Source organism: Xylophilus sp. GW821-FHT01B05, assembly GCA_038961845.1.
In the GTDB taxonomy this organism is placed as follows: domain Bacteria; phylum Pseudomonadota; class Gammaproteobacteria; order Burkholderiales; family Burkholderiaceae_C; genus Xylophilus.
Genome location: CP152408.1, coordinates 450,642 through 506,839, shown reverse-complemented (window position 1 = coordinate 506,839; position 56,198 = coordinate 450,642). Strand labels below are relative to the sequence as shown.

50 protein-coding genes and 1 pseudogene (2 of these 51 cut by a window edge) are annotated in these 56,198 nt (G+C 68.4%); 18 read left to right on the top strand and 33 right to left on the bottom strand.

The annotated features are described in order from the left end of the window. The 6 genes from AAFF27_02355 to AAFF27_02330 all read left to right on the top strand — a co-directional run. Positions 1 to 466, top strand: the 3' portion of a protein-coding gene (locus tag AAFF27_02355) for a DUF3313 domain-containing protein (protein XAH24053.1). 200 nt of this gene lie to the left of the window's left edge; only the last 466 of its 666 coding nucleotides appear in the window; its start codon lies off the left edge, out of view; its stop codon occupies positions 464 to 466. A 325-nt stretch (positions 467 to 791) separates the two neighbouring features. Continuing rightward, complete coding sequence (locus AAFF27_02350) at positions 792 to 1,781, top strand: BMP family protein (GenBank protein XAH24052.1); 990 nt, start codon at positions 792 to 794, stop codon at positions 1,779 to 1,781. Between the two features lie 3 nt (positions 1,782 to 1,784). Next, positions 1,785 to 3,155, top strand: coding sequence for an amidase family protein (locus tag AAFF27_02345; protein XAH24051.1), 1,371 nt, complete (start codon positions 1,785 to 1,787; stop codon positions 3,153 to 3,155). Continuing rightward, positions 3,152 to 4,672: an ABC transporter ATP-binding protein gene (locus AAFF27_02340; GenBank protein XAH24050.1), complete on the top strand. Its 1,521-nt coding sequence runs from the start codon at positions 3,152 to 3,154 to the stop codon at positions 4,670 to 4,672. The genes AAFF27_02345 and AAFF27_02340 overlap by 4 nt, the downstream gene beginning before the upstream one ends. Next, positions 4,662 to 5,708: an ABC transporter permease gene (locus tag AAFF27_02335; GenBank protein XAH24049.1), complete on the top strand. Its 1,047-nt coding sequence runs from the start codon at positions 4,662 to 4,664 to the stop codon at positions 5,706 to 5,708. Before AAFF27_02340 ends, AAFF27_02335 begins: the two co-directional genes overlap by 11 nt. Continuing rightward, positions 5,705 to 6,628: an ABC transporter permease gene (locus AAFF27_02330; protein XAH24048.1), complete on the top strand. Its 924-nt coding sequence runs from the start codon at positions 5,705 to 5,707 to the stop codon at positions 6,626 to 6,628. The genes AAFF27_02335 and AAFF27_02330 overlap by 4 nt, the downstream gene beginning before the upstream one ends. A gap of 7 nt (positions 6,629 to 6,635) precedes the next feature. Here AAFF27_02330 and AAFF27_02325 read toward each other — a convergent pair whose 3' ends face one another. From AAFF27_02325 to AAFF27_02285, 9 genes are all read right to left on the bottom strand, one after another. After that, complete coding sequence (locus tag AAFF27_02325; protein ID XAH24047.1) at positions 6,636 to 6,767, bottom strand: hypothetical protein; 132 nt, start codon at positions 6,765 to 6,767, stop codon at positions 6,636 to 6,638. 114 nt (positions 6,768 to 6,881) lie between these two features. Beyond that, complete coding sequence (locus tag AAFF27_02320) at positions 6,882 to 8,162, bottom strand: MSMEG_0569 family flavin-dependent oxidoreductase (GenBank protein XAH24046.1); 1,281 nt, start codon at positions 8,160 to 8,162, stop codon at positions 6,882 to 6,884. A gap of 29 nt (positions 8,163 to 8,191) precedes the next feature. After that, positions 8,192 to 8,479 carry an MSMEG_0570 family nitrogen starvation response protein gene (locus AAFF27_02315; protein XAH24045.1) on the bottom strand — a complete coding sequence of 96 codons (288 nt, stop codon included), beginning with the start codon at positions 8,477 to 8,479 and terminating at the stop codon, positions 8,192 to 8,194. A gap of 16 nt (positions 8,480 to 8,495) precedes the next feature. Further along, complete coding sequence (locus tag AAFF27_02310; protein XAH24044.1) at positions 8,496 to 9,671, bottom strand: MSMEG_0565 family glycosyltransferase; 1,176 nt, start codon at positions 9,669 to 9,671, stop codon at positions 8,496 to 8,498. Then, positions 9,664 to 10,665, bottom strand: a complete 1,002-nt coding sequence (locus AAFF27_02305) for a sll0787 family AIR synthase-like protein (GenBank protein ID XAH24043.1) — start codon at positions 10,663 to 10,665, stop codon at positions 9,664 to 9,666. Before AAFF27_02305 ends, AAFF27_02310 begins: the two co-directional genes overlap by 8 nt. Next, entirely contained in the window at positions 10,662 to 11,246 is a 585-nt protein-coding gene (locus tag AAFF27_02300; GenBank protein XAH24042.1) for an MSMEG_0567/Sll0786 family nitrogen starvation N-acetyltransferase, read from the bottom strand. The genes AAFF27_02305 and AAFF27_02300 overlap by 4 nt, the downstream gene beginning before the upstream one ends. 2 nt (positions 11,247 to 11,248) lie before the next feature. Next, on the bottom strand, positions 11,249 to 12,319 hold the full coding sequence (locus AAFF27_02295) for an MSMEG_0568 family radical SAM protein (protein ID XAH26364.1): 1,071 nt from the start codon (positions 12,317 to 12,319) through the stop codon (positions 11,249 to 11,251). Beyond that, entirely contained in the window at positions 12,282 to 13,355 is a 1,074-nt protein-coding gene (locus tag AAFF27_02290) for a Nit6803 family nitrilase (GenBank protein XAH24041.1), read from the bottom strand. Before AAFF27_02290 ends, AAFF27_02295 begins: the two co-directional genes overlap by 38 nt. After that, a complete protein-coding gene (locus tag AAFF27_02285; GenBank protein ID XAH24040.1) occupies positions 13,352 to 13,834 on the bottom strand; it encodes an MSMEG_0572/Sll0783 family nitrogen starvation response protein in 483 nt (160 codons plus the stop codon). Before AAFF27_02285 ends, AAFF27_02290 begins: the two co-directional genes overlap by 4 nt. Before the next feature lie 314 nt (positions 13,835 to 14,148). Here AAFF27_02285 and AAFF27_02280 point away from each other — a divergent pair, with 314 nt between their 5' ends. Then, on the top strand, positions 14,149 to 15,546 hold the full coding sequence (locus tag AAFF27_02280) for a PLP-dependent aminotransferase family protein (protein ID XAH24039.1): 1,398 nt from the start codon (positions 14,149 to 14,151) through the stop codon (positions 15,544 to 15,546). A 129-nt stretch (positions 15,547 to 15,675) separates the two neighbouring features. Here the strand turns inward: AAFF27_02280 and AAFF27_02275 are convergent, their stop codons facing one another. From AAFF27_02275 to AAFF27_02265, 3 genes are all read right to left on the bottom strand, one after another. After that, positions 15,676 to 16,743: a transporter gene (locus tag AAFF27_02275; GenBank protein ID XAH24038.1), complete on the bottom strand. Its 1,068-nt coding sequence runs from the start codon at positions 16,741 to 16,743 to the stop codon at positions 15,676 to 15,678. A gap of 79 nt (positions 16,744 to 16,822) precedes the next feature. Continuing rightward, positions 16,823 to 17,227: an energy transducer TonB gene (locus AAFF27_02270; protein XAH24037.1), complete on the bottom strand. Its 405-nt coding sequence runs from the start codon at positions 17,225 to 17,227 to the stop codon at positions 16,823 to 16,825. A 21-nt stretch (positions 17,228 to 17,248) separates the two neighbouring features. Continuing rightward, complete coding sequence (locus tag AAFF27_02265) at positions 17,249 to 17,545, bottom strand: VF530 family protein (GenBank protein ID XAH24036.1); 297 nt, start codon at positions 17,543 to 17,545, stop codon at positions 17,249 to 17,251. Positions 17,546 to 17,711: 166 nt separating this feature from the next. Here AAFF27_02265 and AAFF27_02260 point away from each other — a divergent pair, with 166 nt between their 5' ends. Both AAFF27_02260 and ppk2 read left to right on the top strand, forming a co-directional pair. Beyond that, positions 17,712 to 18,725: a tripartite tricarboxylate transporter substrate-binding protein gene (locus AAFF27_02260; GenBank protein XAH24035.1), complete on the top strand. Its 1,014-nt coding sequence runs from the start codon at positions 17,712 to 17,714 to the stop codon at positions 18,723 to 18,725. A gap of 72 nt (positions 18,726 to 18,797) precedes the next feature. Then, complete coding sequence (ppk2, locus tag AAFF27_02255) at positions 18,798 to 19,718, top strand: polyphosphate kinase 2 (protein ID XAH24034.1); 921 nt, start codon at positions 18,798 to 18,800, stop codon at positions 19,716 to 19,718. A 144-nt stretch (positions 19,719 to 19,862) separates the two neighbouring features. Here ppk2 and metC read toward each other — a convergent pair whose 3' ends face one another. The 8 genes from metC to AAFF27_02215 all read right to left on the bottom strand — a co-directional run bounded on the left by metC (position 19,863) and on the right by AAFF27_02215 (position 28,794). Beyond that, complete coding sequence (metC, locus tag AAFF27_02250; protein XAH24033.1) at positions 19,863 to 21,029, bottom strand: cystathionine beta-lyase; 1,167 nt, start codon at positions 21,027 to 21,029, stop codon at positions 19,863 to 19,865. 22 nt (positions 21,030 to 21,051) lie between these two features. Next, positions 21,052 to 22,755, bottom strand: coding sequence for an alpha/beta hydrolase (locus AAFF27_02245; GenBank protein XAH24032.1), 1,704 nt, complete (start codon positions 22,753 to 22,755; stop codon positions 21,052 to 21,054). Between the two features lie 40 nt (positions 22,756 to 22,795). Then, positions 22,796 to 23,389: a hypothetical protein gene (locus tag AAFF27_02240; GenBank protein ID XAH24031.1), complete on the bottom strand. Its 594-nt coding sequence runs from the start codon at positions 23,387 to 23,389 to the stop codon at positions 22,796 to 22,798. Position 23,390: 1 nt separating this feature from the next. Then, entirely contained in the window at positions 23,391 to 24,392 is a 1,002-nt protein-coding gene (locus AAFF27_02235) for a tripartite tricarboxylate transporter substrate binding protein (protein ID XAH24030.1), read from the bottom strand. Positions 24,393 to 24,402: 10 nt separating this feature from the next. Then, positions 24,403 to 24,810 carry a Rid family hydrolase gene (locus AAFF27_02230; protein ID XAH24029.1) on the bottom strand — a complete coding sequence of 136 codons (408 nt, stop codon included), beginning with the start codon at positions 24,808 to 24,810 and terminating at the stop codon, positions 24,403 to 24,405. Positions 24,811 to 24,832: 22 nt separating this feature from the next. After that, positions 24,833 to 26,416, bottom strand: coding sequence for a rhodanese-like domain-containing protein (locus AAFF27_02225; GenBank protein ID XAH24028.1), 1,584 nt, complete (start codon positions 26,414 to 26,416; stop codon positions 24,833 to 24,835). 127 nt (positions 26,417 to 26,543) lie between these two features. Further along, positions 26,544 to 27,512: a LysR substrate-binding domain-containing protein gene (locus tag AAFF27_02220; GenBank protein XAH24027.1), complete on the bottom strand. Its 969-nt coding sequence runs from the start codon at positions 27,510 to 27,512 to the stop codon at positions 26,544 to 26,546. A 298-nt stretch (positions 27,513 to 27,810) separates the two neighbouring features. Then, positions 27,811 to 28,794, bottom strand: a complete 984-nt coding sequence (locus AAFF27_02215) for a LysR family transcriptional regulator (GenBank protein ID XAH24026.1) — start codon at positions 28,792 to 28,794, stop codon at positions 27,811 to 27,813. 191 nt (positions 28,795 to 28,985) lie between these two features. Here AAFF27_02215 and AAFF27_02210 point away from each other — a divergent pair, with 191 nt between their 5' ends. From AAFF27_02210 to AAFF27_02185, 6 genes and pseudogenes are all read left to right on the top strand, one after another. Further along, the gene (locus AAFF27_02210) at positions 28,986 to 29,972 is read left to right on the top strand and encodes an ABC transporter permease (GenBank protein XAH24025.1); all 987 of its coding nucleotides are present in this window, start codon (positions 28,986 to 28,988) and stop codon (positions 29,970 to 29,972) included. Further along, positions 29,972 to 30,784, top strand: coding sequence for an ABC transporter permease (locus AAFF27_02205; protein XAH24024.1), 813 nt, complete (start codon positions 29,972 to 29,974; stop codon positions 30,782 to 30,784). The genes AAFF27_02210 and AAFF27_02205 overlap by 1 nt, the downstream gene beginning before the upstream one ends. 510 nt (positions 30,785 to 31,294) lie before the next feature. Then, positions 31,295 to 33,196, top strand: a pseudogene (locus AAFF27_02200) (ABC transporter ATP-binding protein). Between the two features lie 16 nt (positions 33,197 to 33,212). After that, on the top strand, positions 33,213 to 34,679 hold the full coding sequence (locus tag AAFF27_02195; protein ID XAH24023.1) for an amidase: 1,467 nt from the start codon (positions 33,213 to 33,215) through the stop codon (positions 34,677 to 34,679). Between the two features lie 28 nt (positions 34,680 to 34,707). Beyond that, the gene (locus AAFF27_02190; GenBank protein ID XAH24022.1) at positions 34,708 to 36,291 is read left to right on the top strand and encodes an ABC transporter substrate-binding protein; all 1,584 of its coding nucleotides are present in this window, start codon (positions 34,708 to 34,710) and stop codon (positions 36,289 to 36,291) included. 177 nt (positions 36,292 to 36,468) lie between these two features. Then, positions 36,469 to 37,530 carry a porin gene (locus AAFF27_02185; protein ID XAH24021.1) on the top strand — a complete coding sequence of 354 codons (1,062 nt, stop codon included), beginning with the start codon at positions 36,469 to 36,471 and terminating at the stop codon, positions 37,528 to 37,530. Positions 37,531 to 37,603: 73 nt separating this feature from the next. Here the strand turns inward: AAFF27_02185 and AAFF27_02180 are convergent, their stop codons facing one another. The 11 genes from AAFF27_02180 to AAFF27_02130 all read right to left on the bottom strand — a co-directional run bounded on the left by AAFF27_02180 (position 37,604) and on the right by AAFF27_02130 (position 51,144). Beyond that, complete coding sequence (locus AAFF27_02180; GenBank protein ID XAH24020.1) at positions 37,604 to 41,284, bottom strand: molybdopterin cofactor-binding domain-containing protein; 3,681 nt, start codon at positions 41,282 to 41,284, stop codon at positions 37,604 to 37,606. Beyond that, on the bottom strand, positions 41,281 to 41,778 hold the full coding sequence (locus tag AAFF27_02175; GenBank protein ID XAH24019.1) for a (2Fe-2S)-binding protein: 498 nt from the start codon (positions 41,776 to 41,778) through the stop codon (positions 41,281 to 41,283). Before AAFF27_02175 ends, AAFF27_02180 begins: the two co-directional genes overlap by 4 nt. Positions 41,779 to 41,792: 14 nt before the next feature. Further along, complete coding sequence (pncA, locus tag AAFF27_02170) at positions 41,793 to 42,512, bottom strand: bifunctional nicotinamidase/pyrazinamidase (GenBank protein XAH24018.1); 720 nt, start codon at positions 42,510 to 42,512, stop codon at positions 41,793 to 41,795. Between the two features lie 22 nt (positions 42,513 to 42,534). Further along, a complete protein-coding gene (locus AAFF27_02165; protein XAH24017.1) occupies positions 42,535 to 43,266 on the bottom strand; it encodes an ABC transporter ATP-binding protein in 732 nt (243 codons plus the stop codon). Beyond that, positions 43,263 to 44,063: an ABC transporter ATP-binding protein gene (locus AAFF27_02160; protein ID XAH24016.1), complete on the bottom strand. Its 801-nt coding sequence runs from the start codon at positions 44,061 to 44,063 to the stop codon at positions 43,263 to 43,265. The genes AAFF27_02165 and AAFF27_02160 overlap by 4 nt, the downstream gene beginning before the upstream one ends. Next, the gene (locus AAFF27_02155) at positions 44,060 to 45,979 is read right to left on the bottom strand and encodes an ABC transporter permease (GenBank protein XAH24015.1); all 1,920 of its coding nucleotides are present in this window, start codon (positions 45,977 to 45,979) and stop codon (positions 44,060 to 44,062) included. The genes AAFF27_02160 and AAFF27_02155 overlap by 4 nt, the downstream gene beginning before the upstream one ends. A gap of 23 nt (positions 45,980 to 46,002) precedes the next feature. After that, a complete protein-coding gene (locus AAFF27_02150; protein XAH24014.1) occupies positions 46,003 to 47,202 on the bottom strand; it encodes an ABC transporter substrate-binding protein in 1,200 nt (399 codons plus the stop codon). A 42-nt stretch (positions 47,203 to 47,244) separates the two neighbouring features. Then, positions 47,245 to 47,832 carry an amino acid synthesis family protein gene (locus tag AAFF27_02145; protein XAH24013.1) on the bottom strand — a complete coding sequence of 196 codons (588 nt, stop codon included), beginning with the start codon at positions 47,830 to 47,832 and terminating at the stop codon, positions 47,245 to 47,247. 136 nt (positions 47,833 to 47,968) lie between these two features. Further along, a complete protein-coding gene (locus tag AAFF27_02140; protein XAH24012.1) occupies positions 47,969 to 48,610 on the bottom strand; it encodes an amino acid synthesis family protein in 642 nt (213 codons plus the stop codon). A gap of 21 nt (positions 48,611 to 48,631) precedes the next feature. After that, positions 48,632 to 49,549 (bottom strand): UPF0280 family protein, encoded by a 918-nt coding sequence (locus tag AAFF27_02135; protein ID XAH24011.1) that lies wholly within the window; start codon positions 49,547 to 49,549, stop codon positions 48,632 to 48,634. Positions 49,550 to 49,554: 5 nt separating this feature from the next. Further along, on the bottom strand, positions 49,555 to 51,144 hold the full coding sequence (locus tag AAFF27_02130; protein ID XAH24010.1) for a 6-hydroxynicotinate reductase: 1,590 nt from the start codon (positions 51,142 to 51,144) through the stop codon (positions 49,555 to 49,557). A 378-nt stretch (positions 51,145 to 51,522) separates the two neighbouring features. Here AAFF27_02130 and AAFF27_02125 point away from each other — a divergent pair, with 378 nt between their 5' ends. The 3 genes from AAFF27_02125 to AAFF27_02115 all read left to right on the top strand — a co-directional run bounded on the left by AAFF27_02125 (position 51,523) and on the right by AAFF27_02115 (position 54,523). Further along, positions 51,523 to 52,296: a ferredoxin--NADP reductase gene (locus AAFF27_02125; protein ID XAH24009.1), complete on the top strand. Its 774-nt coding sequence runs from the start codon at positions 51,523 to 51,525 to the stop codon at positions 52,294 to 52,296. 184 nt (positions 52,297 to 52,480) lie between these two features. Further along, positions 52,481 to 53,155: a TetR family transcriptional regulator gene (locus AAFF27_02120; GenBank protein XAH24008.1), complete on the top strand. Its 675-nt coding sequence runs from the start codon at positions 52,481 to 52,483 to the stop codon at positions 53,153 to 53,155. A 171-nt stretch (positions 53,156 to 53,326) separates the two neighbouring features. Then, positions 53,327 to 54,523, top strand: coding sequence for an amidohydrolase family protein (locus tag AAFF27_02115; GenBank protein ID XAH24007.1), 1,197 nt, complete (start codon positions 53,327 to 53,329; stop codon positions 54,521 to 54,523). Positions 54,524 to 54,592: 69 nt separating this feature from the next. On the opposite strand, the gene AAFF27_02110 is transcribed toward AAFF27_02115, so the two are convergent. Both AAFF27_02110 and metH read right to left on the bottom strand, forming a co-directional pair. Beyond that, entirely contained in the window at positions 54,593 to 55,393 is an 801-nt protein-coding gene (locus AAFF27_02110; GenBank protein ID XAH24006.1) for a glycine zipper 2TM domain-containing protein, read from the bottom strand. Between the two features lie 147 nt (positions 55,394 to 55,540). Continuing rightward, positions 55,541 to 56,198: the 3' portion of a methionine synthase gene (gene metH / locus AAFF27_02105; protein XAH24005.1), read on the bottom strand. 2,081 nt of this gene lie beyond the right edge of the window; only the last 658 of its 2,739 coding nucleotides appear in the window; its start codon lies beyond the right edge, outside the window; the stop codon is at positions 55,541 to 55,543.

Below are 56,198 nucleotides of genomic sequence, written 5' to 3'. Positions count from 1 at the left end.
CATACTGGACCCGGTGGTGATCTACAACGGGCCGGACAGCCAGTTCGAAGATATCTCCGAGCCCGACAAGGCCGACCTGGCCGGCTATATGCAGACCCAGATCGCGCAGAAGCTGCGGCCGCGCTTCAGCCTCGTGCGTACGCCGGCGCCCAACACCCTGCGCATCCACGTGACGCTGACCGGCGCCAAGACCACCACCCGTGGGCTCAGCACCTTCACCCGCTTCGACCTGGGCGGCGGCCCCTACAACATCGTGCAGAGCATTCGCGGCAAGGAAGGCACCTTCACCGGCAATGTGAGCTATGCGGTGGAAATCTTCGACGCCACCAGCAACGCCCTGCTGGAGGCCTATGTGACCAAGCAGTACCCCAATGCGCTGAACGTCGGTGCCACCATGGGCAAGCTCGATGCCTCAAGGACCGGCATCGACAAAGGTACGGACGAGTTGATCGCCCGCTTCAACTGAAGCGGCGCCAGGCCGCGCGAGTCGATCGCGGCCCAATTGCTACATATTAGATAGCTAATAGCCCAGGCCACACCTGGGCTAAAGGCACTTTTTCTTCAAAAAACGGCCGGCGCGCCGCGCCCTGCCGCCCGCACCAAGTTCGCCGCCCCTGGCTTGACCGCTTGCGCCAAGTTGGACCATTTGGCCAAAAGTTGGCCGGGGAGCGCGCGCAAGTCCTTGATTTGCAATGGGGATCAAGCTGGCACGTTGCCTGCTTGGCTACTGGTACACGCCGCGCACAAGCGGCACCCTCCCCGTCCCCCGCACCTTACCGATTGGAGTTTCCATGCCAGAGCCCACAGTGTCCCGGCGCCGCGTTGTCGCGAGCCTGGCGGTCGGAATCGCAATGCCGCTGATCAGCGCCCGCGTCTGGGCCGCCAGCGGCAAGCCCAAGGTGGCGGGCGTGCATGCCTCGCCGGTCGAGAACGCCTGGAACTCGCGCCTGCACGAGGCGCTGAAGCAGGCGGCGCAAGAGGGCAAGATCGACTACGTCTTCTCTGAATCCGTCTCCAACACCGACTACCCGCGCGTGCTGCGCGAATACGCCGAGGCCGGCGCCGTGCTGATCGTGGGCGAGAGCTACGGCGCCGAGCGCGACGCCCGCGCCGTGGCCAAGGACTACCCCAAGGTCAACTTCCTGATGGGCTCCAGCGGCGGCCCGCAGGGCAGCAACTTTGGCACCTTTGGCACCTGGAACCACGAGGCCGCCTACCTGAGCGGCCTGCTGGCCGGCCACATGACCAAGACCGGCAAGCTGGGTGCCGTGGGCGGCTTCCCGATCCCCGAGGTCAACCGCCTGATCAACGCGTTTCGCCTGGGCGCCTCCGAGGTCAAGACCGGCCTGGTGTTCCAGAGCGGCTTCATCAACACCTGGTTCGATCCACCGAAGGCGCAAGAGTCTGCGTTGGCGCAGATCGACGGCGGCTGCGACATCCTGTTTGGCGAGCGCATAGGCACGGCCGACGGCGCCAAGATGCGCGGCAAGCTGGCCATTGGCTCCTTGCTCGACTACATGCCGCGCTACCCGGGCACCGTGTTTGCCAATGCGATGTGGTACTTCCGCCCCACGCTGGACGCGGCGCTGGCCGACACCGCCGCCGGCAAGCCCGTGGGCAAGGACTACAGCGCCTTCAGCATGATGGCGCAGGGCGGCAATGACCTGAGCTACGACAAGAAGCTGATCCCCGCGCCCGCGTTGGAGCAGGTGCTGGCCAAGCGCGCGGCCATCAAGGCCGGCAGCTTCAAGGTGCCGGTCAACGACGTGAAGCCCGCCTGATCCATGCCATTTGCAGAAGCGGAATACGCCAGCGCGGATGCCACCGCACTGGCGCAGGCGCTAGCGCGCGGCGAAGTCAGCGCGCAGGCACTGCTCAGCATGGCCTGCGAACGCGCGCAGCGCCTGCAGCCAGCGCTGGGCGCCATCAGCCAGTTTGCCGAGCCCCTGGGGCGGGCGGCGATTGAGCAACTGCCGAAGGACGCGCCCTTTGCCGGCGTGCCGCTGGTAGTCAAGGACCTGGGCGCGCCGCTGGCCGGCCTGCCCATGCTGGCCGGCTCGCGCGCGCTGCGACAAGCCGCGCCCGCTGCGGTGGATGGCGAGCTGATCGCACGCCTGCGCGCCGCCGGCTTTGTGCCCTTTGCCAAAACCACGGTGCCGGAATTTGGTCTGAACCTGGCGAGCGAGCCATTGGTGGGCCCGGCCTGCCGCAACCCCTGGGCACCGGCCTTCAGCGCGGGGGGATCTTCTGGCGGCGCGGCAGCGGCTGTCGCGGCCGGCATCGTGCCGGTGGCGCACGCCACGGATGCGGGCGGCTCGATCCGCATCCCGGCTGCCGCTTGCGGCGTGGTCGGCCTGCGACCCGGGCGCGGCGCCATTCCGCGCGGGCCGGATTACGGCAATGTGTTTGGCAACCTGGCCTCTGAATTTGTGATTACGCGCAGCGTGCGTGACAGCGCGGCGGTGTGGCGCTGGGTGACGCGCAGCGCAGTGCCTGCGCCGCTGAAAGCTCTGCGCATTGGCCTGCTGCTGGAAGCGCCCCAAGGCGTGGCGGTGGATGCTGAATGGCGCGCCGCCGCCAACAGCGCAGCAGCCTTGCTGGAGTCGGCCGGCCATGCCGTGCAACCGCTGCCAGCAGCGCGCCTGCAAGCGGTTTGCGCAGACGCAGCCAGCGCCTTTGCCACCTATGCCTGCCGCAGCGCCGCCGCCGCAGTCGAATGGCTGGCGCCAGCACCGCAAGACCTGGAGCCCATCACCTGGGCGGCGGCCCGGCGCGGCGCGGCACTAAGCGCTGGCCAGCACCACTTGGCCGAAGTAGCAGTGGCGCGCGCCACCGACAACATGGCCGCCTTGTTCGATGACATCGACATCCTGCTGACCCCCGCCCTGGCCCGCGCGCTGCCCGCCATCGGCACGCTGCGCACCGACGGCGATGACCTGGACCAGCACCTGGCGCAGTTCGATCACTACGCGCCGTTTGCGGCGCTGGCCAATGCATCGGGCTGCCCCGCCCTCTCTGTGCCGCACGGGCGCGACGCGCAGGGCCGACCGCTGGCGATACAGATGGTGGCGGCGATCGGGCAAGAGCCCGCCTTGCTGGCACTGGCGCAGTTGCTGGAAACAGCGCATCCGTGGCCGCTGGTGGCAAACGTATGAGCACCCCCGCCCTGGTACTGCAAGGCATCACCAAGCGCTTTGGCGACAACTTCGCCAACCGCGACATCTCGCTGCAACTGGGCACGGGCGAGGTGCTGGGCCTGCTGGGCGAGAACGGTGCTGGCAAGACCACGCTCATCAACATCCTGTTTGGCCACTACGTGGCCGACAGCGGCACGGTGCAGGCCTTTGGCCAAGCCCTGCCGCCCGGCTCGCCGCGCGCGGCGATTGCAGCCGGCATAGGCCTGGTGCACCAGCACTTCACGCTGGCGCCCAACCTCACGGTGCTGGACAACGTGATGGCCGGCACCGAATCCCTCTGGCGGCCGGCCACCGCGCGCCGTGCCGCGCGCGAGGCGCTGCGCGCGCTGGGCCAGCAGTTTGGCCTGGGCGTGGACCCGGATGCGCGCGTGGCCAGTCTGTCGGTGGGCGAGCGGCAGCGGGTGGAGATTTTGAAATCGCTCTACCGCAAGGCGCGCGTGCTGGTGCTGGACGAGCCCACCGCGGTGCTGACGCCGCAAGAGTCGCTGACGCTGTTCGACACGCTCAAGCGCATGGCGCAGCACGGGCTGTCTGTGATCCTGATCAGCCACAAACTCGACGAGGTGCTGCGCGTGGCCGACCGCGTGGCCATCCTGCGCGCTGGCGAGCTGGTGGCCGAGCGCGCCGCCAGCAGCATGGACCGCGCCAGCCTGGCCGAGCTGATGGTGGGCCGCCGCGTGCAGCGCCCCGCGCGCCAGGCGCTGGCCGCCGGCGCGCCGGTGTTTGAGATGGCCGACGTGGGCCTGCACGACAAGCGCGGCCAGGCACTGCTGGAACATGCGCAACTGCTGGTGCCGGCACGCCAGATCGTGGCCCTGGTAGGCGTGGCCGGCAACGGCCAGCGCGCGGTGATCGACCTGGCCTGCGGCCTGGCCGTGCCGGGCAGCGGCCAGCTTGCGCTGCACGGCCGCCCGGTGCGGCGCGCGCGTGCCAAAGGCCTGCACGCAGCCGGCGTTGCCCGCATCCCGGAAGACCGCCATGAAGAAGGCGTGGTGGGCGAGCTGCGCCTGTGGGAAAACGCCATCCTGGAAGACCTGGACGACCCGCGCTTTGTGCGCTGGGGCTGGCTGCGGCGCCGTGCGGCGCGGCGGCAGACGGCGGCGCTGATACGCGACTTTGACATCCGCTGCGCCGGGCCAGAGCAGCGCACCCGGCTGCTGTCTGGCGGCAATATGCAAAAACTGATCATCGGCCGCGGCCTGGTGGCCGAGCCGAGCTTTATCGTCGCCTGCCAGCCCACGCGCGGGCTTGACGAAGGCGCGGTGGCCGAGGTGCACGCCCGGCTGCTGGAGGCTCGCGGGCGCGGCGCCGGCGTGCTGCTGGTGACCGAAGACCTGGACGAGGCGCTTGGCCTGGCAGACCAGATCGTGGTGATCCAGCGCGGCCGCCTGTCAGCCCCCATGGCCGCGCCCTACGACCTGCAGCGCATCGGCCTGATGATGCTGGGCGAGACGAAAGAGCCCCATGCGCATTGAACGCCGTGAGCGCGTGCCGGCTGCGCTGTTGCTGGCCGGCGGCGTGGGCGCCTGCCTGTTGCTGCTGGTGCTGGGCTCGCTGCTGATCCACAGCGCCGGCGCGCCAGTGGCCGCCAGTTGGCTGGCGCTGTTGAAGGGCGCGTTTGGCTCGCGCCTGGCGATCAGCGAAGTGCTGACGCGCAGCACGCCCCTGATCCTGACCGGCCTGGCCTGCGCCGTGGCGTTTCGCGCGCAGCTGTGGAACATCGGCGCCGAAGGCCAGCTGTATGCCGGCGCGCTGATGGTCGCGGCCCTGGGCAGCGGCGCGCTGAGCCTGCCGGCCTGGCTGCTGCTGCCCACGCTGCTGCTGGCCGGCGCCGCCGCCGGTGGCGCCTATCTGCTGGGGCCGGCACTGCTCAAGCGCTTTCTGAACGTGGACGACGTGGTCACCACGCTGCTGCTGAACTTTGTCATGGCGCTGCTGGTGTCGCTGCTGATCCAGGGGCCCATGCACGACCCGCTGTCCATGGGCTGGCCGCAGACCGCGCCACTGATTGACGACGGCATGCTGCCCCGGCTGATAGTGCAAAGCCGCCTGCATGCTGGGCTGCTGATCGCGCTGGCCTGCGCGCTGCTGGTGGCGCTGGTAGAGGCGCGCTCGTCCTTCGGGCTGCAGCGCCGCGCGGTGGGGTTGAACGCTAAGGCCGCGCGCTTTGCCGGCATATCCACCACCCGCATCGCCATCTGGACGGCGCTGTGGTCAGGCGGCCTGGCCGGGCTGGCGGGCGCGGTCGAGGTCATGGGCCTGCGCGGCTATGTCACCGGTGACCTGTCGCCCGGCTTTGGCTATACCGGCGTGATCATCGCCATGCTGGCCCGCCTGCACCCGGGCGCCGTGCCGCTGGCGGCCTTTGTGGTGGCCGCCGTGTTTGTGGGCGCCGACGCCATGGGCCGCGCCTTCAACGTGCCGAGCTATATCGCCGATGTGATGGTGGCGCTGTCGCTGTTCGTGATGCTGGGCACCTCCTTCCTGCTTGGCTACCGGGTCAAGAAATGAGCGAAGCCTTAAGCATCCTGCTGACCACCGCCCTGTGGGCCGCGGTGCTGCGCATTGCCACGCCACTCATCTTTGCCATGCTGGGCGAGCTGATCTGCGAGCGCGCCGGCATCGTCAACCTGGGCATCGAAGGCATCATGACCGTGGGCGCGCTCACCGCCTGGTACTGCGTCTACGCCGGCCACGGCCTGTGGACGGCCTGGCTGATCGCCGCGCTGGTGGGCGCCTTGTGCGGCCTGTTCCACGGCGTGTTCTCCATCACCATGGCGCAGTCGCAGCACGTGACCGGGCTGGGCGTGACCTTGCTGGCAACCGGGCTGGCGTCCTTTGTCTACCGCATTGCCGTGCCGGGCAAGGCCACGCCGCCCACCATCACCGCCTTTGCCCCGCTCGACCTGCCGTGGCTGGGCCACCCGCTGCTGGCCGCCACCGCCCCGACCTACCTGGCGCTGGCCCTGGTGGCGCTGGTGGCCTATGTGCTTTGGTACACGCCGCTGGGGCTGGCGATAAGACTGGTGGGCGAGCACCCGCAGGGCGCGCAGGCGCAGGGCATCAACGTGGTGGCCGTGCGCTACGGCTGCCTGGCCGTGGGCAGCGCGCTGATGGCGCTGGGCGGCGCGTTTTTGACGACGGCGGCCTTCAACAGCTTTGTCATCAACATGGTGCAGGGGCGCGGCTGGATGGCGCTGGCGCTGGTGGTGTTTGGCGCCTGGCGGCCCGGCCTGGCATTGCTGGGCGCCCTGCTCTACGCCGGCTTTGACGCTTACCAGTTGCGCCTGCAGACACTGTTCCCCGGCATCCCGTACCAGATCTTTTTGATGGCGCCCTACTTGCTGGCGATTGCCGCCATGGTGCCCATGGCACGCAAGGCGATTGGGCCGCAGGCGCTGATGGTGCCTTTCGTGAAGGGCGAGCGCTAGTGTCGCGTCAAGCATGATCTGCCGGTGTGCGCTTGCCCTCGCCGCGCATCGCTGCGTTGCAGCCCTTGCCCAGGCGTAAAGCCTGGGCTGCGGCCCGCGCCTTGCGCTGCACGCCGATGCCTTCGCACCCATCCGTCACCTCACGCTTGACGCGACACTAGCCTCACGCCGTTCGCCCTGAGCCGGTCGAAGGGCTGGTCGATATGCGCCAAGGCTTCGACAAGCCCATCCCGAACGGGAGCGCCCCCTGGCACTAACCCGCCGCCAGCAGCGCGGCGCTGTCCGCCACTTCATCCGCCGGGCCGCTGCGCTGCGCATCGATCTGCTCAGCCAGGTAGAGCGCGTCGCGGGCGATGCCCGAGAAGCGGCCTGATCCCCAGGTGTGCAGCCAGGGCAGGCCCAGGAAGTACAGGCCAGGCTGCGCGGTAACGCCGCGCGTATGGGCCGGCTGGCCGCGGCCATTGAAGACCGGCAGGTCGACCCAGCCAAAGTCCGGCTGAAAGCCTATGCACCAGACGACGGCGGCAATGCCGGCCGCCGTCAGCGGCAGCGTCGTGGGCTCTGCTGCGGGCTGCCATACCGGCGTGTAGACGCCACCCGCGGGCGCGTTGATGCCTTGCTTCTCGATGAATTTGTCGATCGAGGCATTGATGCGGTTGTAGACCTGGTCGGCCTCGTCCAGCGCGCTGCGCAGCGTGGGGGCAAAGCGCAGTTGATCGCCCTCCAGCGCATCGAGCCGGCCATAGAGCTGCATGCCTTCGGCGGCGAAGCGGCGCAGGTCGATGTCGCGCCCGCCATCGCGGCCGGTGACGTAGTGGTTGGTGTTGTCGCGCACGCCTTCGCGCAGCGGGTGCTCGTGCACCGGCATGTCGTAGTAGCCCATGTCGGCCAGCCAGTCGACCACGTCGCGGCCACGGTAGAAGCGTGCGCAGCGCGGCGCGTCGCCCACTGCCAGATGCACCTGGCGGCCGGCCAGGTGCAGGTCTTCGGCGATCTGCGCGCCGGACTGGCCCGAGCCCACCACCAGCACCGGCCCGGGCGGCAGCGCCTGCGGGTTGCGGTATTGCTCGGAATGCAGTTGCACGATCTGCGCCGGCAGCCGCTCGGCCAGGCGCGGCACGATGGGCAGGTGGTAGCCGCCCGAGGCAGCCACCACCACGTCGGCGGTGCAGTCGCCCTCGGAGGTCTGCACCAGAAAGCCGCCGCCGGCGCGCGCAGCCACGCGGCGTACCGACACGCCCTCGCGCAGCGGCGGGCTGGCATGCTGCAGGAAGCCGGCCAGCCAATCGTTGATCTCGTCCTTCTTCATGAAGCCGTGCGGGTCGCTGCCACGGTAGTCCCAGCCGGGCAGGCGGCACTGCCAGTTGGGCGTGACCAGGCAGAAGTTGTCCCAACGCCGGGTTTGCCAGGTGTGCAGCGCGCGGTGCTTTTCCAGCACGACATGCTCGATGCCGCGCTGTTGCAGGTAGCAGCTCAGCGACAGGCCGGCCTGGCCGCCGCCGACGATGACGACGCTGTGATGGGGAAGGGTCATGGGGATCTCCGAAAGCTTGGGGGAAAACATCAGTCGCCAAAGTCCAGCACCTGCACGCGGGCGCCGGGCTGGCCGTGGAAGCGTGCGGCATGGGTCTCGATATCGGTCAACTGATCCGTCGCGCGCGAGCAGGCAAAACCAAACTTGGCCGCTACGCGGTCCGACGCGATCTGCGTCGCCTCGCGTATGCGCAGCAAAAAATCCGGCAGCGGCCAGTCGCTGCCCTCGGGGAAGCTGTCGCGTATCACCAGCGAGGGCGAGTAGCAGCGGGTTTCGCTCAGGTCGGGCCAGCGCAAGGTGTAGTGCATGGCGGGCATGGGGGAGGGCTCCGGGTCAGGCGGTTATGCCTAGGTGTTGGTGATAAAGATCGGCATGACGCTCCGCGCTAGCCGTCCAGGAGAAGTCACGGCAGACCTGCGGCTGTGCAAAAGGCGGCAGAGCCACGGCCTGCCGCAAGGCATCGGCAATCGAGGCCGTATCGAACGGATCGGCCCAGCACACGGGTGCGCCGTCCAGGTATTCGGTGAAGGGCGCCATGTGCGAGACGGCCACCGGCGTGCCGCTGGCCAGCGCCTCCAGCACCACCAGGCCAAAGCCTTCGCGCAGCGAGGGCAGGGCCAGCACGTCGGCCAGGCGCATCAGCGCGGGCATGTCTTCGTCGGGCACGGCGCCGGTCAGCACCAGGTCCTGGCCCGGCCCCACGGCCAGGCCGCTGGCGGCAAGCGCAGCCTGGAAGGCCTGCTGGTAGCTGCCGTGGTCCAGCAGGCTGACGCCGCCGGCAATGACCAGTTGCGCGCTGGGCCATTGCCGGCGCAGGCGCACAAAGGCCTCCAGCAGGCGCAGCGTGTTTTTGCGCTCTTCGATGCCGCCCACGGCCAGCACCAGCGGCGCGCCGGGGCGCAGGCCCAGCCGACGTGCGGTGCGGGCGTCTGCCGGCTCGGGCCGGGGCTGGAAGCGTTGCAGGTCCACGCCGTTGGCGACCAGCTCGGCCGGCACGCCCTCTTGCTGGCGCAGGATGGACTGCCACAGGCGGCTTACGCACAGCACCTGCTGCGCGGCACAAAAACCGCGCTGCTGCCAGGCGGCCAGGCGCTCGTCGTCGAAGCGGTCCAGGTGGTGCACGGTGCGCACAAAGCCCGGCACCGCGCCCGTCATTTGCAGATCAGCCAGCGCATTGGCGCTGATGCTGTCTTGCGCGTGGAAGATGTCGAACCAGCGATGGCGCAGCAGCTCCGCACTGTGCGCGACGATGCCGGCGATGCGCGTGGCCACCATCTCTGCCACGTCGGCCGACGCTGCGGGCACGGGCACCAGCTCCAGAGCGCACTGCGGCGTGCGGAACAGGCGCTGGCCGGGCGCCACCGGCGCCAGCACGGTGACCTTGTGGCCGGCGCGGTGCAGCGCATCGGCCAGCTCCAGCGTGTGGACGACGCCGCCGCGCGGGTTCACCGAATGGGTGAACAAGGCCACGCGCAGCGGGCGCGCAGGGGCCGCCGCACGCTCAGGCATGAACCGCCTCGCCTGCAGTGATGAAGGGCGTGGCGGCCCAGTCCCACAGCGTGGCGCTGGCGCCGCGCCATTGCAGCGCCAGCGCACTGCCGGCCGTGACCGTGCCCACCGCCGCGCAGGCAATGCCGCGGCCTTCGAAGCGCGCCTGCACCTGCGCCGCATGCTGTGGCCGCACGCTCAGCACAAAGCCGTAGCTGGGGAAGGCGCAGAGCCAGCGCAGCAGCTCGGCATCGGTCTGCAGCGCGGCGGGCCGGGGGATAGCGGCTATGTCGATCTGCGCGCCCACGCGCGAGCATTCGAGCAGCATCAGCGCGGTGCCTACGGCGCCGGCCATGCTGATGTCTTTGGCGGCGTCGCACAGGCCGTCTTCGGCCAAGGCCGGCAGCAGCTCAAGGTCGGCACGCAAGCGGCTGGCGGGCGCACTGGTGGAGGCGTTCCAGTAGGGATAGGGCTCTTCATAGGCGCCGCGCAGGTCGACCGCCATCAGCAGTTGGTCGCCCGGCTGTGCGTCAAAGCTGGTGAGCAGGCGCTCGGCCCGGCCCAGGATGGCCACCGCCAGTTGGCCGCGCAGCGCGCGGTGGTTGCTGTGGCCGCCGACGATGGGCACGCCATAGCGCTGCGAGGCCGCCGCCATGCCGGCCAGCAGATCGGTGGCAGGGTCCAGGCCCTGGCTCCAGAGCGCATCGACCACGGCGATCGGGCGCCCGCCCATGGCGTAGATGTCGCTCACGTTGACCATCACGCTGCAGTAGCCGGCAAACCAGGGCATGCGCGCGATGAAGTCTTCCACCAGCCCCTCGATGGCAAACAGCAGGTAGCCGCCGCCCTGCTCTGGCGGCAGCGCAATGGCGGCGCAGTCGTCTCCCACCGCAATCGCCTGCGTGCCGGCGACCTGGTGGCGCGCCAAGAGTTGCATGACATCGCCAATGTCTTGCTTGTGCGCAAAGCCGCGGCTGGCGCGCAGTGCGTCGGCCAATGTGCTTACGTCTGTCATGTCCGGCCTCCTGCATGCGCGGCCAGGCCCGCAATCGGGTCATGGCAGGGCGGGTAGAAATCCAGGTCCGCCTGCATGCGCATGTGCGGGCGGCCATGCAGTGTTTCTTCGCCCAGCGGCTGCCAGTGCAGGCGCTGGAACAGCGGCACGTTCTGCTGCTGCACATGGGCCAGGAAGCGCCGGCTGCCGCAGGCATGCGCGCTGCGCACGGCCAGCGCGATCAACGTCGAGGCCAGCCGCGCCTGCAGCCGAAACGACGGGTGCACCGCCAGCCGCGAGCCCCACCAGCATCCGGCCTCTTCTGCATCGGCATGGATGCGCACCGTGCCCACCACCTGGTCCGGCATGCCGGCCACGCAGGACAACGCCACCAGCGGCTGCGCATGCGCATCGATGGCGTCGCGGTCATCGCCGGGGAAGATGCCCTGCTCGACGCAGAACACGGCACGGCGCAGGCGCTGGGCCTGCTCGCGCTCCCAGTCGGCGCTGGCCCACTTGATGCGGAATTCGCAGGGCATGAAGGCCAGCGGCAGATCGCAGAAGCGTTCGGCTACGGGCGGCGCGGCAAGGGTGGTGGACATGCTCAGCTTTCGTAGACCGACAAGGTGGAGCAGGCGCCGCATTTGCCGCAGCCGGCCTTGATGTCGCCCGAGCGCAGGCCGGCGGCCGCCACCATGGCGCCCAGCGGCTGCAGCAGGCCGCGCATGAAGTCGGCCGAGGGCGCGGGGTGGCTCTCCAGCGGCGTGCCGCTGATGGGCACGAAGGGCACGACAAAGGGGTAGACGCCCAGCGCCAGCAGCTGCTCGCTGATCTGCAGAATGGCCTCGCGCGTGTCGCCCAGGCCGGCCAGGATGTAGGTGCTGACCTGGCCACGGCCAAACACGCGCACCGCTGCCTCAAAAGCCGCCATGTAGCGCGACAGCGGCACGCTGGCCTTGCCCGGCATGATGCGCGCGCGCACCTCGGGCGTGACTGCCTCCAGGTGCATGCCCAGGGTGTCTATGCCTGCCGCCTGCATGCGGCCAAACCAGCGGTCGTCGTCGGGCGGCTCGCACTGGCCCTGGATGGGGATGTTGACCGCCGCCTTGATGGCAAAGGCGCTCTCGCACAGGATGGCAGCGCCGCGATCGGTGGCGTTGGGCGTGCCGGTGGTCAGCACCATGTGCTTGACGCCATCCAGCAGCACTGCGGCGCGCGCCACCTCGGCCAGTTGCTCGGGCGTTTTGCGCGCAATGGTGCGGCCGGCCGCAAGCGACTGGCCTATGGCGCAGAACTGGCAGGTCTTCTTGCGGCTCTCGTAGCGTATACAGGTCTGCAGCACGGTGGTGGCCAGCACATCCGAGCCATGCAGCGTGGCGATGTGCGAATAGGGCACGCCCTCCAGCGTCTGCATGGCGTAGAAGCGCGGCTGCTTGGGGAATTCAATACGTGCGATCGGGATGCTGCCGCGCAGGATGGTGCTGCGCCCCAGCGCATCGGGCGGCTGCGCCACGTAGGGCGAATTCCACGCGCTGGCGGTGTGCACCGGGACCATGATGGTGTGGCCGTCCACCGTCACCGCCTTGTGGTCGGACGGCCCCGCGCCGCCACGGCGGCTGGCCGCGCCGGCGCCGGTATCAAGCAGCCGCAGGCCGGAGGATTGCAACTCGGTCATCAGCTGCCGGCTGGAGAGGGCCTCTGACTGCGATGGTGGCTGCGGCAGTGCGGTCGTCGTGGTGGTGCTCATGGTCGTGGCTCCTGGGGGATTCGGATGCGGGCAGCGCTTGCGGCATGGGCATGCTGGTGGCGGCTGGCCGCTCGTTGACGGCGAGCGACAGCAGCTCGGGCCGGGCGTAGTGGCCGACCGAATCCATCATGCGTTTGCGCTTGGTGATGAGGGCCATGTCGAGGTCGGCGATGACCATGCCTTCGCCTTCGGTCAGCGGCGGCGCCAGGTGCTTGCCCTCGGGCGAAATGATGGCCGTGTGGCAGCCGCCGCGCAGGGCCTTCTGCAAGGCCGGGTCGGGCGTGACCGAGGCGATCTGCGCGTCGCTCAGCCAGCCCGTGGCGTTGACCACAAAGCAGCCGGACTCCAGCGCGTGATGGCGGATGGTGACCTCCATCTGCTCGGCAAATATCGGCCCGACCAGTGAGCCGGGGAACTGCGCGCAGTGGATCTCTTCGTGCTGGGTCATCAGCCGATAGCGCGCCAGCGGGTTGTAGTGCTCCCAGCAGGCCAGCGCGCCGACGCGGCCCACGCGCGTATCCACCACCTGGATGCCGGCGGCATCGCCCTGGCCCCAGATCATTCGCTCGTGGTAGGTGGGCGTGATCTTGCGGCGCTTCTGCACCAGCGTGCCATCGGCGTCAAACACCAGTTGCGTGTTGTAGAGGCTGCCGTGGTCGCGCTCGTTCACGCCCAGCACCACCACCATGCCGCGTGCCCTGGCGCGCTCGCCCACCGCAGCGGTCACCGGGCCCGGCACCTGTACCGCGCGCTCGTACAGCCGCAGATGCGGCGCGCCTTGCAGCACCGGCGGCAGCACGAACGAGAAGTACGGGTAATAGGGCACGAAGGTCTCGGGGAAGACCGCGATCTGCGCGCCCTGCGCGGCCGCGCGGTCGATGGCCTCGCACACCTTGTTCAAGGTGCCGTCGGGGTCGTCGAAATCAGGTGCGATCTGGATCGCAGCGGCGCGCACGGTTCTCATAGCGTCCAGGTGTCGAGGATGACGGCGCCGGCCTTCTTGTGCAGCAGCACCAGGTCCAGCACATCGAGCGGGTTGATCGGCGTGATGCCCGGGATCAGCGCGCCCTCGCCATGGCCATACAGCGCCTGCAGCGCGAAGCGGCAGGCGTAGACCTTGCCGCCTTCGGCCATGAACTTGGTGATCTGGTTGTTGAAGTTCTGGTGGCCGGGAAAGGCCTCGTCGCCCAGCGTGGGGAAACCGCGCTGCACGCCCAGCGTCACGCCCGGGCCGTAGAGCAGCACCGAGGTGTCGTAGCCCTTGCGCTTCAGGCGCGTGGCCTGCAGCAGGTTGACGAAGCCGATCGAGCCCTCGAAGGCCACGGTGTGGAAGGTGACCAGCGCCTTCTCGCCGGGGTCGGCCTTGACGTCTTCGAACACCTTTTGTTCGTAGTCGACAAGGACGTCGCCTTTCTGGTTCGCGGGCTTGGTGACTTGGGGCATGGTGCAACTCCGTGTGGTGGTGAATGGCGTGCGGCGCGCTGGCCGTCACGCCAACTGCAGTGCATGCGATATGCCGGGCGCGCGGCCATTCGCGCGATCAAGCTGCGATCAAGCAGCACCGGCGCGTGCTGGCGGCTGATTTACCGTGTCACAGGCCGGGCCAGCCAGACAGCGGCCGCACCATCAAGATGCCCGCAGGATGCGATCAATGCACCCGATAAATCGCTTTCTGCGCACCAGGGCCATGCACGGGTCGGGCACGCTTTCTGCACGCACCATGGCACCCGAATGCGATCAATGGATGCAATCAAGCCATGAACAAGATCACCGCCCAATGGGGCCAGCGCCTGCAGGCCAGCCCCAAGCCGGCCTACCTGCTGCTGGCCGACCTGATCGCCGAGGACGTGCGCACCGGCCGCCTGGCCACGCGCGACCGCCTGCCCACGCTGCGCGATCTGGCCGGCGACCTGGGCCTGAACTACACAACCGTGGCGCGCGGCTATGCCGAGGCGCGCAAGCGCGGGCTGATCGACTCGCACGCCGGCCTGGGCACCTATGTGCGCGGCGGCAACCCGGCCCTGCCGCTGCGCGGCGGCAGCGGCGCCGAGATGACCATGAACCTGCCGCCCGAGCCGCAAGACGCCCGCTTGCTGGCCGGCATGCGCGAGAGCGCGGCGCGCCTGCTGGCCAACACCGACCCGTACGAGCTGATGCGCTACCAGGACTTTGGCGGCACCCCGCGCGACCGCGAGGCCGCCATGCGCTGGCTGGCGCGCACCCTGCCGGCGGCGCAGGCGCAGCAGGCCGACCGGGTGCTGGTCTGCCCCGGCATCCACGGCGTGCTGACCGCGCTGTTCTCGCTATTGGCGCGGCCGGGCGAGCTGGTCTGCGTAGAGGCGCTGACCTACCCCGGCATCAAGGCCATCGCCGCGCAGTTGGGCATACAGCTGCACGCGCTGCCGCTGGACGACGAGGGGCCTGACCCGGATGTGTTCGAGCACGCCTGCCGCACCCTGGCGCCCAAGGCGCTGTACTGCAACCCGACCCTGCTCAACCCCACCACCGCCACGGTCAGCCGCGCGCGGCGCGAGGCGCTGGCCGACATCGCGCTGCGCTACAGCATCCCCATCATCGAAGACGACGCCTACGGCATGCTGCCGCGGCAAACGCCGCAGTCACTGAGCGCACTCGCGCCCGGGCTTACCTACTACGTCACCGGCTTGTCGAAATGCCTGGGCGCGGGCCTGCGCACCGCCTATGTCCACGCGCCGCATGCGCGCGCCGCGCAGCGGCTGGCCGGCGCCATGCGCGCCACCACGGTGATGGCATCGCCCGTGACCAATGCGCTGGCCACCACCTGGATAGAAGACGGCACGGCAGACGCCATGCTGGCCGCCGTGCGCGCTGAATCCATGGCGCGCCAGGCGCTGGCCGCGCGCCACCTGGCCGGCCACCCGGTGCTGGCCCAGCCCGAGGGTTTTCATTTGTGGCTGCCGCTGGCCTCCGCCTGGAGCATGGTCGAATTTGCGCTCTACCTGCGCACCCAGGGCGCAGGCGTGGTCGCCAGCGCCGCCTTCTCCACCGACGGCAACCCGCCCGACGCAGTACGCATCTGCCTGGGCGGCCCCAGCAGCCGCGCCGACTGCGAACGGATGCTGCGCCTGATCGCCGACACGCTGGAGCACCCGCACCATCCGCATTCGACGGTGTAGTTGTTACTATTAATTTAATAGCTGATAGCCGGTGTGTTTACTGAATTTCATGAACATAAGTACCTGAAACCCAGTAAACACCAGGGGAAGGCGCTATATTTTTATTTCTGGCCGCAGACGCCGTACTGGCTATTTCTTGCGAAACGCGAACCACGCAGCCACCGCCGTAAAGCTGGCGACGATGGCAATCACGATCCAGAAACCATGGGGGTGCTCGGCCAGCGGAATGCCGCCCACGTTCATGCCAAACAGCCCGGCCAGGATGTTGATCGGCAGGGCCAGCACCGTTACCACCGTCAGCACGAACAGGCTGCGGTTGTTGTCCTCGTTCACGCCAGCGGCTATTTCTTCCTGCAGCAGCTTGATGCGCTCTTGCAGCGCAGACATGTCGCGCAGCACCACCGAGAACTCCTCGCTCGATTCGCGCAGGCCCTGCACGCCCTCTTCGTCCAGCCAGTCGGGCGGATGTTGCAGCAGGCGGAACAGCGCCGCCGGCTCGGGCGCCAGCAGGCGCTGCAGGCGCACCAGCAGCCGGCGCAGCACGCCCAGCTTGGCGCGCTTGAAGACCAGGCGGCCAGCCAGCAGCTCGTCCTCGATCTGGTCGATGCGCTGGGTGACGCCGCGCACGATCTCCACCAGCACGTCGGCCTGCGCGCGCAGCAGGCGCTCCAGCAGCTCGGCGCTGGACTGCAGCGCCTCGCCGCCTTTGGTGGCCAGGCGCAGTTGATCGACGGCGCGCAGCGGCCGGTGCCGCGCCGTCACCACCAGGTGCTGCTCCACGCTGACCCAGAGCGTGGACAGGTCGGATGGCTCAAACGAAAAGTCGAAATGCACGTCATTGACCACCGCCACCAGCGCGTCGTCGGCGCGCTCGATGCGGGTGGAATGCAGGCCGTCGCGCAGGGCTTCGTAGAAGGTGTCTGACAGATCCGCGTGGCGCTGCAGCCAGCGCTCTGCCGCGGCGTGGGCCAGGTTGAAGTGCAGCCAGACAAAGCTGGCGTCGCCGTGGCCGGCAGGCACAGGGCCGCCACCGGGTGCGGGCCGCGCGCGGGCGGCGAGCCATTCAGCGGCCGCAGCCGAGTCGATCTCCTGCACCGGCGCACCGGGCGCGAAGCGAAAGCCGCAGATCAGCCCGGCGCTGTCTGCGCCGTAGACGGGGGCCGAAGGGTCGGCAGGAGGAAGAGAGACAGGGGGCACGGTGGCAGCACGAGGCAACCGCACATCGTGCGACACACGGATGACAAAACGGTGACAGCCGCATGGCGGCTGCGTGGCGTCAGCGCTGCAGCGTAAAGGTCAGCGGCACTTCGCGCCAGCTGCCTGCGGGCGCCGGAGCTGCCGCGGTTGGCAAGAACCGCCATTGCCGCACGCAATCGATCGCCGCAGCGTCCAGCAGGGGAAAGCCGCTGGACTGCAGCAGTTCGACCTGCGCGGCCTGCCCGCCCGGCCCCACCTGTACCCGCATCAGCACCCGGCCCTGTTCGCCCCTGCGCCGGGACTCTGCAGGGTAGAACGGCGCGACGGATTCGATGCCGGTCACCGGGTCGAAGTGGCGCTGGGCCGAGGCCTGAGCGGCGGCAGGCCCGGCGGGCGGCGTGGCGGCACATCCGCCCAGCAGCGCGGCCAGCGCCAAGGCGCCGAGTGCGGCCCAAGAAGCTGACGGGTTCACGGAGATTTTCATGATGGATTCTTGGTCAGGTATTCAGGTGTCGGCCGGGCCGCCGCGCTGCGCACGGTCGGCCTCGGCCTGGCGCCGGATGTCGCGCAGCATGAACAGGTAGAGGCTCTCGACCTTCTCGCGCGCCCAGGGCGTCTTGCGCAGAAACTTGAGGCTGGAGCCCACGCTGGGGTCGAAGGTAAAGCAGCGGATCGGGATCTGCTGGCCCAGCTCGTCCCAGCCGTAGTGGTCGGCGAGCGCGGTGACGATGGCTTCGAGCGTCAGCCCGTGCAAGGGGTTGTGGCGCTGTTGAGGTGGCGGTGGCGGTGGCGGATGCTGCATGGGGGGATTTTCGCTCGGCGCGGGATAGCGGTCGAAGCGCCGGCTGTTTCCGCCGCAGCCAAACCCCTGCGCGGTGCAGGGCCTGTGTAGCCGAGGCGACAGCAGCGGCCATGCCGATTTTCAAGAATGGCCTGGCTCACGCATCACAACAACGGAGACAAGCGCCATGACCCCTACGCCCACCCGCGGCATTGCCCGCCGCCGCATGCTCGGCGCCCTGCCGGCGCTGCTTGCCGCGCCCTGGGCCGGCGCCCAGACGGCCGCAACCGCAGCGCCCTTCCCCAGCCGGCCGCTGCGCATCGTCGTGCCCTACCCAGCCGGCGGCGCCACCGACATCCTGGCCCGGGTGCTGGCCGAGAAAATCGCGCCGCGCCTGGGCCAGCCGGTGGTGGTCGACAACAAGCCCGGCGCCTCCGCCATCCTGGGTACCGACACGGTGGCCAAGGCCGTACCCGACGGCCATACCGTGGTGCTGACGCTCAGCCAGTCGCTGCTGACCAACATCTACCTGTACGACAAGCTGCCCTACGACCCGCGCCGCGACCTGGTCATGGTCACCCAGATCGCGATGGGCCCGGTGCTGCTGGTGGTGCACCCAAACGTGCCGGCAAACACCGGCCCCGAGCTGCTGGCCTACGTGAAGGCGAACAAGGGCAAGCTGAGCTACGGCTCCTGGGGCGTGGGCGCCTACCCGCATCTGGCCGGCGCGCACATGAGCGTGGCCCAGCAGGCCGACATGACCCACATCGCCTACAAGGGCGAGGCGCCGATGATGCAAGACCTGGTCGCCGGCCAGATCCCGATGGCCTATGCCAGCGTGCTGCAGGCCAGGCCCTACATCGAGGCCGGCCGCATCAAGGCCATTGGCGCGACCGGCGAGCGCCGCCTGTCGACCATGCCGCAGGTGCCCACGCTGGCCGAACAGGGCCTGACCGACCCGGCCTACCGCCTGACCGGCTGGCTGGCCCTGGCCGCCCCCGCCGCCACCCCGGCCCCGGTGGTGCAGCGCTGGGCCGACGAAGTCCGCCTGGCCAGCGAGCAGCCCGACGTGGCGGCGCGCATCGCCGCCATGGGCTTCGAGCGCCGCGCCAACACGCCGCAGCAGTTTGCCGCGGCCTACCAGGCCGAGCTGCCGGTGTGGGAACAGCTGGTGCGGCAGTCGGGCGCCAAGCTCGAATAGGCGCGGCGCGGCCTGTCACACGCCTGCCACATGCAGGCGGCAGCATCGCGTTTTTGCGCCTGCGGTGACCCCATGACCTTCTCCCCCGCCACTGACCTGCATGCCGACGTGCTGCGCCGCTTCGAGGCCGACCTGATGGACGGCTTTGACGAAGAGCTGGAGCTGGAGATGGACGACCGCAGCTTCGCCCCCGGCAACGAAGCGGCCAGCGACGCCGACGCGCTGGCGCGCCGCAGCTACTTCCGCGAGCTGTTCCGGCTGCAGGGCGAGCTGGTCAAGCTGCAGGACTGGGTGCAGCACACCGGCCAGAAGGTGGTGGTGCTGTTCGAGGGCCGCGACGCTGCCGGCAAGGGCGGCGTCATCAAGCGCATCACGCAACGCCTCAACCCGCGCATCTGCCGCGTGGCGGCGCTGCCCGCGCCCAACGACCGCGAGCGCACGCAGTGGTACTTCCAGCGCTATGTGTCGCACCTGCCGGCCGGCGGCGAGATCGTGCTGTTTGACCGCAGCTGGTACAACCGCGCCGGCGTCGAGCGCGTGATGGGCTTTTGCACCGATGCCGAGTACGAGGAATTCTTTCGCAGCGTGCCCGACTTCGAGCGCATGCTGATGCGCTCCGGCATCGTGCTGCTGAAGTACTGGTTCTCCATCACCGACGAAGAGCAGCACCTGCGCTTCCTCGGCCGCATCCATGACCCGCTCAAGCAGTGGAAGCTGAGCCCCATGGACCTGGAGTCACGCCGACTGTGGGAGGAATACACCCGCGCCAAGGAAACCATGCTGGAGCGCACCCACACGCCCGACTCGCCCTGGTGGGTGGTGCAGGCGGTGGACAAGAAGAAGGCGCGCCTCAACTGCATCTCGCACCTGCTGGCGCAGTTGCCCTACCGCGAGACCGAGCACCCCACGGTGGAGTTGCCCACGCGGGTGCGCCATGCGGACTATCTGCGCCGGCCCGTCCCTGCCGAGATGTACGTACCCGAGCTTTATTGAATACCCTCAGGCTTCGCGTCTTCGCCTTCCCCCTTCGAGGGGGCACATCCTGCGGCCCGGCGGAGCCGGTTCCCCGGATGTCTGCGCTTGGCCTGCTCCGCGGCCTTTTGATTCTCTGTGGATCCAAAGCTGCCGGCGATGCGATCACCCAATCCGCGCCAGGGCTTGCTGCAGATCCGCCAACAGATCAGCGATGGCCTCCAGCCCCACATGCAGCCGCACCACGGGACCACGCCCGTCCCAGGAGCTGAGCGTGCGCACCGCCGCCATCTGCACCGGCAGCACCAGGCTCTCGAAGCCGCCCCAGGAATGGCCCAGGCCAAACAACTGCAGCGCATCGACGAAGGCATGCACCTGCGCCTCCGTCACCGAAGGCCGCAGCTCAATGGACAGCAGGCCGTTGGCGCCCTTGCAGTCGCGCAGCCACAGCGCATGGCCGGGGTCATCCGGCAGCGCGGGGTGGAACACAGTGCGCACCTGTGGCTGGCGCTGCAGCCACTGCGCGACTTCCAGCGCGCCGGTCTGCTGGTATTGCAGGCGCACGGCCAGCGTGCGCATGCCGCGCAGGGCCAGGTAGGCATCGTCCGCGCTGACCGAATGGCCCAGCAGGTCGGCCATGGCCGCCAGCGCCGGCCAGGCGCGCTCGCCTGCCACGGCCACGCCCAGCATGGCGTCTGAATGGCCGACCAGGTACTTGGTGCCGGCAATGACGGACACGTCCGCCCCCAGCGCCAGCGGGTGGTAGAGCAGGCCCGAACCCCAGGTGCTGTCCACCGCCACGATGGCCTCGCCCGCCTGGCGCACCATGCTCAGCAAGGCGGGCAGGTCGCACATTTCGTAGAGCAGCGAGCCGGGCGACTCGACCCAGACCAGGCGTGTGTTGCCGCGCAGCTTGGCGGCAAGGTCCGACAGGTCTGGCCGGAAATACTCGACCGTCACGCCCATGCCGGCAAAGTACTGCGCGCAGAGCTTGCGCACCGGCTCATAGCAGGAGTCGATCACCAGCACGTGATCGCCCGGCCGCAGGTAGGCCAGGAAGGTGCAGGCGATGGCGGCCAGGCCCGAGCCAAACAGGCGCGTGCGGTGGCCGCCTTCCAGCGCGGTCAGCACATCTTCCAGCGCATGCGTGGTGGAGGTGCCCTTGCGGCCATAGACCAGCGGGCGCTCACCCGCGGCGTAGGCCGCCAGCGCACCCTGCAGGGTGGCCACCGAATCAAAGATGACGGTGCTGGTGCGGGCCACCACGGGGTTGACCGTGACGGTCGCCCCCTGCGGCCGGCCCGCGTGCGTGAGCAGCGTGGCGGGATTCATGGCGACGGCGCTGTGCGCAGGCTCAGGTCAAGAAGGCGCGGGCATGGCGCGCCAACGCCTCGGGCTGGTCGCCCCAGATGGTGTGGCCGCTGTCGCCGATCTCGATCAGCTCGGCCTGCTGGAACTGCGCGAGCAGCTTCAGCGCATTGGCGCGCGACAGCACATGCGACTCCTGCCCGCGCAGCACCAGCACCGGTGCGCTGACCGCGCGGATCTCTGCGCTCTGGTCCACCGTGAGCTCGCGGAAGGTCTGCAGGATGGGGTCCAGCGCATAGTTCCATTCCAGCTCGCCCTGCTCGGTGGCGCGCAGGTCGCCGGCCAGGGTGAACTGGTGCACCGCATCGCTGAAACGCTTGCGCTGCGGCAGGCTGCGCGAGAAGGCCAGTGCCTCGGCTGCATTGCCAAAGCGCCGCGGGCGCGAGCGGTGCAGCGCCACGTACTGGTCGATGGCTGCCTGGTCGATCAGGCAGCTTGGGTCAGACAACAGCAGCTTGCTGACCCGCTGCGGATAGCGCGCGGCAAAGTCGATGGCGACCTGGGTGCCGAGTGAGCTGCCGATCAGGCTCGCGCGCTGCAGGCCCAGCGCATCCATGAAGGCTGCCACGTCGTCGGCATAGTCGACCAGGCGGTAGCCCTCTGCCGGCTTGTCGGAGCCGCCGTGGCCGCGCATGTCCAGCGCGATGACGCGGTAGCGGTCCTGCAGCGCCGTGCCCAATGCAGTCCAGGCGCTGGCCTGCATCGAGGTGCCGTGCAGGCAGATCAGGGCGGGGGCATCGGGCGTGCCCCATTCCAGCGAATGGAAGTTGAGCCTGGGCGTTGCCGTATGGCGCGAACGGCCGGCCACCGGCGCCGCGGCGGCAGGCGGTGGGCTGGCGGGCGCGGTGGCCTCCAGCGCCTCGACGATGGTGCGCGCCGTGAAGCCAGGGTTGTCGCCCCAGATGGAATGCCCGGCATTGGGCACGTCGATGATGCGCACGCCCTGGAACTCGCGCTGCAGGCGCTCTACGGTGGAGGCGATCAGCACGTCACTGTCGGCGCCGCGCAGGATCACGGCGGGCGCGCGCACTGCGCGCACTTCGGCCCACATGTCGCGCGCGGCGCAGCGCAGCGTCTCGATGGCGGCGTCGCGCTCGTAGCGCCATTCCAGCCGGCCATCGGCCAGCTCGCGCAGGTCGCCCTGCAGCGTGCGGCGGTGTACCTCGTCGGAGAAGCGCAGGCGCTGCGGCAGGGTCTTGGAGAAAGCCACGGCCGCGTCGAAGTTGGCAAAACTGCGTGGCCGCGTGACGTGGGCATGCACCATGTGCTCGGAGGCCGCAGTGGGCATCTCGAAGCTCAGGTCCAGCAGGGCCAGCGCCTCTACCCGCTCGGGGTGCCGCGCGGCATACAGCAGCGCCACACGCGAGCCCAGCGAGGAGCCAACCAGGGACACGCGCTCCAGCCCCAGGCGGTCGATGAAGGCGGCCAGGTCGTCGCAGTAGTGCTCGACGCCGTACTGGCCTGAGCCCACGCGCTGCGAGTCGCCATGCGAGCGCTGGTCCAGGCCGATCAGCCGGTACTCTGGCCCCAGCGCCTCGGCCAGCCAGTACCAGACCTTGCCGTGCAGCGAGGTGCCGTGCAGCGCGATCACGGTGCGCGGCCCGTCGCCCCATTGTTCGTAGTGCAGCCGCAGACCATTGGCCTGCACGAAGCCGTCTCCGTGGTGCGCGAGGATCGATGTCTTGTCCATAGTTAGAGGTCTTGGGTTCAGGAGGAAATGCGGCGCAGGCCTATGACAGGCCCGCCACCACGGGAAAGGGGCGCCCGGCACCGGTGGCGGGATCAAACATCTGCCGCCCCGCCAGGTGGCCAAAGCTGCGGCCGTAGACATGCAAGTGCAGCGCATCGCCTGGCGCCAGCACCTCGATCGCATGCAGATCCGCCGGCCCGATGGAAAGCGATGTGCCGGCTGACACCAGCACCTGCGTGCGCACCTTGAGCGGGGCGGCAGGCGCGCCGGCGACCGGACACGCGTAGAGCACATTGCGCTCCACGCCGCGCACCCCGGCAATCAGCGCCCAGGTGGTGTGGTCGTGCGGCGGCTGCGCGTGGCCGGGGCGCATGGGCACGGCGTAGACCGCGTAGCGACCATCGGCGTCCTCGTGCAGCTTGTGGGCTTGCCAGAGGCGGTCGGCAGGGATGGGGAAATCTTCGGCCGGCCAAAGCGCTTGCCGCGCGGCCAGCGTGCGCAGCACGGCCTCTGCCGCAGCCAATGCGGCGGGCGTGGGCGGCTCGGAATCCAGCAGCGCGCGCAACTGCTCGACCGTATCTGCAACCGCCTGCGCGCGCTGCGATGCGGTGTTGTCCTGGGGGACTTGTTCCATGTCAATCCAGTTGGATGGCTGCTTTTTTGGCATCGGCCTTCCAGGCCTCGATCTCCTGCGCCAGCATCCGGGCCACCTCGGCGGAAGACATGAACACCGGCGAGAAGCCGAGCTTGGTCACGTCCGCGCGAAACGCCGGGTTGGCCGACAGGCCCTTCACCGCCGCCGACAGCTGCGCCACGATGGCCGGCGGCGTGGCCGCCGGGGCGAACAGGCCGATCCAGGTGCCACGGTCAAAGGGCACGCCCTCTTCGCTCAGCGTGGGCACATCGGGGAAGCTGACGTGACGCGTGGGCCCGGCCGTGGCGATGACGCGCAGCTTGCCGGACTGCACATGCGGCAGCGCCGAGAAGGCATCCGAGATGGCCATGTCCAATTGGCCGCCCGCCAGGTCGGTGATGGCGGGCGATGCGCCACGGTAGGGAATGTGGCGCATCGAAATGCCCAGGGTCGAGGCAATCACCTCACCCGTCAGGTGGCCGAAAGTGGCCTGGCCGCCCGTGCCAAAGCTCAGGCTGCCGTTCTTGGCCGCGAGCGCGCGCAGGTCCTGCACGTTCCTGGCGGGGCTGTCTGCCGGCACCACGACCACCAGGCCCCCCTGCGCAAACACCGCAATGGGCACCAGATCGCGCGTGGCGTTGTAAGGCAGGTTGTTGCGCACCGCCGGCTGCACCGACAAGGTGGCCGCTATGCCCAGCACCAGCGTGTAGCCGTCGGGCGGGCTCTTGACCACGCTGTCGACACCGATGGCGCCGCCCGCGCCGGCCTTGTTGTCGACGATGACGCGCGCCGCCATTGCGCGCGAAAGCGCATCGGCCAGCAGCCGCCCGCTGGCATCGACCGAGCCGCCCGCGGCGGTGGGCACCACCAGCTTGATGACATTGGCGGGATAGGGCGCATCGGCCAGCGCGGCGGCACTGCCCAGCAGGGCAAGCCCCGCCAATGCAGCAAAGCGGGCAAGCGTGGCCCGGCGCGCGGGCCGGAAGCTGTGTGCGATGGGCATCTTCATTCCTCTAGATGGCGGGCGCGGGGCGCGCGGCGGTGACCTCGACCTCCAGCCGGTAGGCCGGGTTGAACAGGGCACGCACCACCAGCCCGGTAGAGGCCGGCCGGGCCGCGCCCAGGTAGCGGGCGCGCACGCGGGCATGGGCCGGTGCATCCGCGCCATCGACCAGGTAGGTGACGACGCGGCAGATATGGCGGTAGTCCAGCCCCACGGCAGCCAGCCCCAGGCCCACGCGGCGCCAGACCAGGTCGGCCTGGGCATCGAAATCCACGGGCACGCTGCCGTCCTCGGCAATGGGTGTCTGGCCAGACAGCAAGACCAGGCTGGCACCGGCGGGCACTTCCAGCACCTGCGAATAGGCACCCAGCGGCGCGCCCAGGGCGGGCGGGTTGTGGTGTTGGAAAAGGTCGCTCATGGGTTCTTTCTGGAGGCAGGTGTCAGAGCACATTGAAGTGCAGGCCGGGCTCGGTCACGATGCGTTCGAGCAAGCCGGTTTCCCAGGCGATGTATTCGCGCATGGCCTGCTCGCGCTGGCCGGGTTCGACCTCGTAGGGCGAGTACCAGATGTCGTCCGGCGCGCCCAGGGGCCGTGTCCAGCCAGTCTCCAGCGCGCCGCCTGCTGCAACCCAGGCCTGCTGGCCGCCGACCAGGTGCAGCGCGGTGAAGCCCGCCGCGGCCGCATCAGCGGCGGCGAACTGCGCCAGGGCGCCGTCGTCCGAGACAAAGACCAGCGGCCGGCCGCTCTCGCGCAAGCTCGCCAGACTCTCCGGCAGGCTGCCGCGCCCCGCAAACCAGGCGCCGGGCACATGACCATGCCGGTAGGCAATGCTGTTGCCGCAGTCGATCACGGCCACCGATGCCTCCGCCAGGCGCTGGCGCAGTTGGTCGACGCTGAGGGCTTCACTTGCATCGGGCCTGCGCAGCCAGGGCGCGGGCACAGGTCGGCCACGCGCTTCGGCCGGCACCGTGGCGGGTTCCAGCACGTCGGCATGCCAGCCCATCTGGCGCAGCCAGTGCGCGGTCATGGGCGCCTGCACCAATTGCGTATCGGCCAGCACGATGCGCGCATGCCGCACCGGGGCGAAGACATCGGTGCTTTGCACCAGCTCGCCGCCGGGGGCGCTGCGGGCGCCGGCGACCGTCTCTTGCTGCGCATCCTGGCGCAGGCGCACGTCGTAGAAGTAAGTAGTGCGCTGCGTGTCGCCCAGCATCTGCTGCAGCTCGGGCCAGCCGATCAGCCGGCCGCCGCTGCGCTGCAGCAGGCCCAGCGCGGCACGGCGCGCCGGCTCCACCGCTGCCTCGCATGGCGCGGCCAGGTGCGCGGTGTGGCCATGGGTCAGCGCATGGCCGTCCAGGCGCCAGCCCATGGTGCCGTTCTCTATCGCATACACCGGGCAGCCGATGCCGGCATTCACCAGCGACTGCGCGCCAATGATGCTGCGCGTGCGCCCGGCGCAGTTGACCAGGGCAATGCCGCCTTCGGGCACGGCGTCCGGCACTCGCAGCACCAGTTCAGCGCCCGGGCAGCTCACGGCGCCGGGCAACGAGAACTGCGTGAATTCCTCGGGTGTGCGGCTGTCCACCAGCAGCAGGGGCACCTGCCGCAGTTGCAGATCGCGCAGCTGTGCCGCACTGATGCGCGGCGTGTGCCGCTGCGCTTCGACCGCTTCGCCAAAGGCCTTGCTGGGCACGAACTTGCCACCAAAGATGCCCAGGCCGGCGCTGCCGCAGGCATCCGGAAAGCCGTCGAGCAGATGCAGGCCCGTGTAGCCGGCGGCAGACAGCAGGGCGCTGGCGCGCGCCTGGCGCTGTGGATCGGAGTCGAGCAGCACCAGGCGCACCGTGCGCCGCGGCAGGCGCCAGGCGGCCTCCAGCTCCAGGCGCGACAGCGGCAGCGATGCCGCCAGCAGCAAATGGCCCTGGGCGTAGACGCCCTCTTCGCGGGTATCGATGACGGCGATTTCCTCGCCGTCGTCGAGCATCGCGCTCAACTCGCTGGCTGTGATCCTGATGGGGCGCATTCCTGGCACGTTCTGGCTGCTGTCACCACCGTGGTGAAGCTGCTGCTCAGAATAGGGCCAGACCCTGAACCGATCTAATCGAAAGATCTATTCAGGTATTGCGAAATCCGGTTCACCGCATCACGGCTCAGGCGGCCAGCGCCTCCTCGCCGCAGCCCGCCGCCACCCGCAGCGCCTGCACCATGGTGGCCACCGCCGGCGCCATGCTGCTGTTGCTGCGCACCGCTATCACGTGCGGGCCCAGGGGGTTGGTGATGGAGACGGGGAGAATGCTCAGTTGGCCGCGCTGCTCGTAGTGCTGCGCGATGGTCTTCTGCATGAAGTTGAGAAAGCCGTACTGCTCCACCAGCATCAGGTTGGCCGACAGCGGCGTGGACGACTCCACCGTATTGGTCGGCAAGCGCCCCACCTGCGCCAGGAACAGGCCCTGCACATGCGCGTAGAACAGGCCGCTGGCATGCGGCAGCACCCAGGGCTCGTCCATCAGCTCTGACAAGTGCAGCGTTGCCGCACCCGCGCAGCGGTGGCCGGGGCTGGCGACCAGCACGTAGTCTTCCTCGAACAGCACGGCCTGCTCCAGCCCCTGCGCGTCTTCTTCGGACGACACCCTGCGGCACAGCGCGATGTCGAGGCTGCCCTCGCGCACGCGCTCGACCAGTGGCCGCTGCGGCAACTGCTCCAGCGAGATGCGCATGCGCGGGAATTGGCGCTTGACCTCACCAATGGCCATGGGCAACAAACCAGCCGCTGGCGGCAGCAGCGAGCCGACCCGCACCAGTCCGTGCGAGCCTGATCGCAGCGCCTGGATCTCTGCATGGGCCTGCTGCACGTCAAACAGCACGCGCCGCGCATGCTGGATCAGCGCACTGCCGTAGACCGTGGGCGCCATGCCTGCATGCGAGCGCTCGAATAGCTGCACGCCAAAGGCGGATTCCAGCTCGGCCATGGCGCGCGTGGCCGCGGGCTGGGTCAGGTGGGTTTGTGCTGCGGCCTTGCGCAGCGACTGCGAATCGCCCAGCGCATCGAGCAGCACCAGTTGGCGGAACTTCAGCCGGAACGGCAGGGTGGCAAGCGTGGGAGGAGACAAATGGGCCATCTTGCGCCTTCAAGGCATACACGGGGTAGCCGAAGAACTGATGCACCCGCATGTCCCGCTGTGCGGCATGTAGCCAGGCGCCATGCAGGAAGCGCGCGCCCCGATCCTGCGGCGAAAGAACGGACTGTAGGGGCCGTGCCTGCGCGGTGGAACGAATGAATGCGCATGGGCTTAGGTGCGGATGGCATAAGCCCGGATATGCGCCCTGCCTCGAAACCGGGCAAGACGACGAAACTATCAAATATATAGCTAAAAGCCCATGCCACATCTGGGCTAGAGGCACTTTTCACCAAAACCCTCAAGCAGCGGCAGCCGCCACCACCTGCGCCTCCCCATCCCCCTCTGCAGCCTTGCGCAAGGCCTGCAACACCACCGTTACGGCCGGCGCCATGCTGGTGTTGCCGCGCACGGCCACCACGTGCGGGCCCAGCGGGCTGCCCAGGGAGATGGGCAGGATGCGCAGTTGCCCGCGTTTGGCGTAGTTCAGCGCAATGGTCTTCTGCATGAAGTTGAGAAAGCCGTACTGCTCCACCAGCAGCAGGTTGGCGGCCAGCGGCGTGGAGGACTCGACGGTGTTGGCCGGCATGCGTCCGGCCTGGGCCAGAAACAGCGCCTGCACGTGGGCGTAGAACAGGCCGTTGGCGTGCGGCAGCACCCAGGGTTCGTCCACCAGCTCGGACAGGCGCAGCGACTTCATGCGCGCGCAGCGGTGGTTGCGGCCGGCCACCAGCACGTATTCGTCTTCGAACAGCACGGCCTGGTCCAGGCCCTTGGCCTCGTCGGCATCGGTCACCAGCCGGCACAGCGCGATGTCCAGGCTGCCTTCACGCACGCGCTCGACCAGCGGCTTCTGCGACAGCTGCTCCAGCGATATGCGCATGCTGGGAAACCGGCGCTTGACCTCGCCTATGGCCGTGGGCAACAGGCTGGTGGTGGGCGGCAGCAGCGAACCGACCCGCACCAGCCCGTGCGAGCCTGAGCGCAGCGCCTGGATATCGGCATGGGCCTGCTGCACGTCAAACAGCACGCGCCGCGCGTGCTGGATCAACGCACTGCCATAGACCGTGGGCGCCATGCCTGCATGCGAGCGCTCGAACAACTGCACGCCAAAGGCCGATTCCAGCTCTGCCATGGCGCGCGTGGCCGCGGGCTGGGTCAGGTGGGTTTGCGCGGCGGCCTTGCGCAGCGACTGCGAATCACCCAGCGCGTCCAGCAGCACCAGTTGCCGGAACTTCAGCCGGAACGGCAGGGCGGTAACCGTGGGGGGAGACAGGTGGGCCATCGTGTGCCTCAGGGTGATGCGCTTTCCAGCCATTGGGGAAGCACTTGATCTCGATTCTGGATCGCCCCGCATGCAAGATTCAATCCAGCACTAACCCGCGGTAGCCCGGGTATGGCGATTCAGAAGCCGTATCGCGTGATCTGTTTGTTCGATCACGCCGCAGGCACATGCGCTCCTAGACTCTGCCCACCATGCGCCAGCCCTCACGTGTCCAAGCCCGCCTGCGCCGCATCGCGCTGCAAGCGGTGCCGACCGTGTTCGGCATCGTGATCCTGAACTTCTGCCTGCTGCAGTTGGTGCCGGGCGATGCGGCCGATGTGCTGGCGGCCGAGGCCGGCTCGGCCACGGCCGAGAGCATGGCGCAGCTGCGCGCCCGCTTCGGGCTGGACCAGAGCCTGTTCACGCAGCTGTATCACTACCTCGACAACCTGGTTCATTTCAGCCTGGGCTATTCATCGCGCTACCAGACGCCGGTGGCCGACCTGATCCTGTCGCGGCTGCCGAACACGCTGGTGCTGATGCTGGCCGCGCTGGGCATTGCCTTTGTGGTCGGCATGCTGGGCGGGGTGCTGATGTCGGTGTGGGCCGGCAAGTGGCCCGACCATGTGCTGTCGGTGGCGGTACTGCTGCTGTATTCCATGCCGGGCTTCTGGGTGGGGCTGATGGCGGTGGTGGTGTTCTCGGTGCACCTGGGCTGGTTCCCCAGTGGCGGCAGCTTCACTGTGGGCGCTGATCTGCACGGGCTGGCCTGGTGGCGCGACCGGCTGGCGCATCTGGTGCTGCCGGCGCTGGCCTTGTCCACCGTCTTCGTGGCCATCTATGCACGGCTGACGCGCGCCGCCATGCTCGAAGTCAGCCTCCAGGACTTCGTGCGCACGGCCGCAGCCAAGGGCCTGTCGCCGCTGGTGGTGCAGCTGCGCCACGTGCTGCGCAATGCGCTGATCCCCATCACCACCGTGGCCGGCCTGCACCTGGGCAACCTGCTGGGCGGCTCGGTGGTGGTGGAGACGGTGTTTGGCTGGCCCGGCATGGGCAGCCTGGCGCTGGAGGCCGTGCTGGCGCGCGACTACCAGGTGCTGCTGGGCGTGCTGCTGCTGGGCTCGTGCGTGGTGATCGTGGCCAATGTGCTGATCGATCTACTGCACGCCTGGATTGATCCCCGCATCGAGGCCGCATAGTGCCGCTGCTACGCCATCCGCCGGCCCTGGTCGGCGCCAGCCTTTTGCTGCTGTTTACCGCCATTGCGCTTGCGGCCGGCTGGCTCTACCCGGGCGACCCGCTGGACATGGTGGCGCAGCCGCTGCTGTGGCCGGGCGAAGACCTGGCCTTTCCGCTGGGCACCGACCAGATGGGGCGCAACCTGGCCGCAGGCCTGGCGCATGGCGCGCGTGCCTCGCTGGCGGTGGGGGCCTATGCGGCGCTGGTGGGCCTGGGCATAGGCACGCTGGTGGGCGCGGCCGGCGGCTATTTCGGCGGCTGGCTGGACGAGGGCCTGACGCGCCTGACCGAGCTTTTCCAGACCATGCCCACCATGCTGCTGGCCATTGTGGTGATTGCTATCGCGCAGCCATCGACCGAGACCGTGGCCTTTGCCATTGGCCTGGCGTCCTGGCCCACGATTGCGCGGCTGGTGCGCGCGCAGTTCCGCTCGCTGCGCGAGGCCGACTTTGTCATGGCCGCGCGCAGCCTGGGCTATAGCGACCTGCGCATCATCTTCCACGAGATGCTGCCCAACGCGCTGCCGCCCATCGTGGTCACGACATCGGCCATGGTCGCCAGCGCCATCCTGCTGGAGTCGGCGCTGTCCTTCCTGGGCATGAGCGACCCGAACCTGATGAGCTGGGGCACCATGATTGGCAACGGCCGCGACCTGCTGCGCACGGCCTGGTACCTCACCGCACTGCCCGGCGCGGCGATCTCGGTGGTGGTGTTGTCGCTGAACCTGGTGGGCGACGGGCTCAACGACCACTTCAACCCGCGGCTGAAATGAAACACCCCCAGGCTTCGCGCTTCGCGTCTTCGCCTCCCCCCTCAAGGGGGCACATCCAGCGGCCCGGCAAAGCCGGTTCCGCGGATGTTTGCGCTTGGCCTGCTCCGCGGCCTTCTGCGTCTCTGCGTTTCGCGCGCTGCGGGTGATGCTCAGCGCCATGGAGAACTGACATGACGCCCAGGCTTCGCGCTTCGCGTCTTCGCCTCCCCCCTCAAGGGGGCACATCCAGCGGCCCGGCAAAGCCGGTTCCGCGGATGTCTTGGCATGGCCTGCTCCGCGGCCTTCTGCGTCCCTGCGATTCGCGCGCTGCGGGTGATGCTCAGCGCCATGGAGAACTGACATGACGCCCAGGCTTCGCGCTCCGCGTCTTCGCCTTCCCCCTCAAGGGGGCACATCCTGCGGCCTGGCAAAGCCAGTTCCGCGGATGTTTGCGCACGGCCTGCTTCACGGTCTTCTGGGCCTTGGGAATTCATGCGCCGTGGATGACGCGCAGAGCCATGGAGAACTGACATGACGTCCACCACGCCGCCCGTGCTGCAGGTGGAGCAGCTGCGCATCCGCTTTCCGCGCCACCAGGCCGTGCACGAGCTGAGCTTTACCGTGGGCGCTGGCGAAACGCTGGCGCTGGTCGGTGAATCGGGCTGCGGCAAGTCGGCCACGGCGCTGTCGTTGATGCGCCTGCTGGCACCAGAGGCCGAGGTGCAGGCGCAGCGCATGACGCTGGGCGACACCGATCTGCTGGCGGCATCGCCACGGCAACTGCGCCAGGTGCGCGGCAAGCGCATGGCCATGATCTTTCAAGAGCCGATGAGCTCGCTCAACCCGGTGATGACGATTGGCCGCCAGATCACCGAAGTGCTGCGCCGGCACGAGCGCCTGGGCGCCAAGGCGGCGCGTGTGCGGGCCGAAGAACTGCTGGAGCTGGTGCGCATCCCCGAGCCGCGCCGCTGCTGCGACGAGTACCCGCATCGCCTGTCGGGCGGCATGCGCCAGCGCGTGATGATCGCCATGGCCGTGGCCTGCCAGCCGCAGCTGCTGATCGCAGATGAACCCACCACGGCGCTGGACGTGACCATCCAGGCGCAGGTGCTGGAGCTGCTCGACAGCCTGCGGCGCCAGCTGTCCATGGGCCTGCTGCTGATCACCCACGACCTGGGCGTGGTCGCGCAATGGGCCGACCGCGTGGCCGTGATGTACGCCGGCCGGCTGGTCGAGCAGGGCACGGCGCAGCAGTTCTTTGTCGGCAGCGGGCCGCGCCACCCCTACACGCGCGGGCTGCTGCAATCCACGGTGCGGCTGGACGGCGACCAGCACTACCGCCATAGCCGCCTGCAGGAGATCCCCGGCAGCATCGACTCAGCCCTGGGCGAACCGGGCTGCAGCTTTGCGCCGCGCTGCCCCGACAGCCGCCCGGCCTGCCGACTGGCAGTGCCGCCGCTGCTGGCAGAACGCCCGGATTGGCTGCTGGCCTGTCCGGTGACGGCCACCACAGGATGCCGCGCATGAGCCTGCTATCGGTCGAGAACCTGCACGTGCGCTACCGCAGCGCCGGCCGCGAGGTGCATGCAGTCAATGGCGTGGACCTGCACATCGATGCGGGGGAAACCGTGGGCCTGGTGGGCGAATCGGGCTGCGGCAAGTCCACGCTGGGCAAGACCATTCTGCGGCTCACGCCGGCTTCGGGCGGCGACATTCGACTGGACGGCACGCCGATCACGCATCTGAGCCAGCGCGCCATGCGCCCGTACCGCCGGCGCATGCAGATGGTGTTCCAGGACCCATATGGTTCGCTGAACCCACGGCAGACGGTGGGCACGCTGCTGGATACGGCGCTGAAGGTGCATGGCCTGCGCGACGCGGCCGAGCGCCAACGCCGGCTGGCCGACATCGTGGCGCGCGTGGGCCTGCCCGCCGCCGCGCTGGGGCGCTACCCGCATGAGTTCTCTGGCGGGCAGCGCCAGCGCATCGGCATTGCGCGTGCGCTGGTGCTGGCACCCGAGCTGATCATTTGCGACGAGCCGGTGTCGGCGCTGGACGTGTCCATCCAGGCGCAGATCCTCAACCTGCTGGCCGAGCTGAAGCAGAGTCTGGGCTTGTCCTATTTGTTCATATCGCACGACCTGTCGGTGGTGCGCTACTTCGCCGACCGGGTGCTGGTGATGTACCAGGGCCGCATCGTCGAGAGCGCAGACCACGCCCGCCTGTGGCGTGCGTCGCAGCACCCCTACACGCGCGCGCTGATCGCCGCCGTGCCCTCGCTGGAGCCGGAGCGCCGACGCCGCGTCGTGCCCATCCACGGCGATGCGCGCGCAGCAACAACCGGCGGCTGCGCCTTTCGCACGCGCTGCCCCGAGGCGCATGCGCGCTGCGAGGCAGAGGCGCCAACGCTGCGCACTACCGGGCCGCAACACCTAGTCGCCTGCCACCTATGACCGCATCCACCGACATCACCCTGCTGCCCGCTGAAACCCTGCTCGCGCTGTATGCCCGCCGCGAGCTGTCGCCGGTAGAGGTGGTCGAGCAAACCTTCGAGCGCATCGAGGCGCTGAACGGCGAGCTGCGCATGTTCACCTGGACCGACCGCGCCAACGCGCTGGCGCAGGCCCGCGCGGCCGAGGCCGCCTACCGCAGCGGCGCGCCGACTGGCGCGCTGTGCGGCGTGCCGTTCTCGGTGAAAGACACGCTGGCCGTGCGCGGAGCACCGCAGACCTTTGGCTCGGCACTGTTCCAAGGCCACGTCCCCGATGCCGACAACCCGGTGGTCGAGCGCCTGCGCCAAGCCGGCGCGGTGTTTGTGGGCATGGCCAACATGCCCGAGTTTGGCCAGCGGCCCACGGGCGAGAACGCGCTCTATGGCACGGCACGCAACCCCTGGAGCCCCGCGCATACCACGGGCGGCTCCAGCAGCGGCAGCGCGGCGGCGGTGGCCGTGGGCGCATCCGCCATCTCCATAGGCACCGACGCTGGCGGCTCGGTGCGCATACCGGCCTCGTGCTGCGGCGTGCTGGGCATCAAGGCCACGCATGGGCTGCTGCCCTCGGCCGAGCTGCTGGACGGCTTCTCGTCCCTGGTGCAGATCGGGCCCATAGCGCGCAATGTGGCCGACCTGGCGCGCACGCTGGACGTGATCGCCGGCAAGCATGCGAGCGACCCCTGGTCTTACGCCGTCGGGCCGCAGCGCCTGCGCGCGGGCCTGCAGGCCGATGGCGACCTGCGGCCCCTGCGCCTGCTCTGGCTGCCCGCCACCGGCGCAGACCGCCGCGCCCCTGGCCTGGACCCGCAGGTGCGCGCGCTGTGCGAACAGGCCCTGCAAGGGCTGGCCGGCCTGGGCGCATCGGTGGAGGAAGGCCATATGGACCTGAGCGCCTCCAGCCCCATCCTGGGCGCGATTGCCGGTGCGCTCAACCAGCACAAGTTTGGCGGCTTGCTGCGCGAGCGTGCCGATGGCTTCCCGCCCAGCGTCCGAGCGCGACTGGAGGCCGGTGCGGGCATCACGCGGCAGCAGTTGCAGCAAGGGCTGATCGACCGCACGGACTACTTCCGCCGCGTGCAGACGCTGTTCGAGCAGGCCGATGTGCTGGTCACGCCCACCTTGTCTGCGCCGCCGGTGCTGGCGCAGGCCGACCCCACGGCGCCGCTGATCGTCGAGGGCCAGGCGCTGGGGCCACTGCGCACCGCCTGGATCCAGCGCTGCCACCCCTTCAACGTGAGCGGCAACCCGGCCATCACGGTGCCGGCAGGCTGGACGCGCGAGGGCCTGCCGGTGGGCATCCAGTTTGTCGGGCCCTGGTATGGCGAGGCGCTGCTGCTCAAGCTGGCCGCCGAGCTCGAAGCCCTGTCGCCCTGGGCGCAGCGGCGCCCGCCCGTGCTCGATGCCACCACGCGCCGCGCCTGATCCGTCTTCTCAGCTCAACCGAATTCCTATGGCCAACATCTCCCCATTCGTCCGCAAACTCCTGGCCACCAGCCTGCTGGTCTGCGCAGCGCCGCTCTGGGCACAGCAACCACAGCGCGGCGGCACGCTCACCCTGATAGGCGCCGAGCCGCCAGCGCTGCTGTCTCTCAGCAACATCACCGTGGGCGCGCGCGACATCAGCGCCAAGGTGACCGAAGGCCTGCTCAGCTACGACGACAAGTTCACACCACAGCCGCTGCTGGCCACGCGCTGGTCGGTATCGGCTGACGGCAAGCGCTACCGCTTCGAACTGCGCCAGGGCGTGAAGTGGCACGACGGCCAGCCCTTCACCTCGGCCGATGTGGCCTATTCGCTTCTTGAGCTGAAGCGCGGCAACCCGCGCGGGCGCACCACCTTCGCGCACCTGGAGCGCGTGGAGACGCCCGATGCGCATACCGCTTTGCTGGTGCTGGCTGCCCCCTCGCCCTATCTGCTGCGGGCCTTGTCTGCGGCCGAGTCGCCCATCGTGCCGCGCCACCTCTACGACAAGGGCGATGCCGGCGCGGCGCAGAACGCGAATGCGCCAGTGGGCACCGGGCCGTTCCGCTTCAAGCAGTGGGTGCGCGGCGCCTATGCCGAGTTCGAACGCAACCCCGACTACTGGGACAGCGGCAAGCCCTACCTGGACCGCTTGGTCTACCGCTTCTCTGCCGACCCGGCGGCCATCGCGGCGGCGCTGGAGACGGGATCTGCGGACTTCAGCACCTCGGTCTCGCTCAATGACGTGGCACGCCTGCAGAAGCACCCACGCCTGCAGGCCGAGGCACTGCGGAGCGCCTACCTGAACAACATCGCCGCCATCGAGTTCAACCTGAAGAACCCGTTCTTTGCGCACCCCGAGGTGCGCCGTGCCGTGGCCCATGCGCTGGACCTGGGCTTCATCAACAAGGTCGCCTACCAGCAGTACGCGCAGCCGCTGGCCTCACCCATCCCGCCCGACATGGCGCCCTTCCACGACCCGGAGCTGAAACCCTATGCCTACGACGTGGCCGCAGCCAACGCGCTGCTGGACCGCGCCGGCTTCAAGCGCGGGCCTGACGGCAAGCGCTTTGCGGTAACCCTCGACTACTTCCCCACGGCCACGCTCAAGCTGGTGGCCGAATATGCCAAGGCGGCGCTGTCACGCGTGGGCATACACGTCACCGTGCGCAGCCAGGACCTGGGCGGCTTCATACAGCGCATCTACACGCAGCGTGATTTCGACTTCGAGGTCAACGGCGTGGGCACGCTGTTCGACCCCAGCGTGGGCGTGCAGCGCCTGTACGCCTCCACCGCCGCAGGCAAGGGCATTCCCTTCGCCAATGCCGCGGGTTACCAAAACCCGGCCGTCGACACCCTGCTGGCGCAGGCCGCCACGGAGCAGGACGAGGCGCGGCGCGTTGCGCTGTTCCGACAGTTTCAGAAGATCGCCATGGACGACCTGCCGCTGCTGCCGCTGGTGGCCGTGCCGCGCGGCAATGTCTGGAGCAAGCGCGTGCACGGGCTGTTCTCGGGGGTGGAGGGCTCTGCCGGCAGCCTGGCCAATGCCTGGGTCGAGGCGCCAAAGCCATAGCGGTGATGCAGTGATCTAAAAGCTGCATCGCGTGATCCCGCCGTTCGATTATTCAGCGCGGCGATGCCTCCCTAGACTGGATTTCAGCGATGCCCAGGTAGCGGGCATCCGCCCCACGAACACACCGGCCAGCCCTTGCGGGCACCGGGCAACCGAACTCCAGAGGATTGGTTCACCATGAGCAGAAAGTACGTTTTAACCGGGCTCGGACTGGTCGGCGCATTGGCAGCGCCGTGGCCGGCGCAGGCCCAAAGCAGCTCGCAGCTCACCCTGTACGGTGCGGTCGACCTTGGCTTTGAATCAGCCAGCAATGGCCAGAGCCGCGTGAGCCGCATCAGCTCGGGGCTCAACACCGTGTCGCGCTTCGGCTTCCTGGGCAGTGAGGACCTCGGTGGTGGCCTGAAGGCACGCTTCCGGCTGGAATCCGGCATCAACGCGGACGACGGCACACAGAACAACGCCACCAAGTTCTTTGGTCGCTGGAACCTGGTTGGCCTGACCGGGCCTTGGGGCGCAATTGATATGGGCCGCATGTGGTCGCCCACCTTTGTCGTCGGGCTGACCTCTGACCCATTGGCGCGCAACCGCACTTCGCTGGGCTGGAACATGTTCCTCACCCAGACCAGCGCCACGGCCGCCACCTTCACGCCGGGCTTCACCGACAACTCGGTGCGCTACACCACGCCACGCGTCAACGGCGTGTGGGGCGAGGCCATGTACTCGGCCGGCGAGGCGCTCAGCTCTTCTTCGGGACGCGGCCAGGGCTTCAACGTGCAGTACGCCCAGGGGCCGCTGTACCTGGGCTATGGCTACCAGCGCACCAACAGCGGCACGGCCGCAGCGCCCGTGGCCAACCCGCAGCCCAGCGTGTCGCAGTTTCTGGGCGCGACCTATCGGCTGGGCAGCGTCACCTGGTATGGCACCTTCAATCGCAACACCTCGGACCTGGCGGGCGTGCCCAACAGCAGCAATGCGATGGCATCGGTACGCTGGAACTTCAGCGGCCAGCAGTCGGTGCTGGCGCAGGTGGCGCGGCGCCAGGTCAGCGGCGCAGAGAACCGCGCGCTGGGCCTGCAACTGGGCTACGACTACAACCTGTCCAAGCGCAGCACGCTGTATGCGCGCTACGCCCGGGTGAACAACAAGGGGCTATCGGCCATCACCCTCAACGGCGTGGCGCTGCCGGCTGCCGGCGCTGACCCGTCCTTCTTTGCGCTGGGTATCTCGCACTTGTTCTGAGCTATCAAATTAATAGCTCACAGCCAAGAAAGGGCAAGGGCTAGAGGCCTATTTGACCTTCAAAACCCGTGCATCAGTGCGGCGGCAGCAGCCGCGTGCGCGCTGCAGCGGCCTCCAGCCCGTCCCAGGCCGGCTGGCCGGGCGCAAAGCGGCTGCGCATATAGCCTGCCAGTTCGGCGATCTGCCGGTCGTTCAGCGCATCGCGAAAGCTCGGCATAAAGCCCAACTCCACCGTCGCCGGCTGCTGCACGCCGTCGAGGATGGTGCGCAGCAGGTTGTCGGGCGTGGCGCTGTGCAGATTGCTGTTGAGTGCCAGCGGCACATTGGCGCCCAGCAGCCTGGGGCCGTCACCGTCGTGGTGGCAAGCCGCGCAGGCGGCCTGGAACATGCGCTGGCCGGCGCTGGGCAGTGGCGCGCGCGCGGCGGCATCGGCCACCACCTGCGCGGCCGGCACGCCTGCGGTGGCGTTGAAGGACGCCAGATAGCTGGCCATGGCGCGGATATCGGTATCGGGCAGTTGCTGCAACTCATGCACCACCGGGCCCATCGGCCCGCCGGCCGTGCCGTGCTCGGCGCTGTGGCCGGTGCGCAGGTACTGGTAGAGCGCATCGGCACTCCAGGGCACGGGCGCTTGCGACAAGGCGGTGAGCGGCGGCGCCTCCCAGCCATCGACCATGGCGCCGCCCAGATACGCCTTGCCGCCCTTCTCCGCGCCCAGCGCATTGCGCGGCGTGTGGCAGGCGCCGCAGTGGCCCAGGCCCTCGACCAGGTAGGCGCCACGGTTCCACTCTGCCGACTGCGCCGGGTTGGCCTTGTAAGGCGTGGCATCGTGAAACAGCGCGTTCCAGCCCGCCATGAGCGGGCGCACGCTGAAGGGGAACGTCAACGCTGACTTGGGCGTCTCCGCACGCACCGCCGGCTGGCTCATCAGGTAGGCGTAGATCGCCGTCAAATCCTCGTCGCTGGTCTTGGCAAATGCCGTGTACGGGAAGGCCGGGTACAGATGCTGCCCATCGCGCGAGATGCCTTCGCGCATGGCGCGCTGGAAGGCGCTGAAGGACCAGGTGCCAATGCCCGTCTCGGCGTCGGGCGTGAGGTTGGTGGTGTAGAGCGTGCCAAAGGGCGTCTCCATGGCACGGCCGCCGGTATTGGGCATGCCACCGGGCGCGGTGTGGCAGACCACGCAATCGCCCGCGGCGGCCAGCACGCGGCCGCGCTCTATGGTGGCCTGGGTGTAGACCGGCGCGCTGCCGAGTGCTGCGGGCGTGACCGGCGCAATGGCCGGGCGCCAGCCCAGCAGCGCCGCGCCCATGCCGATGATGCCGGCCACCAGCGCGCCGCCACGTGTCCACACACCGCGGCGCGGCCACGGCGCAGTGCGCGGCAGTTCACCCCTTCCCCCTCTGGGGGAAGGCTGGGATGGGGGCAAGCCCCGCGCTTCTTGCGGGCGCTGCGGGCCCCCACCCCTGCCCTCCCCCATGGGGGGAGGGAGTGGGGACAGGGCAGCGCGCACTACCTCTGGCGTGAAGGGTGGATTGCGAAAGCGCACGCCCGTTGCATCAAAGATCGCATTGGCAATCGCCGCCGTGCCGGGCACGGAAGACGACTCGCCCGCGCCCAGCGGCGGCTCGCCCTGGCGCGGCATGTGCATGACCTCGATCACAGGCACTTCACGAAAGCTCAGGATCGGGTAGCTGCCCCATTCGCGCGTGTCGACAACGCCGGGGTTGGGCGCGCTGCGCGGCGCAAAGTCGACCTTCTCTTTCAAAGCCCGGCTGGTGGTCTGCAACACGTTGCCGTGGATCTGGTGCTCCACGCCCGCGGGGTTGACCATCATGCCGGCGTCATGGCCCACCACCACGCGGCGCACATGGACCTCGCCGGTCTTGCGGTTCACGTCCACATCCGCCACCCAGGCCGCCCAGGCGGCGCCAAAGCCGGGCCACTTGCTATGCACATAGCGCGCGTAGGCAAAGCCCTGGCCGCGCAAAAAGTCGCCATCGGCCTCTTGCTGCTGCGGCACGGTGTGCGGCAACCAGCCGGCACGCTCGGCCGTGGCCTGCACCAGTTCCGCCGCGCGCGGGTCTTGCAGATGGCGCAGGCGGAATTCGACCGGGTCGGCGCCTGCGGCTGTCGCCAGCTCGTCGATATAGCTTTCGTGCGCGAAGGAGCTGGGCAGCGCCGACACGCCCCGCAGCCACGAGGCGCGCACGATGGGCGGCATGTCGTTCACCGCCACACGCAGGTTGTCGTAGGCGTAGGGCGGGCGCGCGGTGCGGTCGCCCATCTCGTAGGCCTGGGCCAGCGGCTCGATCGTGCGGGTCAGCAGCAAGGCCAGCGTGGGCGCGCCGTTGGAGGGGTAGCTGCTCTGGAAGTCATACGCCGCCACCGTGCCATCGGCATTGAGCCCGCCCTGCACTTCCATCAACTGCGCCGCGCCCTTGGGCTCCCACAGGTGCTCTTGCTCGCGCGTGAGCTGCACCCGCACCGGCGCGCCCACCGCACGCGACAGCAGCGCCGCATCGGCCGCCACATCGTCGGCGCAGTTGCGGCCGTAGCAGCCAGCGGCCTCCATGCGCACCAGGTCGATGGCGGTGTCGGCCATGCCCATGAGGCGTGCCAGGTCGGCACGCAGCACATGCGGGTTCTGCGTGCCGGCCCAGACGCCCATGCGCTCGCCCTGCCAGTCGGCCACCGCACAGGATGGGCCGATGGAGCCATGCAGCTGATAGGGCCAGACATAGGTGCGCGGCATGGGCGTGGCGGCGCCGGCCAGCGCAGCATCCACATCGCCCTCGTCCACCAACTGGCGGTGCGTGGCGCTGTTGGTGCGCAGCGCATGGGCCAGGTCTGATTGGTCGGGCAGGCCGGGCCAGGACTTCCAGCGCACGCGCAGCTCGCGCAGCGCCTGCTCGGCCTGCTCTTCGCGCTCGGCGACGATGCCGACGAAGTCGCGTATCACCACCACCGCGCGGATGCCGGGGATGTGGGCGATGGAGGCCTCGTCCACCGATTCCAGCGTGTTGCCGATGAAATCTCCGTGGTCCGCGCCCGCATAGGGCGGCCGCACCACGCGGCCGTGCAGCATGCCGGGCACGCGCATGTCGTGCACAAAGACCAGCTCGCCCGCGACCTTGGCGGGGATGTCCACGCGCGGCTGGCGCGTGCCCACCAGACGGTAGTCGGCGGCGTCCTTGACGGGTGTACTCGGGTCCAGCAGCAGCTCCGTGTGGCCGCTGGCCACCAGCGCGCCATAGCCAATGCTGCGGGCCGGATCGGCCTTCAGGCGCACGCAGCCATCACGGGTTTCCAGCGCATCGGCCGGCACCTGCAACCGCTCGGCCGCGCATGCCACCAGCCAGGCCCGCGCCTGCGCCGCCGCCAGGCGCAGCGGCTGGGCGTGGATCTGGATAGAGGCGCTGGCAATGGTCGCGCCCTGGTTGGGCGTGCGCGTGGTGTCGCCCAGCACCATGTTCAGTTGGGCCAGCGGCAGGTCCAGCTCCTCTGCCGCGATCTGCGCCAGCGCGGTACGGATGCCGGTGCCCATGTCCACATGGCCGTTGAGCGCAGTGGCGCTGCCGTCGTCCCAGACGGCAATCAGAATCTCGACGCCCTCATCCGGGTTGCCGGCCACCAGCGCGGGCTGGCCCTTGGCCGGGGGTGGCGCGGGCGGTGGATTACGCACTACCAACAGCACGCCGGCTGCCGCGTGGAAATCCGCCCGCGTCAACGGCGCATCGGCGCGGCGACTCACCGCGCGCCCTCTTCGCGCAGCAGCACGGCCGCGCGCTGCACGGCGCGCACGATCTCCACATGGGTGCCGCAGCGGCACAGGTTGCCCGAGAGTTGGTCGCGGATACGCGCCTCGCTCGGGTCCGGATCGCGCGCCAACAGCGCCGCGGCCATCATCACCATGCCGTTCAGGCAGTAACCGCACTGCGCGGCCTGCGCATCAACAAAGCCTTGCTGCACCGGGTGCAGCGCCTGGGCCGAGCCAAGTCCTTCCAGCGTGGTGATGCTGCGGCCGGCAACGCCCTGCGCAGGGATGACGCAGGCACGCGCGGCCACCCCATCCACCAGCACCGTGCAGGCACCGCATTGCCCCAGGCCGCAGCCGTACTTGGGGCCGTTCAGGCCCAGGTCATTGCGCAGCACCTGCAGCAGCGTGGCACCGGTCCCGCCCGGCACTGTGCACGGCCTGCGGTTAACCGTGAGCGGGATGCCAGGGGCCGACGACGGTGCTTGCATCCGGGCGCGTTGCCTCAGGCAGTGGCAATGTCAGCGGACTGGATGCGCTTGACGCCCGCAGCCTTCATCTTCTTCCACGCCGCAGCAAGCGAGCCGTTGAGGTCGATGGCGCGCGTAGCATCCTCGATCACGTAAACGTTAAAGCCCAGCTTGCGCGCATCAAGCGCCGTCCAGGCCACGCAGAAGTCGGTGGCCAGGCCGGTCACGTAGACCGTCTTGATGCCGCGCTCCTTCAGGTAGCCGGCCAGACCGGTACCCGTCTTGCGGTCGGCTTCTTCAAAGGCGGAATAGCTGTCCACATCCTTGTGGAAGCCCTTGCGCACGATGACCTGGGCCGTGGGCAGCTTCAGGTCGCTGCGCAGCGCCGCGTCATCCGTGCCCTGCACGCAGTGGTCGGGCCACAGCACCTGCTGGCCGTACTTGAGCTTGGTGGTCTCGAAGGGCTTCTTGCCGGGATAGCTGCTGGCAAAGGATGCATGGCCCGCCGTGTGCCAATCCTGCGTGACGACGATGTTGGCGAAGGCGGTAGAGAGCTTGTTGATGATGGGCACCACCTCGGCCCCGTTCTTCACCGGCAGCGTGCCGCCATCGACAAAGCAGTTCTGCACATCGATGACCAGTAGCGCCGCCTTGTCGCTGGGTTTGAGCGGCGCGGCCAGCACGGGCAGGCCCTGTGCAGCAAGGCCGGCTACGGCCGCGGACTGGAGAAGGGAACGGCGCGAAAGCAAAGTCATGGCAAGGCTCCAGAGTAAAAAATCAGACGCTCAAATACGCACGGCGCACTTCATCGTTGGCAGCCAACTCGGCCATCGATGCCTGGTAGCGGATCTGCCCCTTCTCCAGCACATAGGCACGGTCAGACACCAGCTCGGCAAAGTGCATGTTCTGCTCGGACAGCAGGATGCTCACGCCCTGGCTCTTCAGCTCCAGGATCATGTTGGCCATCTGCTCGACGATCACCGGCGCCACACCTTCGGAGGGCTCGTCCAGCAACACCAGATAGGGGTTGCCCATGAGCGTGCGGGCGACGGTGAGCATCTGCTGCTCGCCGCCGCTCATGCGGCCACCGGGGCGGTCGGGCATCTCGCCCAGGTTGGGGAAGAGCTTGTACAGACGCTCGGGCGTCCACAGCGGTGCGGCCGTGCCGTCGGCCCAGCGGCGCGCGGGCTGCTTGCCGACTTCGAGGTTCTCGGTGACGGTGAGGTCGGTGAACACGCGCCGGTCTTCGGGCACAAAGCCCAGGCCCAGGCGCGCCGCCACGTGCGGCTCGCTCTTGGAGATGTCGTGGCCCAGAAAACGCACCGCGCCGCGGCGCTTGGCCAGCATGCCGATCAGCGTCTTGAGCGTGGTCGACTTGCCCGCGCCGTTGCGCCCCATGAGCGCGACCACTTCGCCGCGCCGCACTTCAAGGTCTACGTCGTACAGGATCTGCGCTGCGCCATACCAGGCACACACCGCCTTCGCTTCAAGCAATACTTCTCCGCTCATGCGGCTTCTCCCTGTGCGGCCTTTTCGGCGACTTTTTCGAATGTCTTGCCGCTGCCGAAGTACACCTCCTGCACCTTCGGGTGATCGCGGATCTCCAGCGGCTTGCCCTGCGCGATGAGGCGGCCACGCGCCAGCACGATCATGCGGTCGGCATAGGCAAACACCACGTCCATGCTGTGCTCGGTAAACAGCACCGCCAGGCCGCGCTGGATCACCAGGTCCTTGGTCAAGGCCATGAGTGAGTTGCGCTCCTTGGGCGCCATGCCGGCGGTGGGCTCGTCCATCAGCAGCAGCTTGGGGCTGTTGGCCATGGCGATGGCCAGCTCCACGCGCTTGACATCGCCATAGGCCAGCTCGCTGCAGGGCCGGTCGGCCTGGGCCTTCATGCCAACCTGATCGAGCAGGGCCAGCGCCTCGTCGCGCTTGTGGTCGGCCGCACGGCGCCACATCGAGAACAGCTTGCCGTCGTGCGAAAGCATGGCCATCTGCACGTTCTCCACCACCGTGAGCGAGGCAAAGGTCTCGGCAATCTGGAAGGTGCGGCCCACGCCCATGCGCCAGATGGCGCGCGGCTTCTGGCCCACCAGCTCCTGGCCGTTGAACCGGATCGATCCCTGGTCGGCCTGAAGCTGGCCGTTGACCATGTTGAAGGTGGTGGACTTGCCCGCGCCGTTCGGGCCGATCAGCGCCAGCAGCTCGCCGGCCTGGAGCTCGAAGCTGATGCCGTCAACAGCCTTCACGCCGCCAAAGGATTTGCCGAGGTTTTCGACTTTCAGAAGTGGTGCGGCATTGCTCATGCCTTGGCCTCCTTCACCTCGGCCACAGGCGCCTTGCGGCGCAACAGGCGATCGGTCATCTGCTTGGCAAAGCCGGCAATCCCCTGCGGGAACAGCAGCACCAGCAGCAGGATGATGGCGCCCAAGGTGGCGCGCCAGTAATCGGTATTGCGCGCCACGGTGTCGTGCAGCCAACTGAAAGTGACAGCACCGACCACCGGCCCGGCCAGCGTCTGGATGCCACCCAGCAGCACCATCACCAGGCCGTCGACCGACTTGTCGACGCTCAGACTCTCAGGCGAGATGCTGCCCTTGGAGAAGGCATAGAGCGAGCCGGCCAGGCCCGCAGCGGCACCCGCAATGACAAAGGCCGTCCATTGCATGCGCTTGACGTCGATGCCGATGGCATCGGCACGCAGCGCCGAATCGCGCCCGGCGCGCAGCGCATAGCCAAAGGGCGAGAACAACACGCGGCGCAGCATCAGGATGCCGGCAGCCACCAGCACCAGCGTGAGCCAGTAGTAAGCCCGCTTGTCCGACAGCCACTCCGACGGCCACACACCCGTCAGGCCGTTGCTGCCGCCGGTGAACGAATCCCACTGGTAGACGATGGCCCAGGTGATCTGCGCAAACGCCAGCGTGAGCATGGCCAGGTACACGCCCGACAAGCGCACCGCGAACCAGCCATAAGCCAAGGCGCCAGCGGCCGCCACCAACGGCGCCAAGACCAGCGCCACCTCCATAGGCAGGCCGCTTGCGCGCACCATCAAGGCTGCGCCATAGGCGCCAAGGCCAAAGTACGCGGCATGGCCAAACGAGTGCATGCCGGCCGGGCCCATGATGAAGTGCAGGCTGGCGGCGAACAGCGCGGCTATCAGCAGATCGATCATCAGCACCGTGGTGTAGGGCGAGTCGGCGGTGAGCAGCGGCATGGCCATCAGCACCAGGCCCAGCGCGGCGACCAGCCACAGATAGCCCTTGCTGGCGCGGCGCAGTGGCTCTTCCACCATGCCCACGTAGCGGCTTGGCGCCTGCGGGCGGCCGAACAAGCCCCAGGGGCGCCACACCAGCACGACGGCCATGACGATGAAATCCACCACCAGCGTGAGCTTGGAGAAGGACACGCTATAGCCAAAGATGTCGACCACGCCGAGCCAGATGCACACGGCCTTGATCTCGGAGAGCAGCAGCGCCGCCGCATAGGCGCCCGGGATCGAGCCCATGCCGCCCACCACCACCACCACGAAGGCCGCGCCTATGGTGCTGAGGTCCAGCGCCAGCGTGGCCGGCTCACGCGGCAACTGCAGCGCGCCGCCCAGGCCCGCCAGCATGGCACCGAGCGCGAACACCGCGGTGAAGAGCCAGGCCTGGTTGACGCCGAGTGCGCTGACCATTTCGCGGTCTTGCGTGGCGGCGCGCACCAGCGTGCCCCAGCGCGTGCGCGTAAGCAGCAGCCACATCAGGCCCAGCACGACCGGCCCGACGACGATCAAAAACAGGTCATAGGTCGGAAACTGCCGGCCCAGTATCTCGACCGAGCCCGACAGGCCCGGCGCGCGTGGCCCCAGCAGTTCGTCAGGCCCCCAGAAATAAAGCACCGCGTCCTTGATCACCAGCACCAGTGCAAAGGTTGCCAGCAGTTGGAACAGCTCGGGCGACTTGTAGATGCGGCGCAGCAGCGTCATCTCGATCAGCGCGCCCAGCACCCCGACGGCGACGGACGCAATCACCAGCGCTGACCAGAAGCCGATGCCCGAGCCAAGCTTGTCGGCCAGCGAGTAGGCGACATAGATGCCGACCATGAAGAAGGAGCCATGCGCAAAGTTGACGATGCGCGTGACGCCAAAGATCAACGAAAGGCCGGCCCCCACGAGGAACAGCGACGAAGCCGACGACAGCCCGGTGAGGAACTGCAGCAGCAGGGACGAGAGACTCATGGGTGCAAGCGCTCCGGAAGGGGTCAGTCAGCAGCGCGGGATTTTTTGACGTCAGCGGCGGAGGGCTGAAACTTGGCGCCGTCGAAATAGGTGTAGTCCACCATCACGCCCTTGCCGTTCTCGTTCTTGGTCTTGCCGACGAAAGCGCCCATGGTCGACTGGTGGTCTTCGGCGCGGTAGCTGATCTTGCCGAAGGGCGTGTCGACCTGCAGGCCCTTGAAGGCTTCGACCAGCTTCGGCGTGTCGGTGCTCTTGGCCTTGGCAATGCCGGCCGCCACCGAATGGATCATGCTGTAGCCCACCACCGAGCCCAGGCGCGGGTAGTCCTTGTACTTGGCGTGGTAGGCCAGGAAGAAGGCCTTGTGCTCAGGCGTCTGGATGCCGTACCAGGGGTAGCCGGTGACGATCCAGCCGTTGGGCGTTTCGTCCTTGAGCGGGTCCAGGTACTCGGGCTCGCCGGTCAGCACGCTGACCACGGCACGGTCCTTGAACAGGCCGCGCGTATTGCCTTCGCGCACGAACTTCGACAGGTCGGCGCCAAACAGCACGTTGAAGATCGCATCCGGCTTGGCATCGGCCAGCGCCTGGGCGACCGCCCCCGCATCAACCTTGCCCAGCGGCGGCGCCTGCTCGGCAACAAACTCCACATCCGGCTGCGCAGCCTTCAGCAGCGTCTTGAACGCAGCCACAGCCGACTGGCCGTACTCGTAGTTGGGGTAGACCACGGCCCAGCGCTTCTTCTGCAGCTTGACGGCTTCGGGCACCAGCATCGCGGCTTGCATGTAGGTGCCGGGGCGCAGGCGGTAGGTGTATTCGTTGCCGCCCTGCCAGGTCAGCTTGTCGGTCAGCGGCTCGCCAGCCAGAAAGAAGATCTTCTTCTGCTTGGCGAAATCAGCCACGGCCAGGCCGGTGTTGGACAGGAAGGTGCCGGTGAGCACATCGATCTTCTCGCGGGCCACCAGCTCTTCGGCCACGCGCACGGCGTCGCCAGGGTTGGCGTTGTCGTCGCGCGTGATGAGCTCGACCTTGCGGCCATTCACACCACCCTTGGCATTGATCTCTTCAACGGCCAGCTCCATGCCCTTCTTGTAGGGCTCCAGGAAGGCGGGCTGCGCCTTGTAGCTGTTGACCTCGCCGATCTTGATCACGCCCTGCGCGTGCGCGGCACACGAAAAGGCAATGCCGGCGGCAAGCACGGCGCTAAATTGCAACTTCGTCTTCATGGGGAAGCTCCTTGCGGATGAGTGAATCGGAATGGAGAAAAGTCAGCGCAGGCCGTCGGTGCCCTGGATCTCATGGGCCTGCAGGCCGCCGATGCGCGGCAGCGGGCGGCCGCTGTCGGTCACCACCACGGCCACCACGATCTCGTTCGCGCGCGGCGCATCGGCCACGCGGGCCTCCATGGCGTCGAAATGGCTGCGCACAAAGGCCGCGTCCTTGTGGCCCAGTGGCACGTCGATGGCTGCACCCAGGCCGCCCTGCTTCTTGCTTGAAGGCACCAGCGCCGCGCCCTTCTCCACTGCCTGGCGCAGCGGCGCGCCCAGCTTGGGATGCAGAATGGCCGCGGCATGCTCCAGCTCGCCGGCCTCGCCCACGATGGCGGCCTTGCCGTAGCTCTGCGCGGCACCGGGTGCTATGCCCAGCGCCTGCACGCATTTCTGCCCCAGCAGGCTGCCCAGCTCTTCGCCAATGGCGATCAGCTCGTCCAGATTTTCTGAGTAGCGCCCGGCATAGGGATTGGCGATCACCGCCATGGCCAGCGCGCGGCGCGTGGGCGGGTTGACGGGCTGGCCCATCTCGATGCGGACTTCGTCCACCTGGACGACGATCTTGCGAATATTGGCGCTAGTCATTGGCTCACCCCCAGGCTGCGCGCACTTCGTGTCGCTTCGCCAACCCCCTCACCGGGGGCAACACCAGCGGCCCGGCAAAGCCGGCTCCGCGGTGTTTCTGGATTGAGAGCGCTTAGGTTTGATTGCGAGGTATTGGTCACCGGAGTCCGTCCCACTGGTTGATGTTTTCTGCGCGAAGACCACCGACGCGGTCATGAATGCGGTAGCCGGTGGTCATGGCCAGGATGAACACCACCTCGTCCGATGCCGGCGCGCCGGGCACGCACACCTCGATCGCATCGAACTGGCCGCGCACATAGCTGGCGTTGATATTGGTCAGCGGCACGTCGAGCGCGGCGCCGGGCGGGCCGACCTTCTTGGTAGAAGGCACGATGGACAGACCATTGCCGGGCTGGCCCTTTTTGTCGACCACGGTGCCGCTGGCGTAGGCCGCACGGTCGCCCTTCCAGCCAAGCAGCTCGCGCATGGCGTAGCCACCGGGCACGTGCCACAGCGCGCCGTGCTCCAGCTCACCCGCCGCGCCGACGATGGCGCCCTTGCCGTAGGTGGCGATGCGCTCGACCGGCACATCCATGGCGGCCAGCAGCTTGCGCGCTATGTCCAGGCCAAGCGGCTGCAGCGCATCCATCATGGGCAGGATGTCTTGCACATAGCGGCCGGCATAGGGATTGGTCAGCACCACGCCAATGGCGCCGCGCCGCAGCGGCTGCGCCGGCGGCGGCCCGAACTCGTGGTGAATGTCTTCCACGTGGGTGAAGGTGCGTCGTATCTCGATCATGCTGGGGAATCCTGCAATTCATTAAGCAAATACTGAACCAACCTGCGGCTGCGCCAACTGCACGCCATGCGGCAGCGCATGCCAGCGCGCATTCTGCGCGACCACCAGTTGCCCCTGGCACACCAGCGCCGCCGCCCACAACAGGCCGGCGTCCTGCAACTGGCGCGCAACGCGCAGGCCCGCATCCAGGGCATGGCGCACGGCCTCGGTGCCCAAAGGCGGCACATCGACCGTGACGGGCAGCAGGCCCAGGTCGCTGTCGTCCTTCAGTTCCTGGGCAGCTTGGCGGCGAATGCGCGCGTCATCGATGTTCACCGCATTGGCCACCACGGTGGCGCAGGCGTCGGCCTCGGCCGCCGTGCGCGCCAGCACGGTCACGCTATCGGCAATGCCCAGGGAAAAGCTGCGCCCGCGCCAGCCGCTGGTAGCAATGCCACGCACTGGCATGGCGGCCAGCACGTCGAAATGACCATCGGTGCGCAGGCCTTCGCGGGCAAAGGCGAGTGGGTCGAACTGCGCAACGTCGGCGTAAAGCCCCACCCGCACCGCAGTGCCCGGCGCCAGATGCAGCGCAATATCGCCACCGTTGTTGACCCAGGCGCGTGTGATGCCCGGCCGCGCATAGCAGGCCGCGACCTCCTCGGCCACGCTGCCCGCTACCGCGGCCATGGGCGTGATGAAGCCCGCGCCATGCGGCGCGCAGGCCTGCCACATACGGCGCGCCACGCGCCCCTGCAGCGGGCAATCGACACCCACCGGCAAGCGTAGCGCGGGCAGCTCGGCCACCAACTCGCCCAGCAGTGGCACAAAGCGCTGCCAAGCGGCCTCGTGCGCAGCGGCGACAGCGGCCGGATCGCCTTCGGCGCCAATCACCAAGTCCATCGGGCCATGCTGGAAATGCCAGCGGCCGTCGGCCAGGGGAGCGCGGCTTGCGGCCATCGGCGTCAGCCGAGCAGGGGCGGCTGGCCCAGCGGCCAGGGGTTGCCGGGCGCGTTCTGCGCCCAGCGCAATGCAAGCGGTGCGCCTTCGTCGTGCCAGGCGCCGCGCCGCAGCACCTGGTCCAGCGGGCGCACGTATTCCATGTGGCCGCCAAGCAGGCGGTAGTCTTCCAGCGCCATGCTGAATTCGATGGGCGCGACGATGGCCGGCGTAGGCACCGTGCCAAAGCTGTTGTCGGGCATGCGCATGACATCGGCCATCACGGTGATGCCGCCGCCAGGCCAGACATAGGCCGGCGCGCCGCCGCAGGTGACATTGACCATGGCCTGCTTGATGGCGCGCGTGAGCCGCACCGGGTTGTCGGTAACGCCCGCGCGCAGGCTGCCGCCGGCACCGCCCAGAAACAGCACGGTGGACAGCGACGGCTCGCAGTTCTCGCCTATGCGCTCGACCACGGCGCGCACTGCGGCGGGCATGGCCTGCTCGACCGGGCGCAAGGCATCGTCCAGCACGTACCAGCTGGCGTGCTCGCCGGTGGTGGATGTCATCAGCAGGCGCAGGCCGGGCCAGGCCACCTCCGGGTTCCAGCCCTCGATGATGGACAGCGGCTCGGCGATGTCGGTGCCGCCCCAGCCGGTGCCGGGGTTGGCCACCTGAAAGTAGCGGCCCGGCGTGGACTTGCGGCCCAGCATCTTGATGCCCGAGCGGCGCATGTCCAGGCAGCGGCCCGCTTGGTGCTCGGTCAGCACGCCGGTGATGTGGTCGTCCACCACCACCACCTCGTCCACATGGCCGAGCAACTGCTTGGCAAAGATACCGATGGTGGCCGAGCCGCAGCCCACGCGCATGCGCTGCTCTTCCACACCGTTGACGATGGGCGCGCGGCCGGCCTGCACCACGATCTGCGAGCCGCCGTCTATGGTCAGCTCTACCGCCTGCTTGTTGCCCAGCAACTGCATCATCTCGGCGGTGATGCGGCCTTCTTTCTTGCTGCCGCCGGTAAGGTGGTGCACGCCGCCCAGCGACAGCATCTGCGAGCCGTACTCGGCCGTGGTCACATGCCCCACCACCTCGCCCTTGCAGCGGATATTGGCCTGCTCGGGGCCCAGGAAGCGGTCGGTGTCGATCTTCACCTTGAAGCTGCAGTAGCTGAAGATGCCCTCGGTGACGACCGTGACCATGTCCACGCCGCGCGCCTGCGAGGCGACGATGAAGGGCGCGGGCTTGTAGTCCGGGTAGGTGGTGGAAGAGCCGACGCCGGTGACAAAAACCTCGTCCGCGTGCAGCAGATCGCCGCTCCATTCAGCCGGGGCCGCGTCACCGTCGGCGCGCCCCGCGAAGGGCACCAGTTCGGCATCGCCCACTTCCAGCGTTCGGCGCAGCAACACCACCGGATCGACCCGCACCAGCGCGCCGGCCTGGTTGGCGTAGCGATCACAGGCGCCGGTGCGGCCTTCGGATATCTGGCACAGCACCGGGCAGGCATTGCATTCCACCTTGGCGCTGGCCGTGCGTGCGCCGCTGGCCACGGGCTCAGGTGCGGCCTGGGGCACATCGATGCCCGGCAGGCCATCGGTCTTGGTGTGTTCCGTCATGTCGTGGGTTCTCTTTTATGGCGGGGCGTCCGGGGCAGACGGGCGGCTTGAATGCCCTGCGCATTTTGTGTAGCATTCACCGAATGAAAATGTGGTGATCGCTACATTTCAGAATCAATGTAGCGCATTCAAACGGAGGCCGCAAGCCGTGTTTTTCCGCACCGCAGATGGGCATTTGGAGCGCACCGTTACGGCACGCCCGGGCCGCTTTGCCCTGCTTCGGTGCGGGTTGCGCCAAAGCCTTTACCATCCTGGGTTGCCGTCGCGCCTGCGCGCTGGCAGCTCCCCGCGATGGATACCAGAGACAACCCCCGCCCCGGCTGGCACCGCCGCAGCCGCCCCCAGTCCCTCCATCCTCATTTGCAGACCGTCATCAACATGAGTGCTTTCAACGAAGAACGCGTACTGTCCGTCCACCACTGGACCGACCGCCTGTTCACCTTCACCACCACGCGCGACCCGTCGCTGCGCTTCTCCAACGGTCACTTCACCATGATCGGCCTGCGGGTCAATGAGAAGCCGCTGCTGCGCGCCTACAGCATCGCCAGCGCCAACTACGAGGAGCATCTTGAGTTCCTCAGCATCAAGGTGGACAACGGCCCGCTGACCTCCCGGCTGCAGCACATCCAGGTGGGCGACACCGTGATCGTCGGCAAGAAGCCCACCGGCACGCTGCTGATCGACTACACCCTGCCCGGCAAGCGCCTGTACCTGCTGGGCACGGGCACCGGCCTGGCGCCCTTCCTGTCCATCATCCGCGACCCGGAAACCTACGAAAAGTTCGAGAAGGTCATTCTGGTGCACGGCGTGCGCCAGGTGGACGAGCTGGCCTACCACGACATGGTGACCGAGCACCTGCCGAACCACGAGTTCCTGGGCGATGTCGTGCGCGACCAGTTGCTGTACTACCCGACGGTGACGCGCGAGAGCTACCGCAACATGGGCCGCATCACCGAGCTGATCGAAACCGGCAAGCTCGAAGCCGACCTGGGTCTGCCACCGCTCAACGCCGCCGAAGACCGCGTGATGCTGTGCGGCAGCCCGCACATGCTGACGGACCTCAAGCATCTGCTGGAACAGCGTGGCTTCAAGGAAGGCAACACGACAACGCCTGGCGACTTCGTCATCGAACGCGCTTTTGCTGAGAAGTAGTGCCCCCCGGCTTCTCACTGCGTGTAGTTCGCCACCCCCCAAGGGGGAGGCGCACCACGCCTAGGGGCGGCCCGGCGGCGGGTGCATTTGGCCCCTCCGACCTGCTGGCACCACACGTGCTTCGCAACGAAGGGCAGACCCGCGGCGATGCGGCTTTGTCTCTTGACCTTCTGACAGGACGCCGATGACCGAACGCAAGGCAGCAGTCAAACGCCCCGCGGGGCGCCGCACCGGCACGCGCGAGCTGGCGGCGCAGGCCACGCGCGAGAACATCCTGCGCGCGGCAACCAAGGTGTTTGCGCGCTACGGCTACGAGGGCGGCAGCGTGGAGAAGATCTCCAAGGCGGCCAAGTCTTTCGACCGGATGATCTACTACTACTTCGGCAGCAAGGAAGGCCTGTTCATCGAGGTGATAGAGACCATCTACCGCCGCATGAACGAGGCCGAAGAAGCGCTCGACATCCGGCCAGATACGCCGGTGGAGGCGCTCAAGGCGGTGGTGCGCTTTGTCAGCCAGTACTACCGCAAGAACCCCGAGTTCGTCACCTTGCTCAACACCGAGAACCTGCACAAGGGCAAGCACATCGCCAAGTCGCCGCGCGCGCGCGAATACTCATCGCCCGCGGTATCGGTGCTTGCCGAGGTGCTGGCCAGCGGCGCGGCTGCCGGCGTATTCCGCAGCGACCTGCAGGCACGCGACCTGTACCTGCTGATCGCCTCCATGGGCTACTTCTACCAGTCCAACCGCTACACGCTCAGCGCCTTCCTGGGCGAAGAGCTGGACCGTGCAGAGGCCATTGCGCACTGGGACGCGGTGATGATCGACGTGGTGCTGCGCACCGTCGCGCCAGCGCCCTGATAGCGGGCCGCTCCGCGCGGGGAATGGTGCGGATATTGCTGCTGCCCTAGTGCGGCAATCGGCTTGCGCGCACTGCGCCCGGTATGTAGTATTCACTACACCAATCACCCGCCGCCGGGGTCGGCCATGCCGCCACCTGGCGCTCTTTCCCGCAACCCCACGGAGCCCTTCATGGCAGAAGCCACCACCACCGCGACCTCGGGCAAGGTCGTCATCCGCAACATCGGCCTGCTGCTGTCGGGCGACATCGACAAGCCCATCCTGGACGCCGACACCATCGTGGTGAACGACGGCCTGATCGTCGCGGTCGGCAAGGAGAAGGACTGCGACATCGAAGGCGCCAAGACCGTCATCGACTGCCGGCAGACCTGCGTCGCGCCCGGCCTGATCGACAGCCACGTGCACCCCGTCTTTGGCGACTGGACGCCGCGCCAGAGCCAACTCGGCTGGATCGATTCTTCGATGAACGGCGGCGTCACCACCATGATCTCGGCCGGCGAAGTGCACCTGCCGGGGCGGCCCAAGGACATCGTCGGCCTGAAGGCGCTGGCCATTACCGCGCAGCGCGCCTACGACAACTTCCGCCCCAGCGGCGTGAAGGTGCTGGCCGGCGCGCCCGTGATCGAAAAGGGCATGGTCGAGAGCGACTTCAAGGAGCTGGCCGAAGCCGGCGTGGGCCTGCTCGGTGAGGTCGGCCTGGGCACAGTCAAGGCCGGCTATGAGGCGAAAGAAATGGTGGCATGGGCGCGCAAATACGGCATCCAGAGCACCATCCACACGGGCGGGCCGTCGGTGCCGGGCTCGGGCTACATCGACAAGGACGTGGTACTGGAGGCCGATGCCGACGTCATCGGCCACATCAACGGCGGCCACACCTCGCTGCCCGAGGCGCATGTGTGCGAGCTGTGCGAGAAGTCTTCGCGCGCGATCGAGATCGTGCACAACGGCAACGAGAAGACGGCCATCGCCGCCGCCCGCGCCGCGATGGAACTCAAGTGCCCGCACCGCGTGATTCTGGGCACCGATGGCCCTGCGGGCTCGGGCGTGCAGCCGCTGGGCATCTTGCGCATGGTGGCCTTCATATCGGCCTTTGCCAACATCCCGGCCGAGCAGGTGTTCTGCTTTGCGACGGGCAACACCGCGCGCATCCGCAAGCTCAACTGCGGCCTGATCGAGGTCGGCCGCGACGCCGACTTCGTGTTCATGGACCGCGCCCAGCATTCGCCCGCGCCGGGCCTGCTCGAGAGCGTCGCGCTGGGCGACATCCCGGGCGTGGGCATGGTGATGATCGACGGCATTGTGCGCAGCGGCCGCAGCCGCAACACGCCACCGGCGACCGAAGTGCCAGTGGTACTGGCCACGCACTAAAGCTATTTATTTGATAGCTAATAGCCCATGCGCAGCCTGGGCTACAGGCACTTTTCTTCTAGAAAACCTTCAGTAGCTGCCCGTGCTGTACGAACCCTGCGGCTGCGCCGTCTGGCGGTAGTTGGGGTCGGTCGAGTAGGTGCGGCCCTGCCCCAGGCGGAAGCCGCGGCCTTCCAGCGTGATGGGCTCGCCGACCTGCACCGGCTCGGCGCGCTCGAAGGTGCGGCGCGAGCCGTCTTCCATGCGCACGTGGATCAGGTAGGCGGTCTGGGTGCGGGTGCGCTTCTCGACCGTATTGCCGAGGAAACCACCGCCCACGGCGCCCAGCACGGTGGCTGCAGCCCGGCCGGAGCCGTGGCCGATCTGGTTGCCCAGCACACCGCCCAACACGCCACCGGCGACAGCGCCCACGCCGCTGGTGGGCACTTCACGCTGCACCGGTTGCACGGATTCGACACGGCCACAGACGCCGCACACCGGCGCGGCCTGCGCGACCGGCATGGCCTGCTGCGGCATCGGGGCGGGATAGGCGCCGCCATTGTTGCTGCTGTACGCAGGCGCGGGCCTGGGCACGGGCGCCCGGACCACCGGCGCTGCCGCCGGGGCCGCAGCCGGCGGTGCCGTCACGGGCGCAGGCATGTCCTTCATGATCTCTTCCTTGGCCGCCAGCGAGCCTGGAGCCGCGACGTCCGTCGGGCCCAGCGCCGCCATCTGTGCGGCGGGCTCGGCCGCCGGGCGCATGTTCTGGTAGACCAGCGTGCCGCCCAGCGCAACGACGGCAATGCCCAACCCGCCGATGGCGATCCAGAGCGGCTTGAGCGCGGCGGACGCTCCGGTGGCGGGGACGGGCGTGGCGTTGGATGTGTTCATGCTGCTTCCTTTTTTAGATGCTCCGTATGTAACGGGGGACGTGCGAGGAAGGTACACAGTCCAGGCGTCCGAAAACCCAGCCTTTTGTAAGGCACGGTAAGCCCTGCTGCCCCGTGTGCACAGGCGCGCAGCGCGCCGTGCACTAAGTCACAGATTGGGCGCCAGCAGGCGTTGCAGTGCCGTAGCGTCGACGCCACGGCGCTGGGCCGAATCCTGCAGTTGGTCTTCGCCGATCTTGCCCACATTGAAGTAGGTGCTGTCGGGGTGGCTCAGGTAGAAGCCGCTGACGCTGGCCGCTGGCGTCATGGCCAGCGATTCGGTCAGGCCCATGCCGACGTCGGCGCAGCCCAGCACCTCGAACATGTCCAGCTTCACGCTGTGGTCGGGGCAGGCCGGGTAGCCGGGCGCGGGGCGGATGCCACGGTACTTCTCGGCAATCATGTCTTCGTTGGACAGCGACTCGTCCGCGGCATAGCCCCACAGGTCTTTGCGCACGCGCTCGTGCAGGCATTCGGCAAAGGCCTCGGCCAGGCGGTCGGCCAGGGCTTTGAGCATGATGGAAGAGTAGTCGTCCAGGTCGTCGAGGAAGTACTTCTCTTTCTTCTCGGCGCCAATGCCGGCGGTGACCGCAAACATGCCGACGTAGTCCTTGCAGCCGCTGGCCTTGGGCGCGACAAAGTCAGACAGGCAGCGGCTGGGGCGCATCACGCCGTCCACGGCCTGCTTCTCAGTCTGCTGGCGCAGGCCGTACCAGGTGAGCGCAGCCTGGCTGCGGTCTTCGCCAGTGTAGAGCACGATGTCGTCG

What these genes read in the sequence shown, in the direction of transcription:
- AAFF27_02350 (XAH24052.1), top strand. Translation starts at nt 792, where the DNA reads ATGCCAGAGCCCACAGTGTCCCGGCGCCGCGTTGTCGCGAGCCTGGCG.
- AAFF27_02345 (XAH24051.1), top strand. Translation starts at nt 1,785, where the DNA reads ATGCCATTTGCAGAAGCGGAATACGCCAGCGCGGATGCCACCGCACTG.
- AAFF27_02340 (XAH24050.1), top strand. Translation starts at nt 3,152, where the DNA reads ATGAGCACCCCCGCCCTGGTACTGCAAGGCATCACCAAGCGCTTTGGC.
- AAFF27_02335 (XAH24049.1), top strand. Translation starts at nt 4,662, where the DNA reads ATGCGCATTGAACGCCGTGAGCGCGTGCCGGCTGCGCTGTTGCTGGCC.
- AAFF27_02330 (XAH24048.1), top strand. Translation starts at nt 5,705, where the DNA reads ATGAGCGAAGCCTTAAGCATCCTGCTGACCACCGCCCTGTGGGCCGCG.
- AAFF27_02320 (XAH24046.1), bottom strand. Translation starts at nt 8,162, where the DNA reads ATGACCCTTCCCCATCACAGCGTCGTCATCGTCGGCGGCGGCCAGGCC.
- AAFF27_02315 (XAH24045.1), bottom strand. Translation starts at nt 8,479, where the DNA reads ATGCCCGCCATGCACTACACCTTGCGCTGGCCCGACCTGAGCGAAACC.
- AAFF27_02310 (XAH24044.1), bottom strand. Translation starts at nt 9,671, where the DNA reads ATGCCTGAGCGTGCGGCGGCCCCTGCGCGCCCGCTGCGCGTGGCCTTG.
- AAFF27_02305 (XAH24043.1), bottom strand. Translation starts at nt 10,665, where the DNA reads ATGACAGACGTAAGCACATTGGCCGACGCACTGCGCGCCAGCCGCGGC.
- AAFF27_02300 (XAH24042.1), bottom strand. Translation starts at nt 11,246, where the DNA reads ATGTCCACCACCCTTGCCGCGCCGCCCGTAGCCGAACGCTTCTGCGAT.
- AAFF27_02295 (XAH26364.1), bottom strand. Translation starts at nt 12,319, where the DNA reads ATGACCGAGTTGCAATCCTCCGGCCTGCGGCTGCTTGATACCGGCGCC.
- AAFF27_02290 (XAH24041.1), bottom strand. Translation starts at nt 13,355, where the DNA reads ATGAGAACCGTGCGCGCCGCTGCGATCCAGATCGCACCTGATTTCGAC.
- AAFF27_02285 (XAH24040.1), bottom strand. Translation starts at nt 13,834, where the DNA reads ATGCCCCAAGTCACCAAGCCCGCGAACCAGAAAGGCGACGTCCTTGTC.
- AAFF27_02280 (XAH24039.1), top strand. Translation starts at nt 14,149, where the DNA reads ATGAACAAGATCACCGCCCAATGGGGCCAGCGCCTGCAGGCCAGCCCC.
- AAFF27_02270 (XAH24037.1), bottom strand. Translation starts at nt 17,227, where the DNA reads ATGAAAATCTCCGTGAACCCGTCAGCTTCTTGGGCCGCACTCGGCGCC.
- AAFF27_02265 (XAH24036.1), bottom strand. Translation starts at nt 17,545, where the DNA reads ATGCAGCATCCGCCACCGCCACCGCCACCTCAACAGCGCCACAACCCC.
- AAFF27_02260 (XAH24035.1), top strand. Translation starts at nt 17,712, where the DNA reads ATGACCCCTACGCCCACCCGCGGCATTGCCCGCCGCCGCATGCTCGGC.
- ppk2 (XAH24034.1), top strand. Translation starts at nt 18,798, where the DNA reads ATGACCTTCTCCCCCGCCACTGACCTGCATGCCGACGTGCTGCGCCGC.
- metC (XAH24033.1), bottom strand. Translation starts at nt 21,029, where the DNA reads ATGAATCCCGCCACGCTGCTCACGCACGCGGGCCGGCCGCAGGGGGCG.
- AAFF27_02245 (XAH24032.1), bottom strand. Translation starts at nt 22,755, where the DNA reads ATGGACAAGACATCGATCCTCGCGCACCACGGAGACGGCTTCGTGCAG.
- AAFF27_02240 (XAH24031.1), bottom strand. Translation starts at nt 23,389, where the DNA reads ATGGAACAAGTCCCCCAGGACAACACCGCATCGCAGCGCGCGCAGGCG.
- AAFF27_02235 (XAH24030.1), bottom strand. Translation starts at nt 24,392, where the DNA reads ATGCCCATCGCACACAGCTTCCGGCCCGCGCGCCGGGCCACGCTTGCC.
- AAFF27_02230 (XAH24029.1), bottom strand. Translation starts at nt 24,810, where the DNA reads ATGAGCGACCTTTTCCAACACCACAACCCGCCCGCCCTGGGCGCGCCG.
- AAFF27_02225 (XAH24028.1), bottom strand. Translation starts at nt 26,416, where the DNA reads ATGCGCCCCATCAGGATCACAGCCAGCGAGTTGAGCGCGATGCTCGAC.
- AAFF27_02220 (XAH24027.1), bottom strand. Translation starts at nt 27,512, where the DNA reads ATGGCCCATTTGTCTCCTCCCACGCTTGCCACCCTGCCGTTCCGGCTG.
- AAFF27_02215 (XAH24026.1), bottom strand. Translation starts at nt 28,794, where the DNA reads ATGGCCCACCTGTCTCCCCCCACGGTTACCGCCCTGCCGTTCCGGCTG.
- AAFF27_02210 (XAH24025.1), top strand. Translation starts at nt 28,986, where the DNA reads ATGCGCCAGCCCTCACGTGTCCAAGCCCGCCTGCGCCGCATCGCGCTG.
- AAFF27_02195 (XAH24023.1), top strand. Translation starts at nt 33,213, where the DNA reads ATGACCGCATCCACCGACATCACCCTGCTGCCCGCTGAAACCCTGCTC.
- AAFF27_02190 (XAH24022.1), top strand. Translation starts at nt 34,708, where the DNA reads ATGGCCAACATCTCCCCATTCGTCCGCAAACTCCTGGCCACCAGCCTG.
- AAFF27_02185 (XAH24021.1), top strand. Translation starts at nt 36,469, where the DNA reads ATGAGCAGAAAGTACGTTTTAACCGGGCTCGGACTGGTCGGCGCATTG.
- AAFF27_02175 (XAH24019.1), bottom strand. Translation starts at nt 41,778, where the DNA reads ATGCAAGCACCGTCGTCGGCCCCTGGCATCCCGCTCACGGTTAACCGC.
- pncA (XAH24018.1), bottom strand. Translation starts at nt 42,512, where the DNA reads ATGACTTTGCTTTCGCGCCGTTCCCTTCTCCAGTCCGCGGCCGTAGCC.
- AAFF27_02165 (XAH24017.1), bottom strand. Translation starts at nt 43,266, where the DNA reads ATGAGCGGAGAAGTATTGCTTGAAGCGAAGGCGGTGTGTGCCTGGTAT.
- AAFF27_02160 (XAH24016.1), bottom strand. Translation starts at nt 44,063, where the DNA reads ATGAGCAATGCCGCACCACTTCTGAAAGTCGAAAACCTCGGCAAATCC.
- AAFF27_02155 (XAH24015.1), bottom strand. Translation starts at nt 45,979, where the DNA reads ATGAGTCTCTCGTCCCTGCTGCTGCAGTTCCTCACCGGGCTGTCGTCG.
- AAFF27_02150 (XAH24014.1), bottom strand. Translation starts at nt 47,202, where the DNA reads ATGAAGACGAAGTTGCAATTTAGCGCCGTGCTTGCCGCCGGCATTGCC.
- AAFF27_02145 (XAH24013.1), bottom strand. Translation starts at nt 47,832, where the DNA reads ATGACTAGCGCCAATATTCGCAAGATCGTCGTCCAGGTGGACGAAGTC.
- AAFF27_02140 (XAH24012.1), bottom strand. Translation starts at nt 48,610, where the DNA reads ATGATCGAGATACGACGCACCTTCACCCACGTGGAAGACATTCACCAC.
- AAFF27_02135 (XAH24011.1), bottom strand. Translation starts at nt 49,549, where the DNA reads ATGGCCGCAAGCCGCGCTCCCCTGGCCGACGGCCGCTGGCATTTCCAG.
- AAFF27_02130 (XAH24010.1), bottom strand. Translation starts at nt 51,144, where the DNA reads ATGACGGAACACACCAAGACCGATGGCCTGCCGGGCATCGATGTGCCC.
- AAFF27_02125 (XAH24009.1), top strand. Translation starts at nt 51,523, where the DNA reads ATGAGTGCTTTCAACGAAGAACGCGTACTGTCCGTCCACCACTGGACC.
- AAFF27_02120 (XAH24008.1), top strand. Translation starts at nt 52,481, where the DNA reads ATGACCGAACGCAAGGCAGCAGTCAAACGCCCCGCGGGGCGCCGCACC.
- AAFF27_02115 (XAH24007.1), top strand. Translation starts at nt 53,327, where the DNA reads ATGGCAGAAGCCACCACCACCGCGACCTCGGGCAAGGTCGTCATCCGC.
- AAFF27_02110 (XAH24006.1), bottom strand. Translation starts at nt 55,393, where the DNA reads ATGAACACATCCAACGCCACGCCCGTCCCCGCCACCGGAGCGTCCGCC.